Annotated in this window: 48 protein-coding genes (1 of these 48 running past the window's edge); 19 read left to right on the forward strand and 29 right to left on the reverse strand. The window is 72.0% G+C overall.

The annotated features are described in order from the left end of the window. Positions 1–236: 236 nt before the first annotated feature. Together ACWD6P_RS23570 and ybaK are read left to right on the forward strand one after the other, a co-directional pair. On the forward strand, positions 237–974 hold the full coding sequence (locus tag ACWD6P_RS23570) for an LON peptidase substrate-binding domain-containing protein (protein ID WP_451446127.1): 738 nt from the start codon (positions 237–239) through the stop codon (positions 972–974). 17 nt (positions 975–991) lie between these two features. Further along, positions 992–1,486, forward strand: a complete 495-nt coding sequence (gene ybaK / locus ACWD6P_RS23575; RefSeq protein ID WP_451446128.1) for a Cys-tRNA(Pro) deacylase — start codon at positions 992–994, stop codon at positions 1,484–1,486. Between the two features lie 53 nt (positions 1,487–1,539). On the opposite strand, the gene ACWD6P_RS23580 is transcribed toward ybaK, so the two are convergent. The 4 genes from ACWD6P_RS23580 to ACWD6P_RS23595 all read right to left on the reverse strand — a co-directional run bounded on the left by ACWD6P_RS23580 (position 1,540) and on the right by ACWD6P_RS23595 (position 5,683). After that, the gene (locus ACWD6P_RS23580) at positions 1,540–2,235 is read right to left on the reverse strand and encodes an ABC transporter permease (protein ID WP_451446129.1); all 696 of its coding nucleotides are present in this window, start codon (positions 2,233–2,235) and stop codon (positions 1,540–1,542) included. A gap of 68 nt (positions 2,236–2,303) precedes the next feature. Continuing rightward, complete coding sequence (locus ACWD6P_RS23585) at positions 2,304–3,128, reverse strand: ABC transporter permease (protein ID WP_451446130.1); 825 nt, start codon at positions 3,126–3,128, stop codon at positions 2,304–2,306. A 199-nt stretch (positions 3,129–3,327) separates the two neighbouring features. After that, the gene (locus ACWD6P_RS23590; protein ID WP_451446131.1) at positions 3,328–4,338 is read right to left on the reverse strand and encodes an ABC transporter ATP-binding protein; all 1,011 of its coding nucleotides are present in this window, start codon (positions 4,336–4,338) and stop codon (positions 3,328–3,330) included. A gap of 73 nt (positions 4,339–4,411) precedes the next feature. Next, positions 4,412–5,683, reverse strand: coding sequence for an NYN domain-containing protein (locus ACWD6P_RS23595; protein ID WP_451446132.1), 1,272 nt, complete (start codon positions 5,681–5,683; stop codon positions 4,412–4,414). A gap of 272 nt (positions 5,684–5,955) precedes the next feature. Here ACWD6P_RS23595 and ACWD6P_RS23600 point away from each other — a divergent pair, with 272 nt between their 5' ends. Next, a complete protein-coding gene (locus tag ACWD6P_RS23600) occupies positions 5,956–6,129 on the forward strand; it encodes a hypothetical protein (RefSeq protein WP_451446133.1) in 174 nt (57 codons plus the stop codon). An 81-nt stretch (positions 6,130–6,210) separates the two neighbouring features. Here the strand turns inward: ACWD6P_RS23600 and dnaE are convergent, their stop codons facing one another. Further along, a complete protein-coding gene (dnaE, locus tag ACWD6P_RS23605; RefSeq protein ID WP_451446134.1) occupies positions 6,211–9,753 on the reverse strand; it encodes a DNA polymerase III subunit alpha in 3,543 nt (1,180 codons plus the stop codon). Positions 9,754–10,001: 248 nt separating this feature from the next. On the opposite strand from dnaE, the gene ACWD6P_RS23610 reads away from it, so the two are divergent. The 6 genes from ACWD6P_RS23610 (at position 10,002) to ACWD6P_RS23635 (ending at position 16,642) form a co-directional block, all read left to right on the forward strand. Then, positions 10,002–11,354, forward strand: coding sequence for a DUF2252 domain-containing protein (locus tag ACWD6P_RS23610; protein ID WP_451446135.1), 1,353 nt, complete (start codon positions 10,002–10,004; stop codon positions 11,352–11,354). Positions 11,355–11,475: 121 nt separating this feature from the next. Next, positions 11,476–12,135: a hypothetical protein gene (locus tag ACWD6P_RS23615; protein WP_451446136.1), complete on the forward strand. Its 660-nt coding sequence runs from the start codon at positions 11,476–11,478 to the stop codon at positions 12,133–12,135. Between the two features lie 112 nt (positions 12,136–12,247). Beyond that, the gene (locus tag ACWD6P_RS23620) at positions 12,248–13,105 is read left to right on the forward strand and encodes a thioredoxin domain-containing protein (RefSeq protein ID WP_451446137.1); all 858 of its coding nucleotides are present in this window, start codon (positions 12,248–12,250) and stop codon (positions 13,103–13,105) included. A gap of 89 nt (positions 13,106–13,194) precedes the next feature. After that, a complete protein-coding gene (locus tag ACWD6P_RS23625; protein ID WP_451446138.1) occupies positions 13,195–13,944 on the forward strand; it encodes a hypothetical protein in 750 nt (249 codons plus the stop codon). Between the two features lie 41 nt (positions 13,945–13,985). Then, positions 13,986–14,909, forward strand: coding sequence for a thioredoxin domain-containing protein (locus tag ACWD6P_RS23630; RefSeq protein ID WP_451446139.1), 924 nt, complete (start codon positions 13,986–13,988; stop codon positions 14,907–14,909). A gap of 89 nt (positions 14,910–14,998) precedes the next feature. Beyond that, entirely contained in the window at positions 14,999–16,642 is a 1,644-nt protein-coding gene (locus tag ACWD6P_RS23635; RefSeq protein ID WP_451446140.1) for an alkaline phosphatase D family protein, read from the forward strand. 34 nt (positions 16,643–16,676) lie between these two features. On the opposite strand, the gene ACWD6P_RS23640 is transcribed toward ACWD6P_RS23635, so the two are convergent. Beyond that, a complete protein-coding gene (locus tag ACWD6P_RS23640; protein WP_451446141.1) occupies positions 16,677–17,282 on the reverse strand; it encodes a dienelactone hydrolase family protein in 606 nt (201 codons plus the stop codon). 122 nt (positions 17,283–17,404) lie between these two features. Between ACWD6P_RS23640 and ACWD6P_RS23645 the strand changes: the two genes are divergently transcribed. Beyond that, on the forward strand, positions 17,405–18,469 hold the full coding sequence (locus ACWD6P_RS23645; protein ID WP_451446173.1) for a mechanosensitive ion channel family protein: 1,065 nt from the start codon (positions 17,405–17,407) through the stop codon (positions 18,467–18,469). 15 nt (positions 18,470–18,484) lie between these two features. On the opposite strand, the gene ACWD6P_RS23650 is transcribed toward ACWD6P_RS23645, so the two are convergent. The 4 genes from ACWD6P_RS23650 to ACWD6P_RS23665 all read right to left on the reverse strand — a co-directional run bounded on the left by ACWD6P_RS23650 (position 18,485) and on the right by ACWD6P_RS23665 (position 22,672). Beyond that, complete coding sequence (locus tag ACWD6P_RS23650) at positions 18,485–20,077, reverse strand: Na+/H+ antiporter (RefSeq protein ID WP_451446142.1); 1,593 nt, start codon at positions 20,075–20,077, stop codon at positions 18,485–18,487. 75 nt (positions 20,078–20,152) lie between these two features. Next, entirely contained in the window at positions 20,153–21,094 is a 942-nt protein-coding gene (locus tag ACWD6P_RS23655) for an RluA family pseudouridine synthase (protein ID WP_451446143.1), read from the reverse strand. A 79-nt stretch (positions 21,095–21,173) separates the two neighbouring features. Then, positions 21,174–21,788 (reverse strand): signal peptidase II, encoded by a 615-nt coding sequence (gene lspA, locus ACWD6P_RS23660; protein ID WP_451446144.1) that lies wholly within the window; start codon positions 21,786–21,788, stop codon positions 21,174–21,176. A 128-nt stretch (positions 21,789–21,916) separates the two neighbouring features. Beyond that, entirely contained in the window at positions 21,917–22,672 is a 756-nt protein-coding gene (locus tag ACWD6P_RS23665; protein WP_451446145.1) for a TraR/DksA family transcriptional regulator, read from the reverse strand. A gap of 601 nt (positions 22,673–23,273) precedes the next feature. Between ACWD6P_RS23665 and ileS the strand changes: the two genes are divergently transcribed. Next, positions 23,274–26,411, forward strand: coding sequence for an isoleucine--tRNA ligase (gene ileS / locus ACWD6P_RS23670; protein WP_451446146.1), 3,138 nt, complete (start codon positions 23,274–23,276; stop codon positions 26,409–26,411). Positions 26,412–26,740: 329 nt separating this feature from the next. Here the strand turns inward: ileS and ACWD6P_RS23675 are convergent, their stop codons facing one another. From ACWD6P_RS23675 to rsmH, 16 genes are all read right to left on the reverse strand, one after another. Beyond that, positions 26,741–27,844: a DivIVA domain-containing protein gene (locus tag ACWD6P_RS23675; protein WP_451446147.1), complete on the reverse strand. Its 1,104-nt coding sequence runs from the start codon at positions 27,842–27,844 to the stop codon at positions 26,741–26,743. A gap of 49 nt (positions 27,845–27,893) precedes the next feature. Beyond that, positions 27,894–28,187, reverse strand: coding sequence for a YggT family protein (locus tag ACWD6P_RS23680; protein ID WP_030415214.1), 294 nt, complete (start codon positions 28,185–28,187; stop codon positions 27,894–27,896). 72 nt (positions 28,188–28,259) lie between these two features. Further along, a complete protein-coding gene (locus ACWD6P_RS23685) occupies positions 28,260–28,880 on the reverse strand; it encodes a cell division protein SepF (RefSeq protein WP_384440855.1) in 621 nt (206 codons plus the stop codon). Between the two features lie 123 nt (positions 28,881–29,003). Further along, complete coding sequence (locus tag ACWD6P_RS23690) at positions 29,004–29,726, reverse strand: YggS family pyridoxal phosphate-dependent enzyme (protein ID WP_451446148.1); 723 nt, start codon at positions 29,724–29,726, stop codon at positions 29,004–29,006. Next, a complete protein-coding gene (gene pgeF / locus ACWD6P_RS23695) occupies positions 29,723–30,487 on the reverse strand; it encodes a peptidoglycan editing factor PgeF (RefSeq protein ID WP_451446149.1) in 765 nt (254 codons plus the stop codon). The genes ACWD6P_RS23690 and pgeF overlap by 4 nt, the downstream gene beginning before the upstream one ends. A 13-nt stretch (positions 30,488–30,500) precedes the next feature. Continuing rightward, positions 30,501–31,733 carry a cell division protein FtsZ gene (ftsZ, locus tag ACWD6P_RS23700; RefSeq protein ID WP_451446150.1) on the reverse strand — a complete coding sequence of 411 codons (1,233 nt, stop codon included), beginning with the start codon at positions 31,731–31,733 and terminating at the stop codon, positions 30,501–30,503. Between the two features lie 283 nt (positions 31,734–32,016). Then, positions 32,017–32,832 (reverse strand): cell division protein FtsQ/DivIB, encoded by an 816-nt coding sequence (locus ACWD6P_RS23705; protein ID WP_451446151.1) that lies wholly within the window; start codon positions 32,830–32,832, stop codon positions 32,017–32,019. 22 nt (positions 32,833–32,854) lie between these two features. Continuing rightward, positions 32,855–33,946, reverse strand: coding sequence for an undecaprenyldiphospho-muramoylpentapeptide beta-N-acetylglucosaminyltransferase (gene murG, locus ACWD6P_RS23710; protein ID WP_451446152.1), 1,092 nt, complete (start codon positions 33,944–33,946; stop codon positions 32,855–32,857). Between the two features lie 6 nt (positions 33,947–33,952). After that, entirely contained in the window at positions 33,953–35,290 is a 1,338-nt protein-coding gene (ftsW, locus tag ACWD6P_RS23715; protein WP_451446153.1) for a putative lipid II flippase FtsW, read from the reverse strand. Positions 35,291–35,348: 58 nt separating this feature from the next. Then, positions 35,349–36,758 (reverse strand): UDP-N-acetylmuramoyl-L-alanine--D-glutamate ligase, encoded by a 1,410-nt coding sequence (gene murD, locus ACWD6P_RS23720; protein ID WP_451446174.1) that lies wholly within the window; start codon positions 36,756–36,758, stop codon positions 35,349–35,351. 29 nt (positions 36,759–36,787) lie between these two features. Next, positions 36,788–37,852 carry a phospho-N-acetylmuramoyl-pentapeptide-transferase gene (gene mraY / locus ACWD6P_RS23725; RefSeq protein WP_451446175.1) on the reverse strand — a complete coding sequence of 355 codons (1,065 nt, stop codon included), beginning with the start codon at positions 37,850–37,852 and terminating at the stop codon, positions 36,788–36,790. A 5-nt stretch (positions 37,853–37,857) separates the two neighbouring features. Then, positions 37,858–39,300 carry a UDP-N-acetylmuramoyl-tripeptide--D-alanyl-D-alanine ligase gene (locus ACWD6P_RS23730; RefSeq protein ID WP_451446154.1) on the reverse strand — a complete coding sequence of 481 codons (1,443 nt, stop codon included), beginning with the start codon at positions 39,298–39,300 and terminating at the stop codon, positions 37,858–37,860. 62 nt (positions 39,301–39,362) lie between these two features. Further along, complete coding sequence (locus ACWD6P_RS23735; RefSeq protein ID WP_451446155.1) at positions 39,363–41,108, reverse strand: UDP-N-acetylmuramoyl-L-alanyl-D-glutamate--2,6-diaminopimelate ligase; 1,746 nt, start codon at positions 41,106–41,108, stop codon at positions 39,363–39,365. An 18-nt stretch (positions 41,109–41,126) separates the two neighbouring features. Continuing rightward, the gene (locus ACWD6P_RS23740; protein WP_451446156.1) at positions 41,127–43,133 is read right to left on the reverse strand and encodes a peptidoglycan D,D-transpeptidase FtsI family protein; all 2,007 of its coding nucleotides are present in this window, start codon (positions 43,131–43,133) and stop codon (positions 41,127–41,129) included. Positions 43,134–43,140: 7 nt separating this feature from the next. After that, complete coding sequence (locus tag ACWD6P_RS23745) at positions 43,141–43,851, reverse strand: septum formation initiator family protein (RefSeq protein WP_451446157.1); 711 nt, start codon at positions 43,849–43,851, stop codon at positions 43,141–43,143. Next, a complete protein-coding gene (gene rsmH, locus ACWD6P_RS23750; RefSeq protein WP_451446158.1) occupies positions 43,848–44,816 on the reverse strand; it encodes a 16S rRNA (cytosine(1402)-N(4))-methyltransferase RsmH in 969 nt (322 codons plus the stop codon). Before rsmH ends, ACWD6P_RS23745 begins: the two co-directional genes overlap by 4 nt. Before the next feature lie 423 nt (positions 44,817–45,239). On the opposite strand from rsmH, the gene ACWD6P_RS23755 reads away from it, so the two are divergent. From ACWD6P_RS23755 to ACWD6P_RS23770, 4 genes are all read left to right on the forward strand, one after another. Further along, on the forward strand, positions 45,240–45,800 hold the full coding sequence (locus tag ACWD6P_RS23755; RefSeq protein ID WP_451446159.1) for a beta-class carbonic anhydrase: 561 nt from the start codon (positions 45,240–45,242) through the stop codon (positions 45,798–45,800). Between the two features lie 346 nt (positions 45,801–46,146). After that, complete coding sequence (locus ACWD6P_RS23760; RefSeq protein WP_451446160.1) at positions 46,147–47,160, forward strand: AAA family ATPase; 1,014 nt, start codon at positions 46,147–46,149, stop codon at positions 47,158–47,160. After that, entirely contained in the window at positions 47,160–48,545 is a 1,386-nt protein-coding gene (locus ACWD6P_RS23765; RefSeq protein WP_451446161.1) for a DUF58 domain-containing protein, read from the forward strand. The genes ACWD6P_RS23760 and ACWD6P_RS23765 overlap by 1 nt, the downstream gene beginning before the upstream one ends. A gap of 70 nt (positions 48,546–48,615) precedes the next feature. Beyond that, complete coding sequence (locus tag ACWD6P_RS23770) at positions 48,616–51,054, forward strand: transglutaminase family protein (protein ID WP_451446162.1); 2,439 nt, start codon at positions 48,616–48,618, stop codon at positions 51,052–51,054. Positions 51,055–51,250: 196 nt separating this feature from the next. On the opposite strand, the gene ACWD6P_RS23775 is transcribed toward ACWD6P_RS23770, so the two are convergent. The 3 genes from ACWD6P_RS23775 to ACWD6P_RS23785 form a co-directional block, all read right to left on the reverse strand. Beyond that, positions 51,251–51,655 carry a DUF3040 domain-containing protein gene (locus ACWD6P_RS23775; RefSeq protein ID WP_451446163.1) on the reverse strand — a complete coding sequence of 135 codons (405 nt, stop codon included), beginning with the start codon at positions 51,653–51,655 and terminating at the stop codon, positions 51,251–51,253. A gap of 258 nt (positions 51,656–51,913) precedes the next feature. Then, on the reverse strand, positions 51,914–52,669 hold the full coding sequence (locus ACWD6P_RS23780) for a class I SAM-dependent methyltransferase (protein ID WP_451446164.1): 756 nt from the start codon (positions 52,667–52,669) through the stop codon (positions 51,914–51,916). Between the two features lie 199 nt (positions 52,670–52,868). After that, complete coding sequence (locus tag ACWD6P_RS23785) at positions 52,869–53,354, reverse strand: SAV_6107 family HEPN domain-containing protein (RefSeq protein ID WP_451446165.1); 486 nt, start codon at positions 53,352–53,354, stop codon at positions 52,869–52,871. A 217-nt stretch (positions 53,355–53,571) separates the two neighbouring features. Between ACWD6P_RS23785 and ACWD6P_RS23790 the strand changes: the two genes are divergently transcribed. From ACWD6P_RS23790 to ACWD6P_RS23805, 4 genes are all read left to right on the forward strand, one after another. After that, complete coding sequence (locus ACWD6P_RS23790; RefSeq protein WP_451446166.1) at positions 53,572–54,393, forward strand: ATP-binding cassette domain-containing protein; 822 nt, start codon at positions 53,572–53,574, stop codon at positions 54,391–54,393. Beyond that, positions 54,365–56,572: a YhgE/Pip family protein gene (locus ACWD6P_RS23795; protein ID WP_451446167.1), complete on the forward strand. Its 2,208-nt coding sequence runs from the start codon at positions 54,365–54,367 to the stop codon at positions 56,570–56,572. Before ACWD6P_RS23790 ends, ACWD6P_RS23795 begins: the two co-directional genes overlap by 29 nt. Before the next feature lie 35 nt (positions 56,573–56,607). Further along, positions 56,608–57,222 (forward strand): TetR/AcrR family transcriptional regulator, encoded by a 615-nt coding sequence (locus ACWD6P_RS23800; RefSeq protein ID WP_451446168.1) that lies wholly within the window; start codon positions 56,608–56,610, stop codon positions 57,220–57,222. Between the two features lie 386 nt (positions 57,223–57,608). Beyond that, positions 57,609–57,671: the start of a DUF4126 domain-containing protein gene (locus ACWD6P_RS23805; protein ID WP_451446169.1), read on the forward strand. It continues 558 nt past the right edge of the window; 63 of the gene's 621 nt are visible here — the first part of the coding sequence; the start codon lies at positions 57,609–57,611; the stop codon falls past the right edge of the window.

Genomic DNA, 57,671 nt, shown 5'->3' on the forward strand with positions numbered 1-57,671 from the left:
CGGAGGGGTAGGGGTTTCGGACGTAAAGCGAAGCAGTCCGAAACCCCTACCCCGGAGGACCGTCACCGGCAGCCGAACAGCCCCGCGCAGCGGCACCGCCCGCCGCAGGCGAACCACGCGCAACCCCCACGGCGGGAAAGCCGAAAACGTGGGCAGCCAGCCAAGGCGCAGCGGAACGGCCAACAACATCGGCCCACATAGAAAGCAAGCCGAGCGCAGCGTTTAGGCTACGACTCATGCGCCTCCCCCTCTTCCCGCTGAACTCGGTGCTGTTCCCGGGGCTCGTACTCCCGCTGAACGTCTTCGAGGCGCGGTACCGGGCGATGATGCGCGACCTGAGCGCGGCGCCCGAGGAGGAGCGCCGCTTCGCGGTGATCGCGATCCGCGACGGCCGGGAGGTGGCGCCCACCGCCCAGGGCATGCCGGACGCCACGCTGCCGTCCGAGGGCGGCCCCGCGGCGGGCTTCGGCGACGATCCGCTGCAGGCGTTCCACTCGGTGGGCTGCATCGCGGACGCGGCGACCATCCGGCCGAAGTCGTCCGCCGAGGACTCCGGCTACGAGGTCCTGGCCACCGGCACCACCCGCTTCCGGCTGCTGTCGGTGGACACCTCCGGGCCGTATCTGACGGGCGAGCTGGAGGAGCTGGAGGAGGACCAGGGGGAGGGCGCGGGCGCGCTCGCCTCCGGGGTCGTACGGGCCTTCCGTACGTACCAGAAGCGGCTGGCCTGGGCGAACGAGCGGACGCTGTCGAGCGGGCAGGACCTGCCGGCCGATCCGTCGGTGCTGTCGTACCTCGTCGCGGCCGCGGCCGTGCTGGACGTCCCCGCCAAGCAGCGGCTGCTGGAGGCGCCCGACACCGCCGGCCGCCTGGGACAGGAGCTGAAAGTCCTTCGCCAGGAGTCGGCGCTGCTCGGTAAGCTCCCGTCGCTGCCCGCCGTGGATCTCACCCGGCAGCCGACCAGCCCCAACTGACGCAAGGCACGAAGACGTTGGCGAAGAAGCCCAAGAAGTCCGGTGGTACGCCCGCGACGGTGGCGCTCACCGCGTCCGGTGTCCCGTTCACGGTGCACGCCTATGAGCACGATCCGGCCGCTCCCTCGTACGGCGCGGAGGCCGCCGAGGCCCTCGGCATCCCGGCCGACCAGGTGTTCAAGACGCTGCTGGCGGATGTCGACGGCACCTTGACGGTCGCCGTGGTGCCGGTGTCGGGGTCCTTGGACCTCAAGGCGCTGGCGGCCGCGGTGGGCGGCAAGCGGGCCGCGATGGCCGATCCGGCGGCGGCCGAGCGCAGTACCGGTTATGTCCTCGGCGGGATCTCGCCGCTGGGGCAGCGCAAGCGGCTGCGTACGGTCGTGGACGCCTCGGCCGAGGGCCGGCCGACGGTGTGTGTCTCGGCGGGGCGGCGGGGGCTGGAGGTCGAGCTGGCGCCGGCGGATCTGGTGGCGCTGACCGGCGCCCGGGTGGCGCCGATCGCGCGCGGCTGAGGGCCTGCGCGGGGCGGCCGGTGCGCGGCCGCCCCGGCCGCCGGTGTCGCGGGTCAGGCCGTCGTCGGCGGCTGCGGCCCGTGGTGGTCCTGCCCGCCGGGGTGGCCGTACGGGTCGTGGAGTCCGGACCAGTCCGGCGCCGGCGGCTCCGGGTCGCGGGGGCCGAAGAGACCGGTCAGCGCCAGCTGCGTGAGCATCGCGGCGATCGGCCAGGCCAGCAGCGCGCCCTTCGCCTGCAGCCGCAGCGGGCCCTCGAAGGTCACACCGGGGCCGACCTGCCTGGCGTGCGCGACCACGTCCGGGGTGGGGCCCAGCCACATGCCGGTCAGCCAGCCCAGGCCCGCGCCGAGCAGCCCGCCCAGGACCAGCGCCACGACCAGCGGGATCCCGCCGCGCCGGCGGAAGAGGAAGACCACGGCCGCGCTGAGCACCCCGAAGGCCAGGGAGAGCAGCACGAAGGTGCCGTCCGCGCCGATCGCCTCCTCCCCCTCGGTGTTCTTCAGATAGACGTTGCGGGCGTCCGAGACCAGCCCGACGTGCGGCGCGAGCCAGTTCCACAGCACGCCGAGCAGCACGCCGCTCACCGCGACCACGAGCGCGATCACCACGCCCTCGCGCAGCTCGCGCAGCAGCTCGGGACGGCCCGGGCCGTCGTCGCCGGCGGCGGCGTGCAGGGGCGCGGGCGCGGCCTGCGGGTACTGCGGCTCTTCGGGCGGTTGGTTTCCGGATGGCGTCAGCGGTGCGGTCACCCCGTCATCGTGCCAGGTGGGGCCGGGGGGACCGGAAGCAGGACGCCCGTTCGGGCCGACGGCACCGGTCACCGGGTCGCCGCCCTGCGGTACGCCCAGGTCGCGATGGCCAGCGAGAGCACACCGACGGCCGCGCAGACGCCCAGGTCGGCGGCGACCATCGCCCAGTCGGGGTGCGGGTCGAAGCTGCGCGCCAGCGCCTCCACGCCGTAGGTCGAGGGCAGCAGATCGCGGGTCCAGCCGACCACCTCGGGCATCCGCCCGGCCGGCAGCACCCCCAGCAGCAGCGCCGCCGACATGCCCAACTGGCCGCAGAGCGTGGCGAGTTCGGGGCGCGGTGCGAGCAGTCCGAGGGCCGCGCCGAGGCCGGCCAGCGCGGCGCCGGCCAGCGGGAGCACGGCGGCCAGCACCCAGAGGTGGGCCATCGGCAGCTGGAAGAGCACACAGCCGGTGACGGCGGTGACGATCGTCCCGGGCACGGTGAAGGAGGCGTAGGCGGCGGCCGCACCGAGCACCACGGCGGCCGGCGGGACCGGCAGCGTCGCGTAGTGGTCGAGCCCGCCGCCGGCCCGTAGCTGGCCGAAGTACTGGGCGAGCAGGTTGAGCGCCACGAAGGCGACGACCAGCACGCTGGAGCCGGAGACCACGGACCGCGCCGCCTCGCCGTCGTCGACCACCCCGCGCAGCAGGACCATGATCCCGATGGACTGGAAGGTGGCGACGAACAGCAGCGGGATCCGTGCGACCCGGGCCCGGGAGAGCTGGGCGCGGTAGACGGCGCCGAGCGCGGGCAGCAGGCGGGCGCGCGGCGCCAGCGGGGCGGCCCCGTCCTCGGACCACGCCGCGGCGCCCGGGGCCGCCCCGGCCACCGCCTGCGCGGGAACCACACTCACACCGCCACCCGGCCTTCCTCGCTGCCCGTGCAGCACTCGATACGTCCGCCGGTCCCGCGGTGTTCACCGCGCCCGGCACCTCCGCGGTGCCCGATACGTCCACTCACGCCTTGACCAGCCCTTCGCCCCGCCCGCCCAGGGCCAGACTGCAATCCTCCGGGGGACAACCCCCGGACCCCCGGCCGCCAGCCGCGTCCGCTCACGCCTTGACCAGCCCTTCGCCCCGCCCGCCCAGCGCCAGGTACACGTCCTCCAGGCTGGGCGTGGCGAGTGTGAAGTCGTCGAGGGCCGCGAAGGCGGGGCCCGCGGTCACCGCGGCCACGGCGGAGCGGGCCCGGTCGGCGGGGAGGCGGAGGGTCCAGCGGCGGCCGGAGGTGCGGGCGGCGGCTTCGAGGGCGGCGACCTCGGGGACGTCCAGCGGGGGGCGGTCGCGCCAGACCAGTTCCAGCCGTACCTCGTCGCTCACCATGTCCTTCAGCCCGCCGGGCGTGTCGCAGGCGATGACCCGGCCCCGGTCGATCACCGCGACCCGGTCGAGCACGCTCTCGGCCTCCAGGACGTTGTGGGTCACCAGCACCACCGTGACCCCGCGCTCGGCCCGGCGCCGGTCCACCGCGGCCCAGACGGCGCGCCGGGCGACCGGGTCCATGCCGGTGGTCGGCTCGTCCAGCACCAGCAGCGGCCGCTCGCCGATCAGCGCGGTGGCCACGCAGGCCAGCCGCCGCTGCCCGCCGGACAGCTTCTTCAGCGCCCGGCCGGCGATCTCCGCCAGGCCCAGCTCGTCGATCACCGCGTCCCGCTCGGCGCGTGCCTCGCGGGCCCCCAGGCCGCGCAGCCGGCCGGTGGTCTCCACGGCGAGGGCGACCGTCATCTCGTCCAGCGCGGTGGACTCCTGCCCCAGGTAGCCGAGGAGCCGGGCGGCCCGCTCGGGGTGGCGCACCAGGTCGTGGCCGAGTACGGCGATGCTGCCGGAGTCCGGGCGCAGCAGTCCGGTCAGCTGGCGCACCAGGGTGGACTTGCCGGCGCCGTTGGGGCCGAGCAGTCCGAAGATCTCGCCGCGGCGCACGTCCAGGGTGATGCCGTCGTTGGCCCGTACGGCGGGCGCCTGTGCCGCCCCGCGGCGCCCGCGCACCGCGGGGTACGTCTTGACCAGGTCCCGCACGGCGCACACCGGCACGCCGCGCTCCGCCTGTTTTGCGCCCGTCCTCACGAGCTACGAGGGTACGCGTCCTCGGCCCGCCCCCGGCCCGCGGGGCACCGGCGGGCGAGCCGGACGGCGGGCGTCAGTCGCCGATCGGCGCGTGCTCGGCGGCCGTGCGCAGATCGACCTCGCGCCAGAATCCGGCCCGGATCGCATAGCGGTCGTGCTCGTCGATCTGGTCGTCCTTGTGGGCGAGCAGCCCGAAACGGGCGGCGTAGCGCAGCAGTTCGCCGTCGATGCGGTGCGGGATGCGCGGGTACTCCGTCGACAGCTGCTGCAGATGCGCCGGGTCGGAGAGCCGCTCGGTCCAGCGGCGGGCGAAGACCTGGCCGACCTCGAAGGGGTCGCCGCTGACGGCGGTGATGTCCTCCTCGCGGTCGGCCCAGCGCTGCTCGGCGCTGGTGAGCTGGGCGAGGGTGGGCAGTCCCGCGGTCTCGGAGGGTTCGCCGACCGGGCCGCCGCGCTCGACCCAGCCCTTGTCGGACGACCAGCGCAGTGTGGCGCTCGCCGCGGGCTGGGACTGCTGGCCGGCCGCGCGGTCCCGGCCGAGCCCGGCCAGGTCCTTGGGGGTGGGGACGCCCCGCCCGGCGGTGGCGCCCGGCTCGGCGGCGGCCTGCCCGTCACCGTCGACGCCGGCCGCGGGCCCCGCCCCGTTGGAGCCGTTGCGCTCGTGCGCCCGGTCGGCCGGATCCGGGCCGGAGGCGGCGGCCGCGGCGGCCGCGACCGCGGACTCGGGCAGCGGTGCGGAGAGGATCGCGGCGATCTCGGGGCGGGGTACCGGCGGCGGGGCGCAGGGTCCGCCGAGCTCCTTGGCGCGCACCGCGCGGGTGATCCAGGCGCGGTCCAGCACCCGTCTCTCATCGGCCTCGGCGACCAGGTCCTCGGACTGGTTGTAGTCGCCGTCGGCGGCCTGTACGGCCCACAGGTGGACGGCGACGCCGTGTTCCTTCGCCGACATCAGGCCGGGCAGCAGATCGCCGTCGCCGGTGACCAGGACGATGTCGGAGCAGGCGCGGTTGCGGGCGAGCTCGGTCAGCTCGGCGTGCATGGCGGCGTCCACGCCCTTCTGCGCCCAGCGGCCGTCGCTGCGGGTCAGGGCGCCCAGCCGGACGGTGACCCGGGGCATCACGCGCAGTCTGCGGTGCTCGGGCTGCGGGACGCGGTCGGGGGCGCCGTCGAACCAGTAGATCCGCAGCAGCGGGCGTTCGGTGTCCGCCTCGGCGCGCTGGCGCAGGCCCTGGATGAGGGCGGCGTGATCGACGGTGATCCGGGAACGGGCGGGCTCTCCGGCGAGCAGACTCGCGGCGGCGCCGAGCAAATACCCGGCGTCCACCAGGACGACGCAGCGATCCACGTTCCACCCTCTTCCCTGAGGTGCTGAAAGTCCGGTCGCCCCCCGCTCGGCCCGTGGCACGAGTTCCCTTCGGCTTGCTTCGAGTCTGCCCGACCGTACGGGCGTTATCTGCCCGAACTCGATCATCGGCGTGGCGGATTCGGCGGGGATCTTGAGTACAGCGCGTGATCGGCCGCATCACACAGGGTAATTGCCTGAAATGCGGGCTTCTGTCCGACGTGTAAGTCTGGTCCAGGCCCCGATCCCAGATTCCCCCTCAGGAGGCAACGGTCATGGCCAAGGACAAGAAGCAGAACCGCAGTCAGCAGCAGAAGGCGGCATCCGCGGCCGAGCGCAGCCAGCAGGACGCCCAGAAGTCGGCCATGGAGGCGCAGTCGAAGTCCACCGGAGTCACCCCCGGAGACCTCGCCCGCAAGAACCGCGAGCGCCGCTTCGGCCACAACTGACCTGCGTTGAAGACGAGTTGAGGGGCGCGTCCATCGAGGACGCGCCCCTCGGGCAGCGCGCGGCGGCCGTCTGCCGCGGACTCAGCCCGCCAGGCAGGACGGACCGAGCAGCACCTTGAGGTCGCCGAACAACGACGGGTCGGGCGTGACCCGATGCCGGTCCAGCCGCAGCACCGTGGTCTTGCGCGCCCCCTGCAGCTTGATCCGCACCTCCGTGGAGCCGCGGTGGCTGCTGAGCACCTCGCCGAGCTTCTCGACCATCGGCGGGGTGACCTTGACCGTCGGGATGGTGATCGTCACCGGGGCGTTGGTGCCCGCCTCGGAGAGGTCGGGGACCATCATCTCCATGGCGACCAGCCGCGGGATGTCCTCGCGCTTGTCGAGGCGGCCCTTGACGAACACCACGGTGTCCTCGACGAGTTGGGTGGACACCAGCTGGTAGGTCGCGGGGAAGAACATGCAGTCGATGGAGCCGGCCAGGTCCTCGACGGTGGCGATCGCCCAGGCGTTGCCCTGCTTGGTCATCTTGCGCTGCAGGCCGGAGATGATGCCGCCGATGGTGACGATCGAGCCGTCGGAGTAGTCGCCGCCGGTGAGCTGGGCGATGGCGGCGTCGGCCTTGTCGGACAGCACGTGTTCCAGGCCGAAGAGCGGGTGGTCGGAGACGTAGAGACCGAGCATCTCGCGCTCCTGGGCGAGGAGGTAGGTCTTGTCCCACTCCACGTCCGAGAACTCGACGTCCAGACCGAAGCCGGGCCCGTCGTCGGCGCTGTCGTCGCCCATGCCGCCGAAGAGGTCGAACTGCCCCTCCGCCTCCTTGCGCTTGACCTGGACGACGTTGTCGATCATCGATTCGTAGTGCGCCGTCAGGCCCTTGCGGGTGTGGCCCATCTCGTCGAACGCGCCGGCCTTGATCAGCGATTCGGTGGTGCGCTTGTTGCAGACCACCGCGTCGACCTTGTCGAGGTAGTCGGGGAAGGAGGCGTACTTCCCCTTGGCCTTGCGGCAGCGGATGATCGAGTCGACGACGTTCTGGCCGACGTTGCGGACCGCGGTGAGGCCGAAGAGGATGACGTCGTCGCCCTGGGCGGCGAAGTTCGCCTCGGACTCGTTGACGTTCGGCGGCAGCACCTTGATGCCCATGCGCCGGCACTCGTTCAGATAGACCGCCGACTTGTCCTTGTCGTCGCGCACGGAGGTCAGCAGCGCGGACATGTACTCGGCCGGGTAGTTCGCCTTGAGGTAGGCGGTCCAGTACGTGACCAGGCCGTACGCGGAGGAGTGCGCCTTGTTGAAGGCGTAGCCGGCGAACGGGACCAGGACGTCCCACAGGGCCTGGATCGCCTCGTCCGAGAAGCCGTTCTTGCGGGCGCCGGCCTGGAAGATGCCGAAGTTCTTCGCCAGCTCCTCGGGCTTCTTCTTGCCCATGACGCGGCGGAGGATGTCGGCCTCGCCGAGCGAGTACCCGGCGATGATCTGGGCGGCCTTCTGCACCTGCTCCTGGTAGACGATCAGGCCGTAGGTGAGGCCGAGGACCTCCTTGAGGGGCTCCTCCAGCTCCTTGTGGATCGGGGTGATCTCCTGGAGGCCGTTCTTGCGCAGCGCGTAGTTGGTGTGCGAGTCCATGCCCATCGGGCCCGGGCGGTACAGGGCCGAGACGGCGGAGATGTCCTCGAAGTTGTCGGGCTTCATCAGCCGCAGCAGCGACCGCATCGGGCCGCCGTCGAACTGGAAGACGCCGAGCGTGTCACCGCGGCAGAGCATCTCGTAGGTCTTGGGGTCGTCCAGGGGGACGGAGAGCAGCTCCAGCTCGACGCCCTTGTTGGCCTTCACCATCTTGACGGCGTCGTCCATGATGGTCAGGTTGCGCAGGCCCAGGAAGTCCATCTTCAGCAGGCCCAGCGACTCGCACTGCGGGTAGTCCCACTGCGTGATCGTGACGCCGTCGGTGTGCCGCACCCAGACCGGGGCGTGGTCGGTGATGGTCTCGCTGGACATGATGACGCCGGCCGCGTGCACACCCATCTGCCGGACCAGGCCCTCGACGCCCTTGGCGGTGTCGATGACCTTCTTCACATCCGGTTCGTTCTCGTACATCGACCGGATCTCGCCCGCCTCGCTGTAGCGCGGGTGGCTGGGGTTGGTGATGCCGTCGAGGTCGATGCCCTTGCCGAGGACGTCGGCGGGCATGGCCTTGGTGAGGCGGTCGCCCATCGCGTACGGGTAGCCCAGGACGCGGGCGGAGTCCTTGATGGCGTTCTTGGCCTTGATCTTGCCGTAGGTGCCGATCATGGCGACCTTGTCGGCGCCGTACTTCTCCGTGACGTACCGGATCACTTCGACGCGCCTGCGCTCGTCGAAGTCGATGTCGACATCGGGCATGGACACGCGCTCGGGGTTGAGGAACCGCTCGAAGATCAGCCCGTGCTCGATCGGGTCGAGGTCGGTGATGCCCATGGCGTACGCCACGATCGAACCGGCCGCGGAACCACGGCCGGGGCCGACCGCGATGCCGTTGTTCTTGGCCCACATGATGAAGTCGGCGACGACGAGGAAGTAGCCGGGGAACCCCATCTGGATGATGACGTCCATCTCGTACTCGGCCTGCTTCTGGCGGTCCTCGGGGACGCCGCCCGGGTAGCGGCGGCCCATGCCGCGCCGGACCTCCTCCTGGAACCAGGTGACCTCCGTGAAGCCCTCGGGGATGTCGAACTTCGGCATCAGGTCGCGCTTTTCGAACATCCCGGTGATGTCGACCTGCTCGGCGACCAGGCGGGTGTTGGCGCAGCCCTCCTGCCAGGCGTCCGAGGAGTCGATGGCGTACATCTCCTCGGTGGACTTGAGGTAGTAGCCCGTGCCGTCGAAGCGGAAGCGGTCCGGGTCGGAGAGGTTCTTGCCCGTCTGGATGCACAGCAGCGCGTCATGGGCCGTGGACTCGTGGGCGTAGGTGTAGTGCGAGTCGTTGGTGACCAGCGGCGGGATGCCGAGTTCCTTGCCGATCTTGAGGAGGTCGTCGCGGACCCGGCGCTCGATCTCGATGCCGTGGTCCATCAGCTCCAGGAAGTACCGGTCCTTGCCGAAGATGTCCTGGTACTCGCCCGCGGCCTTGCGCGCCTCGTCGTACTGCCCCAGCCGCAGCCGGGTCTGCAGCTCACCGGACGGGCAGCCGGTGGAGGCGATCAGGCCCTCGGACCACTGGGCGATGGTCTCCTTGTCCATCCGCGGCCACTTCTGCAGCCAGCCCTCGGCGTACGCGTCCGAGGAGAGGCGGAAGAGGTTGTGCAGACCGGTCTTGTTGGCCGCCCAGATCGTCTTGTGGGTGTAACCACCCGAACCGGAGACGTCGTCGCGCTTCTGATGCGGCTGGCCCCACTGGATCTTGCGCTTGTTGCGCCGCGACTCGGGGGCGACATACGCCTCGATGCCGATGATCGGCGTCACCCCCGCCTTCTTCGCCGAGTGGAAGAAGTCGTAGGCGCCGTGGAGGTTGCCGTGGTCGGACATGGCGATATGCGTCATGCCCATGTCGTTGGCCGCCTTGAACATGTCCGACAGCCGCGCCGCACCGTCCAGCAGCGAGTACTGGGTGTGGACATGCAGGTGCGTGAACGGCGGCTTTGCCACGGCGGAGGACCTCCGGAAAACATGAGTCGGCTGGCACATCCCAGCGGCGGCTGGGGAGGGTGAGACGGTTTTGAAGTCTACGACTCCCCACTGACAACCGCGGGCGCCTCGGGCGTAACCTCACCCGTTGTCAGCGGGCACTCGAACACGCTCCCGCCCGTTGACCGTGGCAGACCCGCGACGCCCGCCGGCCGGCGGTCCGCCACGGCTTCTCGTACCACTTCCCGCACTTCAGGAGGCACCCAGCGATGCCGTCCCAGCACGCCCCGGCGCAGGACGCCGCGCAGCGCGGCGAGGAGATCCTCGCCGTCTTCGACACCGCCTTCGGAGAGCTGCTCGCCGCCGACCCCGCGGCCTTCCGCGTGAAGTTCCGCAAGATGGCCGCCTCCGCGTTCGCCTTCTACCGGGGCACGGCGTGCCTGTTCTACCGCGACCTGGAGGCGCAGGCCGCGCTGGACGGGGGCCAGGACGGCGGCCCGTATCTGGACGAGCGGACCGGCCGGGTGTGGATCCACGGCGATCTGCACGCCGAGAACTTCGGCACCTACATGGACTCCACCGGTCGGCTGATCTTCAACGTCAACGACTTCGACGAGGCCTACGTCGGCCCGTTCACCTGGGACCTCAAGCGGTTCGCCGCCTCGGTCGCGCTGGTCGGCTACGCCAAGGCGCTCAGCGACGAGCAGATCACCGGCCTGGTGCGGACGTACGCGGCCGCCTACCGGGAGCGGATCCACGCGCTGGCCACCGGGGCCAAGGACGACGAGGTGCCGCCCTTCACGCTGGACACCTCCGAGGGCCCGCTGCTGGACGCGCTGCGCGACGCCCGCTCGCTGACCCGGTTCGCCCTGCTGGACTCGATGACCGAGATCCGCGACTTCGAGCGGCGCTTCGCGGCGGGCGGCGGCAGCGTCGAGCTGGACGCGGCGACCCGCTACAAGGTGCTCGCCGCCTTCGACGGCTATCTGGAGACGCTGCCGGAGTCGAGCCTGGACCGCCCGGACTCCTACCGGGTCAAGGACGTGGTGGGCCGGCGCGGCATCGGCATCGGCTCGGCGGGGCTGCCGTCGTACAACATCCTTCTGGAGGGCAACAGCGACGCCCTGGAGAACGATGTGGTGATCTACATGAAGCAGGCCCAGACCCCGGCCGTCTCCCGGCACGTCACCGACCCCGCGGTCCGCGGCTACTTCCAGCACGAGGGCCACCGCACGGTCATCTCGCAGCGGGCCCTGCAGGACCACGCCGACCCGTGGCTGGGCTGGACCGAGCTGGACGGCGCGGGCCAGCTGGTCGCCGAGATCTCCCCGTACGCGGTCGATCTGGACTGGTCGGACATCGACGACCCGGAGGAGATCGCCGCGGTCGTCGCCGACCTGGGCCGGGCGACGGCCACGATGCACGCCGCGGCGGACGACGAGAGCGGCCACTCCCTCGTGCCGTTCTCGACCGAGCGGGCCATCGACGCGGCCATCGCGGCCGACGAGGAGGGCTTCGCGCCGCTGCTGGTGGACTTCGCGCACGCGTACGGCGCCCGGGCCCGCGCCGACCACCAGATCTTCGTGGACCTCTTCCGCAACGGGCGGATCCCCGGCCTGTAGGGGCGAGGCGGCCGGAGGAACAGGGCGCCGGCGCGTGCCCTGCGCCGAAATTCTGCCGTTATGCAGGACTTCGGTCCCTCTTAGCCGCCACTTACCCCGGCCCATGGCACACTCAGCAGCAATGGACATCTCGGCGGCACACCTGCGGGCACTGCGCGCGGCGCTCTTCACGGCGCTGTGCGTGACGCTGTCCGCGGCGTCCCATGTGCTGCTGTCCCGGATGCCGCTGCCGCTGACCACCGTCGCCGCGCTCTGTGCCGCCGTCTTCGCGCTCGCCTACGCGCTGGCCGGCCGCGAGCGCGGCTACTGGCGGATCGCGGCCCTGCTGCTCCCCCTGGAGCTCGCCGCCGACCTGGTCTTCAGCATCGGCCAGCACACCTGTTACGGCGGGGCCGGCGGCCCGGTGGCGGGCCCGCTGCGCTCGCTGGGAGTGGATCTGCTCTGCGGCGGTGGCGAGGTCGGCGGGCCCCTGGCGCGGCTGTCCGAGGACGCCGCCGCGCCCGCCGCGACCTGGCTGCTGCTGCTCGCGGCGCATCTGGCGACCGGGCTGCTGGCGGCCGGCTGGCTGCGCCGCGGCGAGGCCGCGCTGGTCCAGGTGCTGGGCGCGGTGGCCGGCTGCGCCTTCCGCCCGCTGCTGATCGCCGTCGCGGTGATCGGCGCCACGGCCGCCCCAGGTCCCCGGGCGCCCGCCCCCGTACGGGCCGTCCGCCCGGCCCGTGCCGTCCCCCTGCTGGTGCACTGCGTCGTGCGGCGTGGGCCGCCCTGCGCGCTCGCTGCGTAACCGCCCGGTCCCGCACCCGGCCCCGCGCAGCGCGCGTACGCCGGCGCCTTGCGCGCGTACGCCTTCGGCAGCACGCACCCCACCCACGGAACTCCACGGAGCAGGAACAGTCATGAGCAACCGCAACAGCCAGGCAAACAAGCAGGCGGCCCGCGAGCGGCTGCGCGCCGAGCGCGAGCGGCAGGCGAAGAAGGACCGGGTCCGCCGGCAGCTGATCGTCGGCGGTGCGATCGTCGGCGTGCTGGCGATCGCCGGCGGTATCGGAGTGGCCATCGCCAACCTGGGCGGCGGCGAGTCCACGGCGGAGAAGGCCGCGGCCGGCGACAGCGCGTGGGCGAAGGCCGCGAAGGCCAAGCTCGTCAAGCCCGCCAACACCAGCGGCGCCCAGGGCACCACCATCGTCATCGGCAAGAAGGACGCCAAGAACACCGTCAGCCTCTTCGAGGACCCGCGCTGCCCCGGCTGCGCCAACTTCGAGCAGAACGTCGGCGCGACCGTCGAGAAGGACATCAAGGACGGCAAGTACAAGGCGGCCTACCACCTGGGCACGTTCCTCGACAACAACCTCAGGGGCACCGGCTCCAAGAACGCGGTGTCCGCGCTGGGCGCCGCCCTGAACGTCAGCCCGGAAGCCTTCCTGAAGTACAAGTACGCGCTGTTCTCCAAGGAGTTCCACCCGGAGGAGACCGGCCCGGACAAGTTCGCCGACGACGCCTACCTGGTCAAGGTCGCCGACACCGTCCCGGCACTCAAGGGCAACGCCGCCTTCCAGAAGGCGGTCAAGGCCGGCACGTACGACCGCTGGGCGCTGGAGGTCTCCGGCGAGTTCAACTCGCACAAGGACGTCACCAACACCCCGACGGTGAAGGTCAACGACACCGTCATCGGCACCGACACCCCGCAGGGCAAGGCGGCGCCGTCGACCGTGGCCGCCTACAACTCCCTGGTCGACCAGAACCTGAAGAAGTGATCTGACCGCCCGGCCGGCGCGCCGCCGCGCGCCGGCCGATGCCGAATCTTGACTCCGCCCGGTGGCGTGCACATGGCAGACTCCCGCCCATGCGGGCGAGGGAAGTGCGCCCGGGTGCCCGGCCCGCGGGCGCGCCGGGGGCCGAGCTGAGGGTGGTGCGGGCGGCGCTGTTCACCGCGCTGTGCGCCACCCTGTCCGCCGCCTCCCATGTGCTGCTCTCGCACGCCCCTCTGCCTCCCGCCGCGCTCGTCGCGGTCTGTGCCGGTGTCTTCTCGGCCGCCCATGCCCTGATGGGCCGCGAACAACGGGGCTTTTGCCGCATCGCCGCGTGGCTGGTGCCGCTGGAGCTGGCCGCGGACACCGTCTTCACCGCCGGGCAGCACACCTGTTACGGCCCGGCCGGCGGCCCGCTCACCGGTCCGCTGCGCTCGTTCGGCGTCCATCTGCTGTGCGGGCACGGCGAGTTGGGCGCCCCGCTGGCACGGATCGCCGCGCACCCGGGCTCCCCGCTGCCGTCGGCCCTGCCGGCGGCCGTGCCCTGGCTGCTGCTCGCGGCCCACCTCGCGGTCGGTCTGCTCGCCGCCTGCTGGCTGCACCGCGGCGACGCCGCCCTGGACGCCCTGCTGCGGGCGGCCGCGACCGCCGCCTTCCGCCCGCTGCGGACCGCCGCCGCGGTGGCCGGCGCCGCGGCCGCCCCGCCCCGCCGGCACCTGTGCCCGACGCGCCCGCCCCGGCCGGCCCGCCCGCTCCCCTTCCTCATGCGCTGCGTACGGCGCCGCGGCCCTCCCCCGCCGCCCCCAGAGCGCGCGCGGTTCTGCCACCGCCCCGCCGCCGTCTGACATTCCGCACGAGCCGACCACCCCCAAGGACGGGACCCCCCATGAGCAACCGCAACAGCCAGGCCAGCAAGCAGGCCGCCCGCGAGCGCATCCGTGCCGAGCGCGAGCGGCAGAAGAAGCAGGAGCGGCTGCGCCGCCAACTCGTCGTGGCAGGCTCGGTCGTCGGCATCCTGGCCGTGGCCGGCGGCATCGGCTTCGCCGTGGTGAAGGCCAACGAGCCGAAGGGCTGGGAGGCCGCCAAGGAGGCCAAGCCCGTCGCGCCGGCGCACACCCAGGGCAAGGACCACACCGAGATCCTGATCGGCGACCCGAAGGCCAAGGAGACCCTGGAGGTCTTCGAGGACGTCCGCTGCCCGGCGTGCGCGGCCTTCGAGCAGAGCAGCGGCGAGGCGCTGCTCAAGGACATCGAGGACGGCCGGTACCGGGTCCGCTTCACGATGTACACCTTCATCGACGACAACGCGGGCGGCGAGGGCTCCAAGAACGCGCTGAGCGCGCTGGGCGCGGCGCTGAACGTCAGCCCGGAGGCCTTCTTGAAGTACAAGGCGGCGCTGTACTCCACCAAGTACCACCCCGACGAGCGCGAGGACCTCTACGCCAAGGACTCCGAGCTGCTCAAGGCCGCCGGTGAGGTGCCGGAGCTGAAGAACAACAAGGCGTTCGCGACGGCGGTCAGGAAGGGCACCTACGACCGCTGGACGATGGACATGACCGCGCTGTTCGGCCGCAAGGGCGTCAAGGGCACGCCGACCTTCCTGCACGGCGGCAAGAAGCTGGTGATGGACCAGATCCCGCAGCGCCGGATGACGCAGGCGCAGTACAACCGGCTCGCCCTGGAGAACTTCCGGAAGATGATCGACAAGGAGTTCGGGCCGGCGAAGGGGACGGGCGCCGGAAAGGGCTCCGGCCAGGGAGGCGGAAAGGGCATCCGCGAGGGCGAAAAGGACCCGTCGGCCACCCGCTGAGCGGATTACGGACAACGGGGAGGCGAATTCTCGGGATTCCCGTGCATCGCCCTCCCGTTGTCCGTTACCGGCCAGTAAGGTGATCGGCCGTGACCGCTCATGATCAGATATCTCGCCGCACCGCCGTCACGGCCGTAGCCGCCACCGCCGCCCTTCTGCCGTTCGCCGGTGCCGCCCCCGCGTACGCCCAACAGGACCCGGACCAGGGCCGGTTCTTCCAGCACGGCGTCGCCTCCGGCGACCCGCTCCCGGACGGCGTGCTGCTGTGGACCCGGGTCACCCCGGTCCCGTCGGCCACCCCCGGCTCCGGCCGCGGCCCGGCCACCGAGGTGAGCTGGCAGGTGGCGGCCGACCAGGACTTCGCCACCGTCGTCGCACGGGGCCGGGTCACCACCTCGGCGGCCGCCGACCACACCGTCAAGGCGGACGTCCGCGGTCTGCGCCCGGCCACCCGCTACTACTACCGCTTCACCGTCGACGGGCAGCACTCCCCCGTCGGCCGGACCCGCACCGCCCCCGCGCACGACGCCGCGCCCGGCAACGTCCGCTTCGGCGTGGTCTCCTGCGCCAACTGGGAGTCCGGCTACTTCTCGCCGTACCGGCACCTGGCGGCCCGCACCGAGCTGGACGCGGTGCTGCACCTCGGCGACTACCTCTACGAGTACAAGTCCGGCGAGTACCCGGACTTCAAGTACGTCGTCCGCCCGCACTCCCCCGCGCACGAGCTGCTCACGCTCGCCGACTACCGCATCCGGCACGGCGCGCACAAGACCGACCCGGACGCGCTGGCCATGCACGCCGCCCACCCGGTCATCGCCATCTGGGACGACCACGAGTTCGCCGACAACGCCTGGCGGGGCGGCGCGGTGAACCACACGCCGGACACCGAGGGCTCCTGGCAGGCGCGGATGGCCGCCGCGAAGCAGGCGTACTTCGAGTGGATGCCGGTACGCCCCTCCATCGCCGGCACCACCTACCGCCGGCTGCGCTTCGGCTCGCTCGCCGATCTGCACCTGCTGGACCTGCGCTCGTTCCGCGACGAGCAGGCCAAGCCGGGCAGCGGCGCGGTCGACGACCCGAGCCGGACGATCACCGGGCGGGCCCAACTGGACTGGCTCAAGGGCGGCCTGGAGCGGTCGGACACCGCCTGGCGGCTGGTCGGCACCTCGGTCATGGTCTCGCAGGTCGCCTTCGGCTCCCTGCCCGCCCATCTGCTCGGCCCGCTCGCCGAGATCCTCGGCATCCCCAAGGAGGGCCTGGCGGCCAACACCGACCAGTGGGACGGCTACACCGACGACCGGCACGAACTGCTGAGCCACCTCAGCGACCGCGGGATCGACAACACCGTGTTCCTCACGGGCGACATCCACATGGCCTGGGCCAACGACGTACCGCTGAAGGCGGCGACCTACCCCGCCACCCGGCCGGTGGCGACGGAGTTCGTGGTCACCTCCGTCACCTCCGACAACGTGGACGACTTCCTGCACGTCGCCCCCCACACCGTCTCGCTGGCCGGCGTCGCCGCCATCAGGGCCGCCAACCGGCATGTGAAGTGGCTGGACATGGACTCGCACGGCTACGGCGTCCTGGACGTCAGCGCCGAGCGCACGCAGATGGACTACTTCGGCATCTCCGACAAGACCGACCCCCACGCCACCAGCCGGCATCTGCGCTCGTACCGCACGCGGACCGGCAGCCAGCAGGTGGAGCGGGCGGACGGGCCGGTCGCCTAGGCGCGCCCCGGCCCCGCCGGCCGCGCGACGCCCGTCACAGACTGTCCAGGAAGGCCAGCGCCACCTTCCAGGCGCTCTCCGCCGCCTCGGCGTCGTAGTCCGGCAGGTCGGGGTCGGTGAAGAGATGGCCGGCGCCGGCGTAGCGGAAGACCTCCACGTCCGCGCCGGCCCGGCGCATCTGCAGGTACCAGGCGGTCAGCCAGTCGTGCGGCTCGTAGGGGTCCGGGTCGGCGACGTGCAGCTGCACCGGCAGATCGTCGGCGACGGCACCCTCGGCGATGTCGGAGGTGCCGTGCAGCAACAGCAGCCCGCGGGTCTTCTCGTCGCCCAGCGCGAGGGTCTGGGCGACCGAGCCGCCGAAGGAGAGGCCGGCGTAGACCAGGCCGCGGTCGGAGTACGGCGCGGCGGCCGCGATGGCGCGCTTGAGCAGCTCCTCCTTGCCGATCCCGTCCTTGATGAGGATGCCGTCCGGCACCGACTCGGCGGTCCGCCCGTCGAACAGGTCGGGGACGATCACCTCGTGTCCCGCGGCGCGCAGCCGGTCCGCGGCGGCGTGCACCGCGGGGCGGAGCCCGCACACCGAATGGAACAGGACAATCGTCGAAGGCCCGCTGGTCGCGGGCTCGGTGGAGGCCGGCACTGCATCACTTCCCTGGATCGGATCGCTCTGGCCCCATCGTGCCATTTACGGCAGGGGGGACCGGGTAGCAGCACACCACAGCGCATCCCACCCGAGTCCCATCCGAGGAGGAACCCGTGTCCCTGGAGGACGTGCTGCGCCCCGTCGCCGTGATCGGCGGCTCACTGGTCATCACTCTCGTACTGGTCCGGCTCGGCGACCGCGCACTGCACCGGATCGACGCCCGCCATCCGGAGACCCCGCTGTGGGAGCTGCTGCGCCGCTGCCGGATACCCCTGCAGGTGGCGCTGTGCGCGGCCCTGTTGCGCGGCTCGTACCGCGAGACCGGGATCGAGGCCGTCGAGGAGCACGCGGCGGGGACCGGCCAGGCGCTGAGCCTGGTGCTGATCGCGGCCACCGCCTGGCTCGTCGTCCGGGCCGCGGCGGCGATAGTCGAGTCGTCGTACTCGCGCTACGCGGCGGGCGCGCGGGACGCCGCGCGGGTACGGCGGGTGCGGACCCAGGTGACGCTGATCCAGCGGGTGGTGACGGCCGTGGTGATCATCGTCGCGGCCGCGTCGATGCTGCTGACGTTCCCGGAGATGCGGGCGGTCGGCACCTCGATGCTGGCATCGGCCGGGCTGCTGGGCATCGTCGCCGGGATCGCCGCGCAGTCCACCCTCGGCAACCTCTTCGCGGGGCTGCAGATCGCCTTCGGGGACATGGTGCGCATAGGGGACACGGTCGTGGTGGACGGCGAGTGGGGCACCGTCGAGGAGATCACCCTGACGTTTCTGACCGTACGGACCTGGGACGAGCGGCGGATCACCATGCCGGTGTCGTACTTCACCGGCAAGCCGTTCGAGAACTGGTCGCGCGGCGGCGCCCAGATGACCGGGACCGTCCTCTTCCACCTCGACCACAGCGCGCCGGTGGAGAAGATGCGCCAGCGGCTGCTCGAGATCCTCCAGGAGTGCCCGGACTGGGACGGCCGGTCCTGGAGCCTGGTGGTCACCGACACCACCCCGTCCACGATCGTGGCCCGGGCGCTGGTCACCGCCCGGGACGCGGACGCCATCTGGACGGTGCGCTGCGAGGTCCGCGAGAAGATCATCGAGTGGCTGCGGACCGAGCACGCCTACGCGCTGCCGCGGATCAGCACGGGGCCGGCGCCGCTGGGCCACGACGGGGAGCCGCCGCGCGGCTGAGGGCCCGGTACGGCGTCAGGGCGCACTCCGCAGGCTCCGCACGTCCAGGTGCCGCAGCACGCGGTCCACGACCTCCGGGTCGGCGCCCGGCTCGCTGCGCGCCGCCAGCACCTCGTGCCGGGCGGCCGAGAGCATCTCGCCCTGGATGCGCTGCACCTTCTTGATCCGGCTGAGGCGCTTCTCGAAGAGCTCGCGCCGCTCGTCGTCGACGATCTCCGGCGCGATGCGGGCCCCGATGTCGTACGCCCGGCGCGCCAGCTGGTCCCTGACCTCCTCGGGCACCTCCTCGACCTCCAGGATCTCCTTCAGCCGCCGCTTGGACGCCTTGATCACCCGGACCGCCAGCTCCCGCTCCAGCGCGTCGGCGGCATCGGCGGCGGCCCGCACCCGGAGTCTGCGCACCAGCCAGGGCAGTGTGAGGCCCTGGACGAGGAGGGTGGCGAGCACCACCGCGAAGGCGATGAAGAGGATCTCGTCGCGGGCCGGGAAGGGCGCGCCGTGCACGCTGTAGGGAATGGCCAGGGCCAGTGCCACCGAGGCCACCCCGCGCATCCCCGACCACCACAGGATGACCGTCTCCCGCCAGCTCATCGGGATGTCCTCGTCGTAGTCGCGGCGCCGGTGCATCCGCTTGGCCAGCCAGGCGGCGGGCAGCAGCCACAGCAGGCGGACACCGACGACCACACCGACCACGGCGGCGCCGGCCCCGAGCAGCTGGCCCCAGCGGCCGGCCGCCGCCCCGAGGATGGTGTGCAGCTCCAGGCCGATCAGCCCGAAGGCGACGCCGGTGACGAGGGTGTCGACGACCTCCCAGAAGGTGTATCCGGCGAGCCGGCCCAGCACGTCGTCGGCGTCGACCGCGTACTCGGCCAGGAAGAGCGCGCAGGTCAGCACCGCGAGCACACCGGACCCGTGCAGCTCCTCGGCCAGGAGGTAGACGATGAACGGCACCAGCAGCGTCAGCCCGATCTGCAGCGTCGGGTCCCCGAGCAGCCCCATCAGCCTGTTGGCGACCCAGCCGATCACCAGACCGACCGCGAGGGCGACGACCGCGGAGAGCACCAGGGATCCGAGCGCGTCGGGCACCGAGAAGCTGCCGCTGACCACCGCGGCGAGCGCGACGTGGTAGAGCACGATCGCGGTGACGTCGTTGAACAGCCCCTCGCCCTCCAGGATCGAGACCATCCGGCGGGGCAGTCCCAGCTTGCCGGCGACGGCGGTCGCGGCGACCGGGTCGGGCGGGGCGACCAGCGCACCGAGCACCACGGCGGCGGCCAGCGGCATACCGGGCACGACCGCCTGGGCGACCGCGGCGACCGCGGCCGCGGTGGCGAAGACCAGCAGCACGGCGAGCAGGAAGATCGGGCGCACATTGGCGGTGAACTGCCGCCAGGAGGTGCGCTGCACGGCCGCGTAGAGCAGCGGTGGCAGCACCAGCGGCAGGATGTACTCGGGCGGCACCTCGACGTTGGGCACGAACGGCAGCAGCGCCAGTACGGCCCCGGCCAGGGTCATCAGCACCGGTGACGGCAGTCCCAGCCGGTCGCCGACCGGGACCATGACCACGGCTCCGAGCAGCAGGACGGACATCAGAGCCAGCTGGTCCACGGCGAATTCGCTCCGGGATGGTCGGATTCGATCACTTTCCGACCAAGGGTGCCAGACGGCTGGTGCGCCCCCGCGTCAGCTGCTCTCGTCCCGGACGGTGTCGAGGGCGTGCTGCAGATCGTCCGGATAGGCGCTCTCGAACTCGACCCAGCTGCCGTCGGAGGGGTGCTCGAAGCCGAGCCGTACGGCGTGCAGCCACTGCCGGGAGACGCCGAGGCGCTTGGCGAGCGTGGGGTCCGCGCCGTAGGTGAGGTCGCCGACACAGGGGTGGCGGTGCGCGGCCATGTGCACCCGGATCTGGTGCGTACGGCCGGTCTCCAGCTTGACGTCCAGCAGGCTGGCCGCGCGGAACGCCTCGATGAGGTCGTAGTGCGTGACCGACGCCTTGCCGTCGGCGGTGACCGCCCACTTGTAGTCGTGCTGGGGGTGCCGGCCGATGGGGGCGTCGATGGTGCCGCTCATCGGGTCCGGGTGGCCCTGCACGAGCGTGTGGTACCGCTTGTCGGGCACGCGCTCCTTGAACTGCCGCTTCAGCGAGGTGTACGCCCGCTCGGACTTGGCCACGACCATCAGGCCGGACGTACCGACGTCGAGGCGGTGCACGATGCCCTGGCGCTCGGCGGCGCCGGAGGTGGAGATGCGGTAGCCCGCGGCGGCGAGCCCGCCGATGACCGTGGTGCCGGTCCAGCCGGGGCTCGGGTGCGCGGCCACGCCGACCGGCTTGACGATCACGACGATGTCGTCGTCGTCATGCACGATCTCCATGCCCTCGACGGGCTCGGCGACGACCTCCACGGGCGGCGCGGCCTGCGGCATCTCGACTTCCAGCCAGGCGCCGCCGCGCACCCGCTCGGACTTCATCACCTCGGACCCGTCGACCCGGACCTTTCCGGCGGCGGCAAGCTCGGCCGCCTTCGTACGGGAGAAGCCGAACATCCGGGCCAGCGCGGCGTCCACGCGCTCGCCCTCCAGGCCGTCCGGTACGGGCAGGGTGCGGATCTCGGGAATGGTGCTCACCCCACGAGTATGGCAGTTGCGCCACGGTGCCCTGCCCGGCGGCCGTACCCGAGGCCGCGGGCGGAGGGGCGACGGCCCGTCAGTCCTTGTGCACCGTGCCGTCCGGGTCGAGCCCCCGGAAGGAGAGGATCACGATCAGCACGCCGCCGCAGACGATCGCGGAGTCGGCGAGGTTGAAGACCGCGAAGTGCGCGGGGGCGATGAAGTCGACCACCGCGCCCTCGAAGATGCCCGGCGAGCGGAAGATCCGGTCGGTGAGGTTGCCGAAGGCGCCGCCGAGCAGCAGCCCGAGCGCGATGGCCCAGGGCAGGCTGTAGAGCTTGCGGGCGATCCGGGCGATCACCACGATCACGGTCGCCGCGATGATCGTGAGGAAGATCGTCAGCGCCTCGCCGATGCTGAACGCGGCACCGCGGTTGCGGATCACACTGAACTGCAGCAGCGTCCCGATGACCTGGATCGGCTCATGGTGCTCCAGCTTCGCGACGACCAGCAGCTTGCTGCCCAGGTCGAGCAGGTAGACCACGAGCGCGACCAGCAGCAGCGCGACGATCCGCCGCTTGCCGCGGCCGGTGCCCCGCTCCTCCGTCTGCTCCTGCTCCGCCGGTCCTCCCCCATCGGATTTTGTGGTGGAATCCGTCCCGGAGCCCGGCTCGGGTTCCGGGGTACCGGTGATGCGCTCCGCCTCTGCCACGTGTGAGTCCCTCAGCCCGTCGTGTCCGCGGCCAGGCCGCGCCTGGCTGAACCACGAGAGTACGGCACACACGTACGGGGGCGGGCGGAACGGGTGCCTCCCGCGACGGCCCGGCCCGGGACCGCTCCTCAGCGGCGCTCCTGCTTCTGCTTGCACGCCACGCACAGCGTCGCCCGCGGGAACGCCTGCATCCGCGCCTTGCCGATGGGGTCGCCGCAGTTCTCGCACAGCCCGTAGGTGCCGGTGTCGAGCCGGCCCAGGGCGCGCTCGGTCTGGTGGAGCATCTCGCGGGCGTTGGAGGCGAGGGCCAGCTCGTGCTCGCGGGTGATGTTCTTGGTGCCGGTGTCCGCCTCGTCGTCACCGGCGCCGTCGCCGGAGTCGCGCATCAGGCCGGCGATGGCGTCCTCGGCCGAGGTGATCTCCAGCCGGAGCCGCGCCACCTCGTCCATCAGCTCGGTCCGCGCCGCGGCGACCTCGGCGGGCGTCCAGGGATCCTCGCCGGGCCGCACGGCGAGCTCGCCCGGTGCGGCCATCCGGGCCGGGGGCACCGGTGCGTCCTGGGTATGCGCCTGGGCCGTCGCGGCCGCCGTCTTCTTCGCCACCACCGTCTTGGCTCCCGTCTTCCTCGCGGGCACCGCGGCCTTCTTGGCCGGAGCCTTCTTCGCGGTCTTCTTCGCCGTCGCCTTCTTGGCCGCGGGCCTGGCGTCCGCGGTCTTCCCGGGCGTGTTCGTCCCGGCCGCCGTCTTCGCGCCGGCGGTCCGCTTCGCTGCGGGCTTCTTCGCCGCGGCCTTCTTCGGGGCGTCGTCCGTCGGGGCAGGCCGCTTCGCGACGGCCTCGTCGGCAGGCGTCGTGCTCTTCTGCGCGGCGGTCTTTTTCGCCACCATGGCCGCGACCCCTTCACATATGTGACTTTGTTCGCGAATCGTGACGGGAACGATAAATCGCCGCACGGCATGCGGCAACGGGACGCACCGCCCGACGGGTCCGGCCACCCGGCCCGGAACCCCGGTCTGCCTCGGTTGTGCCCCGCTGCCCGCCCGGTAACCCGTCCCGGGCTCCGGCACCCGGCCGCTGGCCATTCGGGTCACGGCGGCGGCGCGGGCGTCCCCGTACGGACCCGGAACGCGTCCCCGTCCCCGGCCGCCGAAATTCGGTCGGCCGCTGTCGGCGCGGCCCCGTACACTGGGGCGAGCGACAGGCATTGATGGGACGAGTAGCGTCGTACGCAGCCGGCAGCGACCCGGGGACGGTGGAAGCCCGGGGGCGTGCACGACGTGAAGATCACCCCGGAGTCGCCGGAAGAAAGCTTTGGACAGTGGGCTCCGCCCACGGGCCTCAGGCCTCCCAGAGCGAGTAGAACCGGCAGCGCGACCCCAATGAGGGGGCGGTGCGAAAGCGCCGCCAAGGAGGGTGGTACCGCGGGAGCGCAGGCTCTCGTCCCTCCGGACGGAGAACGCAGCAGGTGTCCGCCGGAGGAAGCCCCCGATGAGTGAGCAGCCCCAGTACCGCCAGGTACCCGCCCAGGTAGACCTCCCCGCCCTTGAGCACGCCGTGCTCGAGTTCTGGCAGGAGCAGAAGGTCTTCGCCCGTACCCTCCAGCAGTCCGAGGGCCGGCCCGAGTGGGTCTTCTACGAGGGCCCCCCGACCGCCAACGGCATGCCCGGTGCCCATCACATCGAGGCGCGCGTCTTCAAGGACGTCTTCCCCCGGTTCCGCACGATGCAGGGCTACCACGTCGACCGCAAGGCCGGCTGGGACTGCCACGGCCTCCCGGTCGAGCTGGCCGTGGAGAAGGAGCTGGGCTTCAACGGCAAGAAGGACATCGAGGCGTACGGCATCGCCGAGTTCAACGCCAAGTGCCGCGAGTCGGTGACCCGCCACACCGACGCCTTCGCCGAGCTCACGACCCGTATGGGCTACTGGACCGACCTCGACGCCCCGTACCGCACGATGGACCCCGACTACATCGAGTCGGTGTGGTGGTCGCTGAAGGAGATCTTCAACAAGGGCCTGCTGGTCCAGGACCACCGCGTCGCCCCGTGGTGCCCGCGCTGCGGCACCGGCCTGTCGGACCACGAGCTGGCGCAGGGCTACGAGACCGTCGTCGACCCCTCGGTCTACGTCCGCCTCCCGCTGACGTCGGGCCCGCTGGCGGGCGAGGCCGCCCTGCTGATCTGGACGACGACCCCCTGGACCCTGGTCTCCAACACCGCCGCCGCGGCCCACCCCGACGTCACCTATGTCGTCGCCACGGACGGCAACGAGAAGCTGGTCGTCGCCGAGCCGCTGCTGGAGAAGGCCCTCGGCGAGGGCTGGGAGGCCACCGGGCAGTCCTTCACCGGCCGTGAGATGGAGCGCTGGTCCTACGAGCGCCCGTTCTCGCTGGTGGAGCTGGACGGCGCCAACTTCGTCGTCAACGCCGAGTATGTGACCACCGACGACGGTACGGGCCTGGTCCACCAGGCCCCGGCCTTCGGTGAGGACGACCTCAGGACCTGCCGGGCCTACGGCCTGCCGGTGGTCAACCCGGTCCGCCCCGACGGCACCTTCGAGGAGCAGCTCGCCCTCATCGGCGGCCAGTTCTTCAAGAAGGCCGACGAGGCCCTGGTCGCGGACCTGTCCGCCCGCGGCCTGCTGTTCAAGCACATCGCCTACGAGCACAGCTATCCGCACTGCTGGCGCTGCCACACCGCGCTGCTCTACTACGCGCAGCCGTCGTGGTACATCCGCACGACCGCGGTCAAGGACGCCCTGCTCCGCGAGAACGAGAACACCAACTGGTTCCCGGAATCGGTCAAGCACGGCCGCTTCGGCGACTGGCTCAACAACAACATCGACTGGGCCCTGTCCCGCAACCGCTACTGGGGCACCCCGCTGCCCATCTGGCGCTGCGAGGAGAACCACCTCACCTGCGTCGGCTCGCTGACCGAGCTGTCCGAGCTGACCGGCAGCGACCAGTCCGGACTGGACCCGCACCGCCCGTTCATCGACGACGTCACCTTCGCCTGCCCGACCTGCCAGGGCACCGCCACCCGCGTCCCGGAGGTCATCGACGCCTGGTACGACTCGGGCTCGATGCCGTTCGCGCAGTGGGGCTACCCGTACCGCAACAAGGAGCTGTTCGAGAAGCGCTACCCGGCGCAGTTCATCTCGGAGGCCATCGACCAGACCCGCGGCTGGTTCTACACCCTGATGGCCGTCGGCACCCTGGTCTTCGACAAGTCGTCGTACGAGAACGTCGTCTGCCTGGGCCACATCCTCGCCGAGGACGGCCGGAAGATGTCCAAGCACCTGGGCAACATCCTCCAGCCGATCCCGCTGATGGACCAGCACGGCGCCGACGCGGTCCGCTGGTTCATGGCCGCCGGCGGCTCCCCGTGGTCCGCCCGCCGGGTGGGCCACAACACCATCCAGGAAGTCGTCCGCAAGACGCTGCTGACGTACTGGAACACCGTCGCCTTCCAGGCGCTGTACGCCCGTACGTCCAACTGGGCGCCGTCCGCCGCGGACCCGGCCCCCGCCGACCGCCCGCTGCTGGACCGCTGGCTGCTCGGCGAGCTGAACTCCCTGGTCGAGCAGGTCACCGACGCCCTGGAGTCCTTCGACACCCAGCGCGCCGGCAAGCTCCTCTCCTCCTTCGTCGACGACCTGTCCAACTGGTACGTGCGCCGCTCCCGCCGCCGCTTCTGGCAGGGCGACGCGGCCGCGCTGCGCACGCTCCACGAGGTCGTCGAGACGGTCACCCGCCTGATGGCGCCGCTCACCCCGTTCATCACCGAGCGGGTCTGGCAGGACCTGGTCGTCCCGGTCACCCCGGACGCGCCCGACTCCGTCCACCTCTCCACCTGGCCGGTCGCCGACAAGTCGGCCATCGACCCGGACCTCTCCGCCCAGATGCTGCTGGTGCGCCGCCTGGTCGAACTGGGCCGCGCCACCCGCGCCGAGTCGGGCGTCAAGACCCGCCAGCCGCTGTCCCGTGCGCTGGTCGCGGCCCACGGCTTCGCGGGTCTGCCCGAGGACCTGCGGGCCCAGATCGCCGAGGAGCTGAACGTCAGCTCGCTGGCCTCGCTCTCGGAGGTCGGCGGCTCGCTCGTCGACACCACCGCCAAGGCCAACTTCCGCGCCCTGGGCAAGCGGTTCGGCAAGGGCGTCCAGGCGGTCGCCAAGGCCGTCGCCGCCGCCGACGCCGCGGCCCTCTCGCTGGCGCTGCGCGAAGGCACGGCCAGCGTCGAGGTCGACGGTGAGACCGTCTCGCTCGCCCCCGACGAGGTCATCATCACCGAGACCCCGCGCGAGGGCTGGTCGGTGGCCTCCGACGCGGGCGCCACGGTCGCCCTCGACCTGGAGATCACCCCGGAGCTGCGCCGTGCGGGCCTGGCCCGCGACGCCATCCGCCTCATCCAGGAGGCCCGCAAGAACAGCGGCCTCGATGTCGCCGACCGGATCGCGCTGCGCTGGCAGTCCACGGACGACGAGGTCCGTACGGCGCTGACCGACCACACCGGCCTGATCTCCGACGAGGTCCTCGCCACGGACTTCGCCCCAGGCGAGCCGGACGGCTCCTTCGGCCCCGCCTTCACGGACGAGGCACTGGCCCTCACGTTCCACCTCCGCAAGGTGTAACCACCACCCCGCACCGCACAAATGCCCCGGCGTTCACCACGCCGGGGCATTCTGCTTTTTCCTGCCCATTCACCGCCTTTCACGCCCCTCCTTCACTCCTCACTCCCCCTTCTTCCCCCCTTCTTCAAAGAGGGCGCGCATTCCCAAAAGCGGGCGCACTGGCAGGAAAGGGAAATGCACGCCGCAGGCACGAGGGCACAAGGGCACGAGGGCCGGTACGGCGGAACGGCCGACCATGTCCGGCGAACACGGCAGCACAAAGGGCCGGGCCCCGAGGGAAGTCCCTCGGGGCCCGGCCCTGATTGCCGACGCTACGCGCTAGGCGGGCGTCAGTTGTCGTCCTCGTCGATGAGGAAGCCCCTCATCGGCGACGGCGTCTGCTGCATCGGCGACGGGCCCTGCGGCCGCACCGGAGCCATCGGCTGGGTCATCGCCGGCGACATCTGCTGCTGGCCGCCGTAGGACGGACCACCGCTCGTCTGCCCGGCCATGGTGTGGTTGCCGCCCATCGACTGGCCGCCACCCATGGTGTGGTTGCCGCCCATGGTGCCCGCACCGGCCGACGCCATCGACGGGGACGGCGGCAGCGAGGCGGCCGCCGGCGTCCGCGGCGGAGCCAGCGAGTCGTCCGACTGGTTCTCCAGCTGACGCAGCTGGCTCTCCAGGTAGGACTTCAGGCGCGTACGGTACTCGCGCTCGAACCCGCGCAGGTCCTCGACCTTGCGCTCCAGCGTCGCGCGGGCCGACTCCAGCGAGCCCATCGCCACGCGGTGCTTCTCCTGCGCGTCCCGCTCCAGCGCATCGGCCTTGGCGCGGGCGTCCCGCTCCAGACCCTCGGCACGGCTGCGCGCCTCGCCGACGATCTTGTTGGCCTCGGAACGGGCCTCCGCGATCGCCTGGTCGGCGGTCTGCTGCGCCAGCGACAGCACCCGCGCGGCGCTGTCACCGCCGGGGCCGCCCTGCTGGCCGCCCTGCTGCAGCTGCGGTCCGCCGGGGCCGCCCATCGGGCCGCCCAGGGGGCCGCCGGGGCCCATCGGACCGGGTCCGTGCGGACCCTGCGGGCCGTGGCCACCGGGACCTGGGGGCAGCTGCGGTGCACCACCGGGCAGTTGGGGCGGGCCACCCATCCCCTGCTGCTGCGGCGGGACCGGCTGCGGACCGGATATGGCGGCGGGCACGGGAGCCCCCGGACGCTGCTGCTGCTCCTGCTGCTGGTCCGGTCCCTTGCGCAGCCCCTGCTGCTGCTGGTTCTGCGCCGCGGCGCGGGTGGCAGCGGCCAGCTTGGCGCGCAGGTCCTCGTTCTCCCGGAGCAGCCTGGTCAGTTCTGCTTCAACCTCGTCGAGGAAGGCATCGACCTCGTCCTCGTCATAGCCTTCTCGGAGGCGGACGGTCGTGAACTGCTTGTTCCGCACGTCCTCGGGGGTCAACGGCATCTCTACTTCACCTCAACGTAGTCGTCGGCAATCGGCAAGACCGTATCGTTCACACCAACAACACCGACCTCACGACGGTGATCAGGATGTAGACGATGATCATCAATACGAAGAAGGACAGGTCGAGCGCCACGCCCCCGAGACGCAGCGGCGGAATTACCCGCCGCAGAAGCTTGAGTGGCGGATCAGTGACAGTGTAGGCGGCCTCAAGAATGACCACCATCGCCTTGCCGGGTTGCCATGAACGGGCGAACTGGAACACGTAGTCCATCACCAGCCGGAAGATCAACACGATCAGGAAGCAGTACAGCGCGATATAGATCACCTGACCAGCGACACTCATCTCGCGCGTCCCTCTCCCCTTGATCTTGCCTCTGTGTCGGCCTCGCGGCCCTGGTGTGCCCGGTGTTGCGTCTCAGCTCTGGTTGAAGAACCCGCCCTCTGCGATACGGGCCTTGTCCTCCGCCGTGACATCGACGTTAGCAGGCGACAACAGGAACACCTTCTGCGTCACCCGCTCGATGCTCCCGTGAAGACCAAACACCAATCCGGCCGCAAAGTCGACAAGTCGCTTCGCATCGGTGTCATCCATCTCCGTGAGATTCATGATCACCGGAGTGCCCTCACGGAAGTGTTCCCCGATGGTACGGGCTTCGTTGTAGGTCCGGGGGTGGAGTGTGGTGATGCGGTAGGGCTCCCGCTCGGACACAACCTTGGGCATGATCACCGGTGCGTTCTTCTCCAGATTCGGACGGTCGGGTGTGATGGATGCCACGGGGGCGATTCGCGCGGGTCGTCCGCTTTCCGCGGCGAGCGGGGTAGGTTCGCGTTGCGCCGGAGGCGTCACGGCACGGACGGGTTCGTCCCGTTCCGGGCGTGTTTCGGGCTGCACTTGGTGCTGTTGCCGCCGCCCCCGATCAGGCTCCGGGTCAAGCTCGGGCTCGAACTCGTCGTCGGGGTCGAACCCCCGGCCGTCGTACCCATCGTCCTCCACGAGGCCGAGGTAGACCGCCATCTTGCGCATCGCGCCGGCCATTCTCTGCGTCCTCCGCTCTGTGGTGGATCGGCTCCGTCACCAGGGGCCTTGGATCCACGCGGGCCTCCCGCTTTCTGCGGGAATGACCATATTTTGTGCTGTGGTCCGACTTGCTTGGCGACGTTACCCGAGCCGTGGTCGGACTCCGAGTACCGCGGTACCGACGCGCACATGTGTCGCACCGGCCGCCACAGCGTCCTCGAGGTCCGCGCTCATGCCTGCTGACACCATGTTGGCAGCAGGATGGGTGGCGCGCAGGTCGGTTGAGATTTCCATGAGCCGTTCGAATGCGGCGAGTTGCCGGCCCGCGTACGGCCCGGCCAGCGGCGCGACGGTCATCACACCGTCCAGCCGCAGCCCTTGGGCCTCGGCGATCGCCTCCGCGAGCGGCGCCACCCCGTCCGGGGCCACCCCTCCGCGGGCGCCCCGCTCCCCCGACTCCGCGTCAAGTGCCACCTGGACGAGGCACCCCAGCTCACGCCCGGCGCGCACCGCTTCCTTGGAGAGCGCGGTGACAAGTCGTGCCCGGTCGACCGACTGAACAATTCCGGCATAACCGGCCACAGACCGCACCTTGTTGGTCTGCAGTTGGCCAACGAAGTGCCAAGTAAGGGGCAAATCACTGCATTCAGCGGCTTTGGGTGACGCCTCCTGGTCGCGGTTCTCCGCGACCTGACGCACCCCCAGCTCCGCGAGCAGCCGGACGTCGCTCGCGGGGTAGGTCTTGGTGACCACGATCATGGTCACCTCGTCGCGTGCCCGGCCGGCCTTGGCGCAGGCAGCGGAGATACGATTTTCCACTTGCGCCAGATTGTCGGCCAGTTGCCTTCTCCGGTCGTCCGTCACCGCTCGGCCTCCCCCGCCCCTCGGCCGGGGGTCTCCCCGAGCCACACATAGCCGGCGAGCCGTCCGGTCGTACGGTCGCGCCGATAAGAGAAGTGGTCCGCGGATTCCCGGGTGCAGATGTGGGAATCCTCACGCACCGCCACGCCCGCCGCGGCGAGTTGGGCCCGTACGCCCGCGGTGACGTCCACCGCGGGGGTGCCCCAACTGGTCGTCGCATGCGCCTCGGGCACCACCGCCGCGACATCGGAGCGCATCGCCGCCGGGACCTCGTAGCACCGGCCGCAGATCGCGGGTCCGGTGTACGCGAGGATCCGCCCCGGCTCCGCGCCCAGCTTCGCCATCGCCTCGACGACCGCCGGTACCACCCCGGCGACCAGGCCGGGCCGGCCGGCGTGCGCGGCCCCCGCGACCCCGGCGACCGGGTCGGCCAGCAGGACGGGGGTGCAGTCGGCGGTCAGAACGGCGAGCGCGAGGCCCCGGCGGGTGGTCACCACCGCGTCCACACACGGGACATCCGCGTCACGCCAGGGTCCGTCGACGACGGCGACGTCCCGGCCGTGGACCTGGTTCATCCAGACCACCGCGGCCGGGTCGAGGCCGAGTCCGCGGGCCGCGAGCGCACGGTTGGTGCGCACGGCCTGCGGGTCGTCGCCGACCGCGCCGCCCAGGTTGAGCTGCTCATACGGAGCGGCGCTCACCCCGCCCCACCTGTCGGTGAAGGCGAAGTGCGCGCCGCTCTCGTGGTGCTGTTGCCCTATCACTTCAGTGCTTCGGTCACTTCAGAAAGTCGGGAACGTCCAGTTCCTCGGCCGAGTCGGAGTACGACGGACGAGCCGGGGGAACCTGCGGGGCGCTCGCCGGGGGCGAGGGGACCTCGCCCAGCGAGGCGGACTCGGTGGACGCCGGCTCCTCGTCCCGTACGGGCACCGAGCCCAGGCCGCCGAAGGACGACGGCGTCCGCGGCTCGGGCGGGGCGGCGGCCGGACGGCTCGGAGCCGGGGCCGGCTCCTCCCGCTTCGGGGACGACAGCGCGGACTGCGCATCGCGGCGGGCCGGCGGCTGACCGCCGTCGAAGCCCGCGGCGATGACCGTCACCCGGACCTCGTCGCCGAGCGCGTCGTCGATGACCGCACCGAAAATGATGTTGGCTTCCGGGTGTGCCGCCTCGCTGACCAGCTGCGCGGCCTCGTTGATCTCGAAGAGACCGAGGTCGGAGCCGCCGGAGATGGACAGCAGCACCCCGCGGGCGCCGTCGATGGAGGCCTCCAGGAGCGGCGAGGAGATCGCCATCTCCGCGGCGGCCACCGCGCGGTCGTCGCCGCGCGCCGAGCCGATGCCCATGAGGGCCGAGCCGGCCTCCGACATCACGGACTTGACGTCCGCGAAGTCGAGGTTGATCAGGCCCGGGGTGGTGATCAGGTCGGTGATGCCCTGGACACCCGACAGCAGCACCTGGTCCGCGGACTTGAACGCGTCGAGCACGCTCACCTGGCGGTCCGAGATGGACAGGAGCCGGTCGTTGGGGATCACGATGAGGGTGTCGACCTCTTCGCGCAGCTGGGCGATGCCGTCCTCGGCCTGGTTGGCGCGACGGCGGCCCTCGAAGGTGAACGGCCGGGTGACCACACCGATCGTCAGGGCGCCCAGCGAGCGCGCGATGTTGGCGACGACGGGTGCGCCGCCGGTGCCGGTGCCACCGCCCTCACCCGCGGTCACGAAGACCATGTCGGCCCCCTTGAGGACCTCCTCGATCTCCTCGCGGTGGTCCTCGGCCGCCTTGCGCCCCACGTCGGGGTTGGCGCCGGCGCCGAGGCCGCGGGTCATTTCGCGGCCGACGTCGAGCTTGACGTCGGCGTCGCTCATCAGCAGCGCCTGCGCATCGGTATTGATCGCGATGAACTCGACGCCCTTGAGCCCGACCTCGATCATCCGGTTGATGGCGTTCACGCCACCGCCGCCGATGCCGACGACCTTGATGACTGCGAGGTAGTTCTGCGGTGCTGCCACGTCGAAGGCCTCTCGCCTCGAGTTACGTGTCGTCGCCGCACTTGCGCGTGGACGCCGACTGATGCCGATGGGACGGTTCCGTATCGCCGACCCGAACCCTAACGTTGAAGTTTAGGGTTACCTGTGCCTGTGTTCCTTGGTTCCATAGTCCCTTTGGAACGAGACACTAAGTCGACAAGGCGCGCGCGTTCAACGAACACGCCGAACCTCCCGTTTTTCTTTTCACCCTATGTGATCACCCATAGTCGTAGCCATCCAGGGTGCTGGCCTGCGGCTACGTACGTCAACTCCCCGATACCGCCGGGGCGCTGGGAACCGAGACGTCGAAGTGGCGCGCGTCACGCGCCGCTTTCAGCAGCCCGGTCAGCACCTTCGCCTTTTCGGCGCCCTGTTCGCGACTGCCCCAGGCGACCGTGCGGCCGCCGGAAAGTTCCAGGGTGATGGCGTCATACGACCGTACGCGAACCTTGTGGAGGTTTTTGCGCACGGATGGGGGCAGGTCCCGAGCGACATCGACCGCGGCGCGGCGCAACCGGTCGATCCCGAACTGACGCAGACTCGGGGAGTCGGAAACCGCCATTTCCAGAAGCGCGACGCCCTTGGGGGCGGCGGCGACGGTGGCGAACCGGACGCCCTCGGCGTCCACTTCGACATACTTTCCGCCCACCGGCATCAGCAGTTCCGGCGTTCTTTCGGTCACCTTCAGACCGATCGTGTGCGGCCAGGACCGTTCGACGTCAACCGTCTTGATGCGCGGCAGCCGCGCGCGCAGCCGGCGGGCCAGCTCGTCCGTATCCACCGAGATCATTGGTGTGTTCATCGGAGCGCCGGCCGCGGCCACGACCTCACGCGGGGTCAGGACCTCGGTGCCGGTGGCCCTGACGCGCTCCAGCCGCAGCCAGTTCGAGGCGCACAGGACCCAGACGCCGAACGCGCCGAGCAGCACCGCGAGAACCGTGATGATGATCAGACCGCGGCGGCCCGGCGCGCGAAGGGGGATGCGCACCCACCGGAATCTTCGCCCGCGCACCTCCGGGGCGGCGGGCGGGCCGGACGGTGACTTCTTCTCGCCGCGCCGGGCGGTTGTCGGTCCGGCCACGCTCCCTGCCTTCCCTCGTGCGCTACTTGCCGTGCTGCGCGATCGCCTCGTAGACCATGCCGACCAGCAGCTCGTCGGCGTCCCGGCGGCCGAACTCGGAGGCCGCGCGGGACATCTCGTACAGCCGGTGCGGATCGGCCAGAACCGGGAGCACGCTGCTCTGCACCCAGTCCGGGGTCAGCTGGGCGTCGTCGACCAGCAGCCCCCCGCCGGCGTTGACCAGCGGCTGGGCGTTGAGCCGCTGCTCGCCGTTGCCGATGGGCAGCGGGACGAAGGCGGCCGGGAGCCCGACGGCGGACAACTCGGCGACGGTCATCGCGCCCGCGCGGCAGAGCATCATGTCGGCCGCGGCGTACGCGAGATCCATCCGGTCCACGTACGGTACCGGCACATAGGGGGGCATCCCGGGCATGTTGTCCACATGCGGCAATTCGTTCTTCGGGCCGACCGCGTGCAGGACCTGGATGCCGGCGCGCTGCAGGGCCGGAACGGCGGCCTGGATGACCTCGTTCAGGCGGCGGGCGCCCTGGGATCCGCCGGACACCAGGAGCGTCGGCAGGTTGGGGTCGAGGCCGAAGGCGGCCCGCGCCTCGGGACGGACGGCGGCGCGGTCGAGGGTGGCGATGGTGCGGCGCAGCGGAATGCCGACGTAGCGGGCGCCGCGCAGCTTGCTGTCGGGGGTGCTGACGGCGACGAACTTGGCGTACCGCGAGCCGATCTTGTTGGCCAGACCGGGGCGGGCGTTGGCCTCGTGGACGATGATCGGCACCCCGAGCCGCTTGGCGGCCAGATAGCCGGGCAGCGCCACATAGCCGCCGAAGCCGACCACACAGTCCGCCTTCGTGCGCTCCAGGATCTGCTCGGCGGCCTTGATCGTGCCGCGCAGCCGCCCGGGGACGGTGATCAGCTCGGGGGTGGGCTTGCGCGGCAGCGGTACGGCCGGGATGAGACCCAGCTCATAGCCGCGCTCCGGGACGAGCCGGGTCTCCAGCCCGCGCTCCGTGCCGAGTGCCGTGATCCCCACCGTGGGGTCCTGCCTCCGCAGTGCGTCCGCGAGGGCGAGCGCGGGCTCGATGTGGCCGGCGGTCCCCCCACCGGCGAGTACGACATGCACCGAAATTCACCGCTCTCCGGACGGCCGCTTCTTGACGCGCCGTCTCATCGTCTTCCATCTCACCCCAGCCGGTCTCCTTCCGAAGACCGGCTGCCGCATGGCCAACGCCGCCCGCGCAGCGGGCTCGTCACGCGCGAAGGCGATCAGCAGCCCGATGGCGAACATCGTGGGCAGCAGGGCGGAGCCTCCGTAGGAGAACAGCGGGAGCGGGACACCGGCGATCGGCAGCAGGCCGAGCACCGCACCGATGTTGATCACGGCCTGGGCCGTGATCCAGGTGGTCACGCCTCCCGCGGCGTACCGTACGAAGGGGTCCTCCGTGCGTCCGGCCACGCGGATACCCGCATAGCCTAGAGCCGCGAAGAGGGCGAGCACCGACAGCGTCCCCGCCAGACCCAGTTCCTCCCCGGTGATGGCGAAGATGAAGTCGGTGTGCGGTTCAGGGAGTTCACCCCATTTTTCCATACTCGCACCGAGCCCGGAACCGAAGAATCCGCCGGATGCGAGGGCATAGATCCCGTGCACGGCCTGCCAGCACTGGTCACCGGGGCCCGGATCGGTCGCGCCGATGCACGCCAGCCGGGACATCCGGTTGGCGCTCGTCATGATCAGCAGGGCTCCGATCGCCGCGGCGGCGCCCAGCACCCCCACGAACAGCCGGGTCGGCGCTCCGGCCAGCCACAGCAGCCCGAAGAGGATCGCCGTGAGAATGATCGCGGTGCCCATGTCGCCGCCGAGCATGATCAGCCCGAGCAGCAGGAAGGCCACCGGGATCAGCGGCACCAGCAGATGCTTCCACTGCACCAGCAGCTTCCTGTCGTACTTGCGGGCCAGCAGATCGGCGCCCCACAGGACCAGCGCGAGCTTGCCGAACTCGCTTGGTTGCATCTGGAAAGGCCCGCCGAGGCTGATCCAGTTCTGGTTGCCGTTGACCGCGACCCCTATGTCCGGAATCTGCACCAGGCACATCAGGAACACCGAGCCGGCCAGCAGCGGGTAGGCCAGCATGCGGTGCAGCCGTGCCGGCAGCCGGGCGGCGACCAGCAGCAGCACGCCGCCGAGGACGGCCGCGAGGAGCTGTTTGCGGAAGAAGAACGTCGGGGCCAGTCCGGACTGCAGCGCCTTGATCTGGGACGCCGAGTAGACCATCACCAGACCCAGGACGGTGATCAGCAGGCTGCCGCCGAGGATGAGGTAGTACGCGGTCAGCGGGCGGTCCCAGGCCCGCTTCAGCCGGGTGGGGAGCCCGCGCGGGCCGCCCGGCGAGCGGCCGCCCCGCGGCGGGCGCACCGTAGTGGTCCGGCGGGGCGGTCGCGGCACCGCCTTCGCCGATCGGGCCGTCATCCTCGTCGCCTCCACGGGTGCGCTCGCCGCCGGTCCGGCGACAGCGGGGAGAAACGGTCTACTGGTCCCCTGCGGCCAGCTCACGGACCGCTTCGGCGAAGGCGTCGCCCCGCTTGTTGTAATTGACGAACATGTCCATCGAGGCACAGGCCGGAGCCAGCAGGACGGTGTCGCCGGGCTCGGCCAGACGGGTCGCTTCCCGGACCGCCTCGGACATCGCCCCAGTGTCGGTCCGGTCGAGGTCGACCACCGGGACATCGGGCGCGTGTCGCGCCAGGGCTTCGCGAATCAGCGCCCGATCGGCGCCGATCAGCACCGCCCCGCGCAGGCGGGCCGCGGACTTCTGCACCAGCTCGTCGAAGGTCGCACCCTTGGCGAGCCCGCCGGCGATCCACACGATGTGCTCGTACGCCGCCAACGACGCCTCGGCGGCGTGGGTGTTGGTGGCCTTGGAGTCGTCGACATAGGCGACGCCGCCGGTGTCCGCGATGTGCTGGATGCGGTGGGCGTCCGGGTGGAAGGCGCGCAGTCCGTCGCGCACCGCGGCGGGGGCCACACCGAAGGCCCTGGCCAGCGCCGCCGCCGCGAGGGCGTTGGCGATGTTGTGCGGGGCCGCGGGCTGGACGTCCGAGACCTCCGCGAGCTCCTGGGCCTGCTTGTGGCGGTTCTCGACGAAGGCGCGGTCGACGAGGATTCCCTCGACGACGCCCAGCTGGGAGGGGCCGGGGGTGCCGAGGGTGAAGCCGATCGCGCGGCAGCCCTCCTCGACGTCGGCCGCCCGGACCAGCTCCTCGGTCGCCGGATCGGCGACGTTGTAGACGCAGGCGATGGTGTTGCCCTCGTAGATGCGGCCCTTGTCGGCGGCGTAGGCCGCCATGGAGCCGTGCCAGTCCAGGTGGTCGGGGGCGAGGTTGAGGACGGCCGCGGAGTGCGCCCGTACCGAGGGAGCCCAGTGCAGCTGGTAGCTGGAGAGCTCGACGGCGAGCACGTCGTACGACGTGCCCTGCTCCCGTCCCTCGCCGAGCACCACGTCGACGAGCGGGACCCCGATGTTGCCGACGGCCGCGGTCCGCAGACCGGCCGCCTCCAGGATCGAGGCCAGCATCTGGACGGTGGTGGTCTTGCCGTTGGTGCCGGTGACCGCCAGCCAGGGCGCGGAGTCGGGACCCCGCAGCCGCCAGGCCAGCTCGACGTCGCCCCACACCTCGATGCCCGCCTCCCCGGCCGCGAGGAACAGCGGGCTGGTGGGCTTCCACCCGGGGGTGGTGACGATCAGCTCGGTGCCCTCGGGGAGGGTGTCGCCGTCGCCCAGGCGGACGGTGACCCCCAGCTCCACGAGCTCCGCCGCCTGCGCCCGCTCACGCTCGCCGTCGCTGCTGTTGACGACGGTGACGTGGGCGCCGAGGCCGGCCAGCGCGCGGGCGGCGGGCACGCCGCTCACGCCCAGGCCGGCGACGGTGATGTGCATACCGGCGAAGTCCACCGGAGGGGGCGTGGTCACTTCGCCGCCTGCCAGCCGCCGTAGAAGATGCCGAGTCCGACGATCACGCACATGCCCTGGATGATCCAGAACCGGACCACCACAAGGACTTCCGACCACCCCTTGAGTTCGAAGTGGTGCTGGAGTGGCGCCATCCTGAAGACCCGCTTGCCGGTCAGCTTGAAGGAGCCGACCTGGATGACCACGGACATGGTGATCAGGACGAAGAGTCCGCCGAGGAGGGCGAGCAGCAGCTCCGTACGGGAGCAGATCGCCAGACCGGCCAGCGCGCCGCCCAGGGCCAGCGAACCGGTGTCGCCCATGAAGATCTTGGCGGGCGAGGTGTTCCACCACAGGAAGCCGAAGCAGGCACCCATCAGCGCGGACGCGACGACCGCGAGGTCGAGTGGATCACGCACCTCGTAGCAGCCGGGCCCGGCCGTGATCTGGTTGGCGCAGGACTCCTGGTGCTGCCAGATGCCGATGAACGTGTACGCGCCGAAGACCATCACCGAGGCGCCGGTGGCCAGGCCGTCGAGGCCGTCGGTGAGGTTCACGCCGTTGGACATCGCCAGGATCATGAACAGCGCCCAGATCACGAAGATCACCGGGCCGATCTGCCAGCCGAAGTCCTGGGTGAAGGACAGCCGGTCCGAGGCCGGGGTCTGTCCGCGCAGGTCCGCGAACTGCAGCGAGAGCACCGCGAAGGCGATACCGACGATCAGCTGGCCGGCCATCTTCGCCTTGGCCCGCAGGCCCAGCGAACGCTGCTTGACGATCTTGATGTAGTCGTCGAGGAAGCCGACCAGGCCCATGCCCGCGAAGAGGAACAGCACCAGCACACCGGAGAAGGTCGGATCGCTGGAGGTGATCACCTTCGTCACGACGTAGGCGATGATCGTGGCGAGGATGAAGGAGATACCGCCCATGGTGGGCGTCCCCTTCTTGCTGCCGTGGGTACGCGGGCCGTCATCGCGGATGAACTGCCCGTACCCCTTCTTGGCCAGCAGCTTGATCAGCAGCGGAGTGCCGATCAGGGTCAGGAAGAGCCCGATCATTCCGGAGAAGAGGATCTGCTTCATCGAGTTCATCGGGACGCGGCTCCACCCTCAGCGCCCACAACGCCCTCGTCGTCCAGCAATGCTGCGGCGACCCGCTCCAGCCCCACCGACCTGGACGCCTTCACCAGCACGACGTCTCCCGGTCGCAGCTCGCTGCGCAACAGGTCGACCGCCGCCCGCGCGTCGGACACGTGCACCGACTCCTCACCCCACGAACCCTCGTTCTTGGCGCCCATGTCGAGCCAGGCCGCTTCCCTGCCGCCGACTGCCACGAGCTTGCTGACGTTGAGCCGGACGACCAGCCGCCCGACCGCGTCGTGTTCGGCGAGTGACTCCTCACCGAGCTCGGCCATCTCACCGAGCACCGCCCACGTACGACCGCCCTTCGCCTTGGCGGCTGCGCCCATCGCGACCAGCGCTCGCAGCGCCGCTCGCATGGACTCCGGGTTCGCGTTGTAGGCGTCGTTGACGACCGTCACGCCGTCCGCGCGCTCGGTGACCTCCATACGCCAGCGGGAGAGCGTGCCGGCTTCGGAGAGCGCGCTGGCGATCTCGTCTACGGGCATGCCCAACTCATGGGCGACGGCGGCCGCGGCGAGCGCGTTCGACACGTGGTGCTCACCGTACAGCCGCATGGTCACATCGCTGCACCCGGAGGGTGTGTGAAGCGTGAAGGCGGGCTGTCCGAGCTCGGTGAGCCGGACATTCTCGGCGCGTACGGCGGCGTCCTCGGCCTCGCCGAACAGGACCGTGCGGGCCTTGGTGCGCGACGCCATGGCGCGGACGTACGGATCGTCCGCGTTGAGCACCGCGATGCCCCCGTCCTCGGCCACCGGCAGCGACTCGACGAGTTCGCCCTTCGCCTCGGCGATCCGCTCACGGCCGCCGAACTCGCCGATGTGCGCGCTGCCCACGTTGAGCACCACACCGATCCTCGGCGGGGTCAGCTCGGCGAGGTAGCGGATGTGCCCGACGCCGCGGGCGCCCATCTCCAGGACGAGGTGGCGGGTGGTCTCATCGGCGCGCAGCGCGGTCAGCGGCAGCCCGATCTCGTTGTTGAGGTTGCCCTCCGGCCAGACCGTCGGGCCGTGCCGCTGCAGCAGCTGGGCGATCAGGTCCTTGGTGCTGGTCTTGCCGGCCGAGCCGGTGAGGCCCACGACGGTGGTGCCCAGCCGCTCGACGACGGCACGGGCGAGCGCGCCGAGCGCGGCGGTGACGTCGTCGACCACGATGGCGGGGAGGCCGAGGGGGCGGGCGGCCAGGACGGCCACCGCGCCCGCTTCCACGGCGACCTGCGCGAAGTCGTGGCCGTCGACGCGTTCCCCGGCGAAGGCCACGAACAGGCCGCCGGGGCGTACCGCGCGGGAGTCGGTGACGACCGGGCCGGTGACCTGGCGGCCGGGGTCCGGTATGTCGTGCGGCTGCCCGCCGACGATGCTCGCGATCTCGGCGAGCGACAGGGAGATCACAGGTCACCCCCCGTGCGGGGCAGGCGGTGACGGCGAGAGGATTGTGCGCGCATGGCGGTGTGTCATCCCTGGTGGTTCGGCTGCGGTGACTGCGGCGACTTCAGCGAGTCCTCGATGGCATCACGCAGCACCTGACGGTCGTCGAAGGGGCGGACCACTCCGGCGATGTCCTGGCCCTGCTCATGGCCCTTGCCCGCGACGATCACGGTGTCGCCGGGCTCGGCGCGGGCGACGGCGGCGGCGATGGCGGCGGACCGCTCCTCCTCGACCAGCACCGTGCCGCGCTCGTGGACCGGCACCTCGGCGGCGCCCGCGAGCATGGTGGCGAGGATCGCGAGGGGGTCCTCGCCCCGCGGGTTGTCGGAGGTCAGGATGGCCGTGTCGGCGAGGCGGGCCACCGCGGCGCCCATGGGGGCCCGCTTGTGCGGGTCGCGGTCGCCGCCGCAGCCGAGCACGGCGTGCAGCTTGCCGTCGGTGACCTTGCGCAGTGCGCGCAGGACCGATTCGACGGCGTCCGTCTTGTGCGCGTAGTCGACCACCGCCAGATACGGCTGGCCGGCGTCGATGCGCTCCAGACGGCCGGGGACGCCGGGCACCGCCGCGACACCGTCGGCCGCGGTCTGCGGGTCGATGCCGGCGACGACCAGCGAGACGATCGCGGCGAGCGCGTTGGCGACGTTGAACGGGCCGGCGATCGGGGACGCGGCCTGCAGGGTCTGCCCGTCCGGGCCGTGCACGGTGAAGGTCGAGCCGAGCGCGCCGACCTCGACGTCCGCGGCGCGCCAGTCGGCGTCCGGGTGGCCCTCGGCGGAGAAGGTGGTGACCGGGACCTCGGACTCGCCCTCGGCCAGCCGCTTGCCGTACTCGTCGTCGAGGTTCACGACCCCGGCGCGGCTGCGGGCCTTGGTGAACAGCTGGGCCTTGGCCTGGAAGTAGTCCTCCATGCCGGAGTGGAACTCCATGTGCTCCGGGCTGAGGTTGTTGAAGATCGCGACGTCGAAGACGCAGCCGTCGACCCGGCCCAGGACCAGTGCGTGGCTGGAGACCTCCATGGCCAGGGCGCGGACGCCGCGCTCCCGCATGACGGCGAACAGCGCCTGCAGGTCGGTGGCCTCGGGGGTGGTGCGCTCGGACTTGAGGCGCTCGTCGCCGATACGGGTCTCGACGGTGCCGATCAGGCCGGTCAGCCCCCCGTCGGGGCGCTTGGCGGCCGCGGCCCGCAGCCCGCCCTCGATGAGGTAGGCGGTGGTGGTCTTGCCGGAGGTGCCGGTGATGCCGATCTGGAGCAGGTCCTCGCCCGGGGCGCCGTAGATCGAGACGGCCAGGGCGCCCATCCGCGCGCGGGGGTTCTCGACGGCCAGGACCGGCAGGCCGGTCGCGGCGGCGCGCTCGGCGCCCGCCGGGTCGGTCAGGATCGCCGCGGCGCCGAGGTCGGCAGCCTGGGCGACGAAGTCGGCACCGTGCAGCCGGGCGCCGGGCAGCGCGGCGTAGACGTCGCCGGGCCGGACCGCCCGGGAGTCATGGGTGATCCCGGTGACGAGGACATCGGTGTGGCCCGCGGCGGCGGGGGCCGGGGTGCCCAGCTGCTCGGCGAGGTCCGCCAGGGGGGTGGGGCGGACCTGTTCAGGGCGCGGTGCTCCCGGGTAGGTGCCGGGGCCGCCCTTCTCGGCGTGCTGGGCTTTCGGGGACTGATCAGCGTGTGACACGGCGGTGAGCGTACCGGGCCGATCGTGCCCGGGGCGAAGTGAGGGTTGTGTGGAGGTGCGGCTTCGGGGCTCGGGGGTCCCGGCGGGGGTGATGGTCGTCACGGCGGAATTGCCTCGATTTCATTGGCCTGGCGTGAAGGTGACCGGCAGCCGCGGGGGCTTGGCACCGGTCGGCGGGACCTGGAGGGTTTTCAGCGCGAACGCCATGACCTGCTGGTAGATCGGGCCGCAGACCTGGCCGCCGAAGTAACTGCCCTTGGTGGGATTCTGCACGGCGCAGTAGACCGTGATCCGGGGCTTGTCGGCGGGCGCGAAACCGGCGAAGGAGGCGGTGTAGCCGTGGTAGCGGCCCGTTTTGGGGTCCACCCGGTTGGACGTGCCGGTCTTGCCGCCGACCCGGTAGCCGTCGATCTTCGCCTTGGCCCCGGTGCCCTCCTCGTCGTCCACCACCGACTCCAGCATGGTGGCCAGCGTGCTCGCGGTCTCCTTGCTGACCACGCGGTTCTTCGCCGGCCTGGGCGCCGGGACGTAGTGGCCGTCGGGTCCGGTGCTGCCGCGGACCAGGGTGGGGGCGATGCGTTCGCCCCCGTTGGCGATGGTGGAGTAGACGGAGGCGGCCTGTACGGCGTTGAGGGACAGCCCCTGGCCGAAGGGGATCGTGTACTGCTGCGAGGTGTTCCAGTCCTGCGGCTTGGCCAGGATGCCGGCGGTCTCCCCGGGGAAACCCAGCCCGGTCGGCCTGCCGATGCCGAACTTGCGCAGGTAGGAGTAGAGGACCCGGTTGGCCTGGGACTGGGTCCTGCCGAGCTGGCCGGTCGCGAGGATCGTGCCGATGTTGCTGGACTTGGCGAGCACGCCGTTGAGCGTCAGGTGCCAGGTCGCGTGGTCGACGTCGTCGGCGAAGAGCCGGTCGCCGCGGTGCAGCCGGTTGGGCACGGTGACCCGGGTGGACGGGGTGGCGACGCCCTCCTCCAGTACGGCCGCCATGGACATCAGCTTGCTGGTGGACCCCGGCTCGTACGCGTCGGAGAGCGCGGCGTTGCCCAGCGCCTCCGGGTCGGCCTTGGCGATGTTGTTGGGGTCGAAGCCGGGCGAATTGGCCAGCGCCAGGATCTCGCCGGTGCGGGTGTCCTGGACGACGACATAGCCGCGGTCGGCCCCGGACTTGGCGACCTGTTTGCCGATGGCCTGCTCGGCCGCCCACTGGATGTCGCGGTCCAGGGTCAGCTCGATGGCGGTGCCGGGGACGGCGGGGTGCTCCTGGGTGTCGGCGGTGGGCACCCGGCGGCCGCCGGACTGGGCGTAGACGAGCTTGCCGTCCTTGCCGGCCAGCGACTTGTCCAGACGCGCCTCCAGGCCGCCGCCGCCCTTGCCCGCGCTGTTGACGAAGCCGAGGACGCCGGAGGCGAGCTTCTTGTTCGGGTAGCGCCGCTCGCTGTGCTTGTCGGCGAAGATCCCGACCAGGACGTTGGGGCGGGGCGCGTTCTTCGGGGCGGCGGCCGCCTTGGCGTCGAGGGTGTTGCGGAGGTCCTTGATCCGCTTCCAGGTCTGCGGGGTCCGCTGCCGGGAGAGCAGGACGTAGCGGGCCTTGGGCCGGTCGAGCTTGCCGGCGAGGGTTTCCCTGTCCTCGCCGAGGATCGGGGCCAGCAGCGCGGCGGCCCGCTGCGGGGCGTCGTCGATCTTGGTCTTGTCGGGCGCCAGCAGGCTCGGGTCGGCGGTGATGTCGTACGCGTCCACGGTGGTGGCCAGGTTCACGCCGTTGCGGTCGGTGATCGCACCGCGCTCGGCGGCCAGCTTGACCGGTACATAGCGGTTCTCGTTGGCCTTGGCGGCGTACGCCCCGGCGTCCACGGCCTGCACCTGGAAGAGCCGTACGACGAAGACCAGCATGATCAGCGTCAGCCCGAGGGCGACCAGCCGCAGCCGGGGGCGCGGGCTGGCCAGGCGGAGCGCCGGCGGCCCGGAGCGGGGGGCGGGGCGGCCGGCGGCCCGGGAGGCGGCCTGCCGGGGCGCGCCGGGCCGGGACGCGGGGCGCTTGGCGGCGGCCGGCCGGCCGGGGCGGTTCCGGTCCCGTCCCGCGCGCTGGGCGGGGCGCGGTACCCGGCGGGGATCCCTGGGCTCGGTCATACCGCGATCACCTGCCGGAGGTCGTCGGGGAGGGGGCGGGCGCGGAGCCGGGTGCGGCGGGGGCGCCGATGCCGGGCGGTACGCGCGGGGCGGCGGAGGCCGGGGATGCGGGAGCGGCACCGGGGGCACGGGGTGCGGCGGGGGCCGGGAGACCGGGGGTGAGCGCGGTGCCGCCCGCGGCCGGGGCGCTGCGCGGGCTGAGCGTGGCGGACGAGAGCGGGACCGGCGGCTCGACCGAGGGCGGCGCGACCGGCGGCCGCGGCGCGCCGGACGGGGCGGTCAGCGTCCTGGCGCCCAGCAGCGAGGCCGCCGACGGCTCGGCGGAGGTGCTCAGCGGCGCCCCCGCGGACGTGGCCACGTGCGGCCGGCCGAGCACCGTGCCGTCCGGGAGCAGGAACGCCGGGGTGCCGCCGGGCACCATCCCCAGCCCGCGGGCGCGGCGCTCCAGCGCGCCCGGGGCGGAGTAGGCGTCCACCTCCTGCTGCAGCGCCTGCTGCTCGTCCGTCAGCTCGTCGGTCTTCCGCTCCAGTTTGCTGAGCTCGAACGACCCTTGGTTGAGCGCGGAGTTGAGCACCAGCAGCGTGATCAGTCCGGAGCCGAGCAGGACGACGATCAGGAGCACGAAGGGAGTGCGGGCCGCGGTGCCCGGGGCGGCGGAGGCGGGGAACAGCGCGGAGAGCCGCTTCTGTCCGCCTCGCGGCCGCCCCTGGCCTCTCACGGGGTGTCCTCGGCGTTCTCACGGATGCGCTCCGCGCCGCGCAGCCGGGCGGGGGCCGCGCGGCGGTTCTCGGCGATCTCCTCCTCCGTGGGGAGCTCCGCGCCGCGGGTCAGCAGCTTGAGGCGGGGCTGGTAGCGCTCGGGGACCACCGGCAGGCCGGGCGGCGCGGTGTTGCTCGCACCGGCCGCGAAGACCTGCTTGACCAGCCGGTCCTCCAGTGAGTGGTACGAGAGCACGGCGATCCGGCCGCCCACCGCGAGCGCCTTCACGGCGGCCGGAATGGCCCGCTCCACACACGCGAGCTCACCGTTGACCTCGATGCGCAGCGCCTGGAACGTGCGCTTGGCGGGGTTGCCGCCGGTGCGCTTGGCGGCCTGCGGCAGCGCGTCGCGGATCAGCTCGACCAGCCGCGCGCTGTTGGTGAACGGCTCCTTGGCCCGCTCGCGGACGACGGCCGCCACGATCCGCTTGGCCTGCTTCTCCTCTCCGTAGGAGCGCAGGATCCGCACCAGCTCACCGGGCGCGTAGGTGTTGAGGACATCGGCGGCGCTGATGCCGGTCGTCTGGTCCATCCGCATGTCCAGCGGGGCGTCCTGCGCGTACGCGAAGCCGCGGTCGGCCTCGTCGAGCTGCATGGAGGAGACGCCGAGGTCGAACAGCACGCCCTGGACGCGCGGGGTCCCGAGCCGGTCGAGGACCTCGGGGAGCTCGTCGTAGACCGCGTGCACCAGCGTGGCGCGTTCGCCGTAGGGGGCCAGGCGCTCGCCGGCGAGCTTCAGGGCGGCCGGGTCGCGGTCGAGGGCGATGAGGCGGGCCGCCGGGAAGGCGGAGAGCAGTGCCTCGCTGTGCCCCCCGAGGCCGAGGGTGCAGTCGACGACGACCGCACCGGGCTCGGCGAGCGCGGGGGCGAGCATGTCCAGGCAACGCTGGAGCATGACGGGTACGTGGCGAGTATTGCTGCTCATGCGCCTTCCGATGGCCGGGCGGCGGGTGGGTCCCCCGGCCGCTGGCTGGGGGATGCCGCACGTACCGCTTGGTCCCCGCCCGCTCTGAAGGGGAAGCGGCCCTCCGGCGACGGGGAAGTGACGTCGGAAGACCATGGGAGCGGGAGGAGGCCGAGCCGTACGTACGATGCGCGCACGCGAGGAATTCCGCTATCCAAGGAGAGCGTCACGCCTCCCACTTCGCGCCACTTTAGTCCACCGGCTGCCCCGGTCAATCAACTGGTTCCGCGCGTCCTGCGACGGCTTTCCCACGGGCCCCGCGACGGGCTTCTCACCCGGACGGGGGCGCCGAAGGGCCTGTGCATTACCTCACAAGGAGTGACGTTGCCCCCTATGCCCGGGTCTCATGCGGCCGGAACGGCCTGCGGCGATTACCTTGATTCCATGCCCATACCTGCGTCGAAGCCGCTGCCCCAGTCCGCCGAGGGGGCCACCGTCCGTAGCGGTGGCACCGTCACCGACCGCCTCGTCGAGGCGAACCAGCGCTATGCCGCCGCTTTCACCGACCCCGGCATGGACGCCCGGCCCGTCCTCAAGGTCGCCGTCGTGGCCTGTATGGACGCCCGCCTCGACCTGCACGCCGCGCTCGGCCTGGAGCTCGGCGACTGCCACACCATCCGCAACGCCGGCGGTGTGGTCACCGACGACATCATCCGCTCCCTGACGATCAGCCAGCGGGCGCTGGGCACCCGCTCCGTCGTCCTCATCCACCACACCGGCTGCGGTCTGCTCAATCTGACCGAGGACTTCCGCCACGAGCTGGCGGACGAGGTCGGCCAGCGCCCCACCTGGGCCGTCGAGGCGTTCAAGGATCTCGACGAGGACGTGCGGCAGTCCATGCAGCGGGTGCGCACCTCGCCCTTCCTCCTGCACACCGACGACGTCCGCGGCTTTGTGTTCGATGTGACAACGGGTCTGCTGCGGGAGATCGAGCCGCGGGCCTGACCTGCGCGAGTGGCCCGGCGGATGTGCCGACCCGTACCGAAAGGCCGGGTTCGCCGGGATGCCCCGGAGATCACATGGCGAGTTATCCACAGGCCATGACGCGGGGACGCGCGGGCAGCGAGAATGCGTGGGTGACGTCGTGTCGGCGGTGGCCGGGCGGGACGCGCGTTTTCGGGGAGGGCCGGGTCCGCAGGGGGGCATCGGCTCGCAGTGAAGGGCCGAGGAGGGCCGAGTGACGACGTACGACGCACGAGCGAGCCTTGGGGGTCCCCGCGCACACGGGGTTCCCCCCGCGCATGGGGGTCCTCCCGCGCATGGGGGTCCCCCCGCGCGAGCGAAGCCGAGCGTGGGGGTGGAGCCGGGCGCAGGGGGAGATCTGGCTGCCACCGCGGAGCGGATCCACCGCTCGGTGGAGAGCGTGATCGAGGGCAAGCCGGAGGTCGTACGGCTCGCGCTGACCGTCCTTCTCGCCGAGGGCCATCTGCTGATCGAGGACGTTCCCGGCGTCGGCAAGACCATGCTCGCCAAGGCGCTGGCCCGCTCCATCGACTGCTCGGTGCGGCGCATCCAGTTCACGCCCGATCTGCTGCCCTCCGACGTCACCGGCGTCAGCATCTTCGACCAGCAGCGCCGGGAGTTCGAGTTCAAGCCCGGCGCGATCTTCTCCCAGATCGTCATCGGCGACGAGATCAACCGCGCCTCGCCCAAGACGCAGTCCGCGCTCCTGGAGTCGATGGAGGAGCGCCAGGTCACGATGGACGGGCAGACCTACGAACTGCCCAGCCCCTTCATGGTCGTCGCCACCCAGAACCCGGTGGAGATGGAAGGCACCTACCCGCTCCCCGAGGCGCAGCGGGACCGCTTCATGGCGCGGGTGTCGATCGGCTATCCCAGCCCGTCCGCCGAGCTGCAGATGCTGGATGTGCACGGCGGCGCCTCCCCGCTCGACGACCTCCGGCCGGTGGCGCACGCCGACGAGATCGTGAAGCTGGTCGACGCGGTGCGCGAGGTCCATGTCGCCGACACGGTCCGCAGATACGCCGTGGACCTGGTGTCGGCCACCCGCAGCCACCCCGAGCTCCGGCTCGGCGCCTCGCCGCGGGCCACGCTCCATCTGGTGCGCGCCGCCAAGGCCTCCGCCGCGCTCCTGGGGCGGGAGTACGCCCTGCCGGACGATGTGCAGTCACTGGCGGTGCCGGTGCTCGCCCACCGCCTGCTGCCCACCGCCCAGGCCCAGTTGAACCGCCGCTCGGCCGAACAGCTCATGCTGGAGATCGTGCGGCGTGTCCCGGTCCCCGACCCGTCCGCGCAGCAGTGGCGGACCCCTCACCGGCAGCCGCCCGGCGTACGGGGGCTGTGATGGCCGAAGGGGGGATCGAGGGAGAGCCGGAGCGGGGCGGGCTGCGGGCGGCCCTCGGGGGGCTCACGACGCGCGGCAGGTCCTTCCTGGCCGCCGGGGTGGCCGCCGCGGTGTGCTCCTATCTCCTCGGGCAGGCGGATCTGCTGCGGGTCGGGCTGCTGCTCGCCGCCCTGCCGCTGGTGTGCGTCCTGGTCCTGCACCGCACCCGCTACCGCGTCGCCGGCAGCCGTACGCTCTCCCCCGCCCGGGTGTCCGCGACCGCCGAATCCCGGGTCCGGCTGCGGATGGAGAACATCTCCCGGCTGCCCACGGGCGTGCTGATGCTCCAGGACCGGGTGCCGTACGTCCTCGGGCCCCGGCCGCGTTTCGTCCTGGACCGGGTCGAGGCGGGCGGCCGCCGCGAGGTCTCCTACCGCGTCCGCTCCGATCTGCGGGGCCGCTATCCGCTGGGGCCGCTGCAGCTGCGCCTGTCCGACCCGTTCGGCATGTGCGAGCTGACCCGCTCCTTCAGCGCCTCCGACACGCTGACGGTGGTTCCCCGGGTCGAGCCGCTGCCCGCGGTCCCGCTGGCCGGCGAGGCGGCCGGGTACGGCGACGGGCGGCAGCGCTCGCTGGCGCTGGCCGGCGACGACGACGTCATTCCGCGCGGCTACCGCCACGGCGACGATCTGCGCCGGATCCACTGGCGCTCCACGGCGCGCTACGGCGAGCTGATGGTGCGCCGGGAGGAGCAGCCGCAGCAGGCGCGCTGCACGGTCCTGCTCGACACCCGCGATTTCGCCCATCCGGGAAGCGGCCCCGACTCAGCCTTCGAATGGGCGGTGGCAGCCGCGGCGTCGACGGCGGTGCATCTGCTGGAGCGCGGCTTCACAGTGCGGCTGCTGACCGACACCGGCGCGTCCGTGCCCGGCCCCGACGGCGCCGGCGGCACAGGCTCCGCCGACGCCGCCGGCCTGCTGCTGGACACCCTCGCCGTCATCGCGCACTCCGAGGAGGAAGGGCTCGCGGCGGCGTACGACGTGCTGCGCGACGGCACCGAAGGACTGCTGGTCGGCTTCTTCGGCGATCTGGACGAGGAGCAGGCGGCGGTCGCCGCACAGATGCGCCGGCGCAGCGGCGCCGCGATCGCCTTCGTCCTGGACGGTGACGCCTGGAGCCGGGGCCCCGGCGGCATCAGGTTCGCCACCGGCCAGGTCCCGGTGGCCAAGCGGCTGCGGCTGCTGCGCACCGCGGGCTGGACGGCGCTGCCCGTAAAGCCCGGCGACGCCCTCCCCGACCTGTGGCGAGCGGCGGCGGACCGTACGGGGACGGCGTACGAGCGGGCGGCGGACGTGGGCGCGGAGACGGGCGAGGGCCCGGCGACGGTGGCAGGGGGCTGGTCATGAAGGGGAGCTGGGCGTTGGCGCACAACGACGGTGCGTACGGGGTCGGCCCCGGGCGAGGGGAGGCACGGGCATGAGCGGCCGGGCGCGACTGACGCTGACCGCGGCGGTGGCCACGCTGTGCGCCTCCTGCGCGCTGCTGCCGCTGGTGGATCCGGTCAGCTGGATGTTCCAGGCGGCGGCCCTGCTGGCGATCATGACCGGCGCGGGGGCGCTGGCCCGTCGGGCCCCCCTCGCCAGGCCGCTGACCATCGGCGCCCAGGCCCTGGTCGCCGTCGTGCTGCTGACTTTCCTCTTCGCCCCGGCCGAGGCGATCCTCGGGCTGCTGCCGGGCCCGGACGCCCTCGCGGAGTTCGGCCGGCTGCTGCGCGAAGGCGTCCAGGACGTCGGCCGGTACGCCATCCCCGCCCCCGTCACCCCCGGCATCCGGCTGCTGCTGGTCGCCGGTGTGCTGGTGATAGGGCTGATCGTGGACGCACTGGCGGTCACGTACCGCAGTGCGGCTCCCGCCGGGCTGCCGCTGCTCGCGCTCTACTCGGTGGCGGCCGGGCTGTCCCAGGGCGGCGCGGGCTGGCTGTGGTTCCTGCTCGCGGCGGCCGGCTATCTGCTGCTCCTGCTGGCCGAGGGGCGGGACCGGCTCTCCCAGTGGGGCCGGGTGTTCGGCGGCGCGGCCGCCGGAGCGGACCGGCCGGGCGGCGGCCGGGGCCTCGCGGCGGCGGGCAGGGCGGCGCCGGCACCGGTCCGTACGGGCCACAGGATCGGCGCCCTGGTGCTCGGGATCGCGCTGGTGGTGCCCGCCGCGCTGCCCTCCCTCGGCGGCGGGCTGCTCGGCCGGACCGGCGACGGCGCGGGCCCCGGAGGCGGGGGCGGCACGATCTCCGCGGTGAACCCGCTGGTGTCGCTGCAGGACAGCCTCAACCAGCCCGAGGACAAGGAAGTCCTCAACTACCGCACCACCGCCGCCGACACCCGTGACCTGTATCTGCGGATCGTCGCCCTCGACAAGTTCGACGGCACGACCTGGAAGCCGTCCGAGCGGACGGTCACCGACGTCCCCGAGCGGCTCCCGCAGCCGGCCGGACTCAGTCCCACGGTCGACCTCGACCGGATCAACACCTCGATCTCGACCGCCGGGTGGTACGCCCAGAACTGGCTGCCGCTCCCCTACCCCGCGTCCAAGGTGGACATCTCCGGCCGCTGGCGCTACGAGCCCCAGGGCCGCACCCTCGTCGGGGACCGCGGGCAGAACACCCGCGGCCTGCAGTACCAGGTCGAGAGCCTGCAGGTCCGGCCCACGCCGCGGCAGCTGGCCGGCGCCGCGGCGCCGCCCGCGGACCTGCTGCGCGAGTACACCAAGTTCCCGGACTCCCTCCCCCAGACCGTACGGAGCACCGCCCGCCGGGTCACCCAGGGCGCACCGACCGCCTACGCCAAGGCCGTCAAGCTCCAGGACTGGTTCGCGCTCAACGGCGGGTTCAGCTACAACACGGATGTCCGGGCCGGCAGCGGTTCCCAGGCCATAGCGCGGTTCCTGCGGGACAGGCAGGGCTTCTGCGTCCACTTCTCGTTCTCGATGGCGGCGATGGCCCGCACGCTGGGCATCCCCGCCCGGGTCGCGGTCGGCTTCACCCCGGGCACCAAACAGCCCGACGGCACCACCTCGGTCAGCCTCAAGGACGCGCACGCCTGGCCCGAGCTGTACTTCCAGGGCATCGGCTGGACCCGCTTCGAGCCGACCCCGAGCCGGGGCACCATCCCGGACTACGCCACCCCCGACACCGCGGACACGACCGATCCCGGCAACCCGGCGCCCGAACCCGCCCGGCCCGAGGCCCCTGCCGACGGTCCCTCGGCGGCACCCTCCTGCGGCCCCGGTGAGCAGCAGTCGGATGCGGGCTCGGGATGCCTGGCGCTGCCCGCGCAGTCCGGTGCGCGCCCGTCCGACGGCGGCCCGTCCCCCTGGGCGGTGGCCGGCATCGCGCTGGCCGCGCTGCTCGTCCTGGTGCTACCCGCGATCCCGCTGCTGTGGCGGCTGCGCAAGCGCTCCGGGCGGCTGGCGGGCGGCGGCCCCGGTGCGGACGGCGCGACGGCCGCCCTCGCCGCCTGGCACGAGCTGCTCGACACCGCCTGGGACTTCGGCATCCTGCCGGACGATTCGCTGACCCCGCGCAAGGCGGCCGCGCGGATCATCCGCATCGGAAAACTGCCACCGGAGCCCGCCGCGGCCGCGCAGCGCATCGCGGCGGCCGTCGAGCAGGTTCTCTATGCCCCGCGGCCGCAGCCGGTGTCCGGCCTCGCCGGCGACGTCCAACGGGTGCGGGCCGGGTTGCAAAGCGGCGCACCCCGTGGCATACGGCTGCGCGCCTGCCTGGCCCCGCGCTCCGCGGCCCGCCTCCGCTGGGCCTGCGCCGCCCGTTGGGCGTCCCTGCTGCTCCGGTGGCGCACCAGCCGTCCGGTGGTATCGGCGCGGCGAGCGGTGGCCGCCCTGCGGCCACGACGGCAACGGGCGTGAGGGAAGGCCTCGTCCAGAGGCCTCTCGTCCGGGGGCCCGGGGTTGTGCTCAGGGCCTTCGTGAGCAGGGGCCGCCCGCCCGCGAGGCACGACAACGTGCTGCGGCCGCCCCTATCGCCGGGCGGCCGCAGCACAGAGAAGAATTCAGAGAGAAGGAGAGATCGGGCTCCGGGCCGAAGGAGGGGTCATCCGTCGGCTCAGTGGCCCTGTTGTTCGTCGCGGCGCCGCTGCCAGCGGTCCTCGATGCGGTTCATCATCGAGCGGCGCTGCCTTGCCTGACGACGCGCCGGGCCGCCCGGAGCACCCGCACCGGCCTGCTGGTCACCCGGCTTGGGAGCCTTCCGCCATCCGGTGACCGCCAGCACGGCGCAGCCGAGCATGACGAGGAAGCCCACCACGCTGATCCAGATCTGCTGCGCGACCATTCCGGCCATGAGCAGGGCGATACCCACCAGGAAGCCCGCGACCGCTTGGTAGACCCGTCGCCGGGTGTACGTACGCAGCCCGCTTCCCTCAAGCGCTGTCGCGAACTTGGGATCTTCGGCGTACAGCGCTCGCTCCATCTGCTCGAGCATGCGCTGCTCGTGCTCCGAGAGCGGCACGGAGTCCTCCTACTCGTCGGTCGCGGGGGGCGACCGGGGTGCGACCCTTTCAGGATAGGCAGGGAATCGCCCCCGTGAAACCCGCCCCTCGACGCCAATTCACTGTCCGGGCCGCCGCGGCGACCGGTGGTGATGCTGCCTGCATTCCCCACCCGCCTGTCCGTCATGCCGGGACGTCGTCCCCCGATCATACGGGGCGAAGCGGCTGATCGGGTGGCCTGTGGCCGACTGCACGCGGTGGCCGGGGCGCTGCGCGGGTCAGTCACGCTCCGCGAGGACGTGCAGCTGGGTGGCGACGGAGTGGAACGCGGGCTGCTCGGCGGCGGCCGCCTCCAGCTTCAGCAGCGCGTCCATGGCGCCCGGCTCGGTGTCGACCAGCACACCGGGGACCAGGTCGGCGAAGACCCGTACGCCGTGGACCGCGCCGACCTGCAGGCCGGTGGCGGCGACCAGGTCGGTGAGCTGGTCGGCGGTGAACCGGCGGGGCATCGGGTCGCCCTCGCCCCAGCGGCCGGCGGGGTCCGTGAGGGCCCGGTGGGCCTCTGTGAAGTGGCCCGCGAGGGCGCGGGCGAGGACGGCGCCGCCCAGGCCGGCCGCGAGCAGGCTGAGGGTGCCCGCCGGGCGCAGCGCGTCGACGGCGTTGCCGATGCCCTCGGCCGGGTCGTCGACGTACTCCAGCACGCCGTGGCAGAGCACGGCGTCGTAGCCGCCGCGCTCGACGACGTCGAACAGGCCGTGGGCGTCGCCCTGGACCGCGCGCACCCGGTCGGCCACACCCGCTTCCGCGGCGCGGCGCTCCAGGGCGAAGAGGGCGTTGGGGCTGGGGTCGACGACGGTGACGCGGTGGCCGAGGCGGGCGACCGGCACAGCGAAGTTGCCGGTGCCGCCGCCGGTGTCGAGGACGTCCAGGGCGTCGCGCCCAGCGGCCTTGACCCGGCGCTCCAGGGCGTCCTTGAGGACGTCCCAGACCACGGCGGTACGAAGGGATGCGCGCGGGCGCAGCGGGTCAGACACGGCGGGTGGCTCCTCGGCGGGGGCATGAACATCCAGTTGCTCACCACCCTATTCCGTCCCAGGCGATCCGCCGATTGCGGAGTCGAACGGATCGTGCGTGGCGTGATCGCCGGCCCCTCGCCCCGCCCGCTCCCCCGCGCCCGCGCCTCCCTTCAGACGGCCCGACGGCCGACCGGCCACCGGGCCGGCTGCCCGCCCCTCACCCCGCCCGCTGGGGCGGCAGCGACGGCTGGAGGAGCAGCATCCGCTCCACCAGGCGCAGGAACATCGCGGCGTCGCGCAGAAGATCATCGGCGTCACGGCGGCTGGCCGCGCCGGCTATGCCGGCCTCCGCCTTGGCGCGGCGGGCGGCCCCGGAGGCGAACAGGGCACTCCACTCCGCGAGTTCGGGAGCGACCTCCGGCAGCACCTCCCAGGCGCTGCGGATACGCTGCCTGCGCCGCACCGTGGTCTCCGGCCGGCCGCGGACGGCGAGGACGGCGGCGGCGGTGCGCAGCGCGGCCAGATGGGCCGTGGCGAACTGCTCGTTGGGGGTTTCCAGGGTCCGGGCTTCGTCGAGGCCGTGCTGGGCCTGGGCGAGCAGGTCGAGGGCGGCGGGTGGTGCGGCGGCCCGCCGCAGGACGGGGTGGACATCGCTCGGGGGACCGTACGCAGCGGAGCTGCCCCCATGGGGACGAGCTGCCATGACGAACCTCCTGTCGTCGCATGCCGGTTGGGACCGAATGCTGATTCGGACCGTATGACCCCATCGTGAGGTACGCCACTGACAATCGACCCTGACCTGCACTTTCGTCGGAGGCGGGGCGGTTCCTGCAGCATGGGTTCCCAACAGCCCCTTGCGGAACGGGGGGTGGGATGCTGCATACTTTTTGGACTGACCAGTCAGTTCAAGGGAGGGGATCGTGGACAGCACCCCGCACGGGGCGGCGGTCACGGCCACGGGATTCGGCCTCAAGGGCCCCCGCGGATGGGCGTTCCGGGACATCACCGTCACGGCCGGGCCGGGCTCGCTGATCGCCGTACAGGGCCCTTCCGGCTCGGGCCGTACGTGTCTGCTGCTCGCGCTCACCGGACGGATGAAGCCCGCCGCGGGCACCGCCGAGGTCGGCGGGCTGCCGCTGCCCAAGAAGATGGCGGCGGTCCGGTCCGTGACCGCGCTCGCCCATGTGCCGGGCGTCGCCGAGCTCGACCCCGCTCTGACCGTAGGCGAGCATCTGCGTGAACGCGCCCTCCTGCAGGGCCGGTTCGGCGGTTCGCTGCGTGCGCTGCTGCGGCCGCGCCGGGAGCGCAGGGCCCAGGCCCGCGCCCTGGTGGACGGCGCGCTCGAGGCGGCCGGGCTCGACCCGGAGACGCTGCCCAAGGGGATCCGCACCTGTGTGCGCGACCTGGAGCGGCTGGAGGCGCTGCGGCTGTCCGTGGCGCTGGCGCTGATCGGCGGGCCGCGGCTGCTCGCCGTCGACGACACCGATCTGAAGCTGTCCGACGAGGAGCGCGCGGCGGCCTGGACGATGCTGCGCGGCCTGGCGGCGGCCGGCACGACGGTGCTCGCGGTGTGCAGCGAGCCGCCCGGGGACACCGAGGGTGTGGTGCTGGTGCATACGGGCGGCCGCCCGGCGCAGGACGCCCCGAAGGCCGCGCCCGGCGACGGCGCCGCCCCGGAACAGGACGGGCACGACAACGAGGAGGGGGCGGCCGATGCGCTCGCCGAAGCTGGCCGCGCTTGAGCTGAAGCGCTTCGGGAGGGGGAAGCTGCCGCGCGCGGCGCTGGCCGCCCTTCTGCTGCTGCCGCTCCTGTACGGCGCGCTGTACCTGTGGTCCTTCTGGGACCCGTACGGGCGGCTGGACAAGATACCCGTCGCGCTGGTCAACGAGGACTCGGGCGCGGACGTCGGCGGCAAACGGATCTCGGCGGGCGACAGCATCGTCGACGGGCTGGCCGGCAGCCACACTTTCGACTGGCGCCCCGTGGACGCCCAGGAGGCCGCCAGGGGCGTCGAGGACGGCACGTACTACCTGTCGCTGTCCATCCCGAAGGACTTCAGCCGGCGGATCGCCTCCAGCTCCGGCGACCACCCGGAGACCGGCGCCCTCAAGGTGCGGACGAACGACGCGAACAACTACATCGTCGGGCAGATCTCCCGGACGGTGTTCTCCGAGGTGCGCGCGGCGGCCTCCGCCAAGTCGTCGCGGACCTTCCTCGACAAGATCTTTGTCTCTTTCTCGACTCTGCACGGCAAGACCGAACAGGCCGCGAACGGCGCCGACCGGCTCAAGGACGGCATCGGCCGGGCCAAGGACGGTGCGGGCAAGCTGGCCGACGGCCTGGGCGACGCCAAGAACGGCAGCGGCAGACTGGTCACGGGCCTGGGCGACCTCGACGCGGGAGCCGGGCGGCTCTCCCGGGGCAGCTCCGACCTCGCGCGGGGTGCCGGTACGGCGGCCCAGGGGGCGCACCAACTGGCCGGCGGTTCCGGGCAGGTGGCCGACGGGACACAGCAGCTCGCCGACAAGGTCAACGGCCTCGTCGACCAAGTAGGGCCCTTCATCCGGGCGCACGGCAAGGAGATCGGCGAGGCGGCACAGCTGGTCGCGGACGGCTCGCAGGCGGTCCGCGACCATCTGGACAAGCTTCCCGCGGCGGCCGCCACCGGGGCGAAGCTCTCCCGGGGGATCTCCGACCACCTGAACACGTACTACCGGATGCGCTGCGAGAGCGGCGTCAGCCTCGACACCTCCTGCGCCGAGCTGAAGCGGCTCACGCAGCAGGCGGCCACCGCGGCGGACAAGGCCGAGGAGGTCAGCGGGTACGTCCACGACCAGGAGAACCTCGACCAGCTGGGCCGGGACCTGGACACGCTGCACTCCCTGGCGAGCGAGCTGGCCGAGCGCGGGCCGACGATGGGCGCCGACATGGACGCCGCGGTCAAGAAGATCAACGACCTGAACGACGGTGCGCACAAGGTGTCCGCGGGGGCCCGCAAGCTGGCCGCCGGCAACGACCGGCTCGCCGCCGGCGCGGGCGAGCTGCGCGACGGCGCGCGGGAGCTGCACGACGGTACGGGCCGGGCCGCGTCCGGTATGGGCGAGCTCGACTCCGGTGTGGGCAGGCTCAAGGACGGCGCGCACACCCTGGACGGCGGGCTGTTCAAGCTCTCCGACGGCTCGCAGGAGCTGGCCGGCGGACTGCACGACGGGGCGAAGCAGATCCCCGACTACGGCAAGAAGGACCGCGACGCACGTACCCTGGTCATGTCCGACCCGGTGCAGCTCGCCTCGGACTCCGCCCACAAGGCGCCCAACTACGGCACGGGGTTCGCCCCGTACTTCATCCCGCTGTCCCTGTGGGTCGGCGCCATGGTGGCGTACATGCTGATCCAGCCGCTCAACCGGCGGGCACTGGCGATGGGCGCGTCCTCCTGGCGGGTGGCGGTGTCCGGCTGGCTGCCGGTCTTCGGCGTGGGGGTGCTGCAGACCGCGGCCCTGATGGCCGTACTGCACTTCGGGCTCGGCCTGGAGATGGCGCGGGCGGCCGGCACGATCGGCTTCCTGGTGCTGGTGACGGCCTGCTTCTCGGCGATCGTGCAGTGGCTGAACGCGCAGTTCGGACCGGCCGGGCGGATCCTGGTGCTGGCGCTGCTGATGCTCCAGCTGACCTCGGCGGGCGGCACCTATCCGGTGCAGACCAGTCCCGGCTTCTTCGGCGCCATCCACCCGTATCTGCCGATGAGTTACATCGTGGAGGGGCTGCGCCGGCTGATCACGGGCGGTGGCCTCGCGCCCGTATGGCAGGGCAGTGCGGTACTGCTGGCGTTCACCGCCGGGGCGCTCGCTCTGACGTCCCTGACGGCGCGCGGCCGCCAGGTGGTGCGCATGAAGGACCTGCATCCGGAGCTGAGCCTGTGAGCGGGCGCACCGACGGGACCGGCACAATCGCCCCCATGGACAGCTCCACTACACGCCGCGACGCCACCCGGCGCAAGCTCTTCGAGGCCGCGGTCACGCTCATCGCCGAACAGGGCTTCTCCTCCACCACGGTGGACGAGATCGCCGAGCGGGCCGGCGTCGCGAAGGGCACCGTCTACTACAACTTCGCGAGCAAGAACGTTCTCTTCGAGGAGCTGCTGCGGCACGGCATCGAGCTGCTGGCGACCTCCTTGCAGGCGGCCTCCGAAGAGGTCACCGACCGGGGCGGCAGCAGGATCGACGCGCTGGACGCGATGATCCGGGCCGGCCTGGACTTCATCTCCCGCTACCCGGCGCTCACCCAGCTCTACGTCGCCGAACTGTGGCGCACCAACCGGGCCTGGCAGTCGACGCTGATGGTGGTGCGCGAGCGGGCCATCACCGTGGTGGAGGACGTGCTGCGCGAGGCGGTGGCGGGCGGCGAGCTGAGCGAGGAGATCGACATCCCGCTGACCGCCTCGGCGCTGTTCGGGATGGTGCTGGTGGCCGCCCTGGACTGGCAGTCCTACCAGCCGCACCGGTCGATCGACGATGTGCACGCCGCGCTGTCGCGGCTGCTCCAGGGGCGGGTCAGCGGCCGCCCCGGATAGCGCCCGGGCAGTCCCGGGAAAACGAGTGCGCGCCGTATCGGTCAGGTACGGCGCGCACCCCTTTACTCCCCCGTTCTCCCCCAGGGCCCCGCACAAAAGAGTGCGCTGCCCTGGCACGAATCGTTCCCCCGCCGATCCGACCAGGGCAGCGCTTCCCCCGTGCTCCCCCGTGGAGCCCCCGTGCTCCCCCGTGTTCCCCCGTCACGTCCGGGAGCCGCGCCGCTCCGCCGCCCCGTGTCGGCGGTGCGGCGCCGCTTCCCTTCCGTGGCCCCCACTCTTCCGTCCCGGCGGGTTCCGGCCCATCCGCGCACCTACTCATCTGGGCGTCTGAGTACGGATACTCAAAGCTGAGCACCGGCCCCCAGCGGGGGCCTACGATCTCCGGCGTGTCCGTACTTCCCTTGGTTTTCACCAGTGGCTGGGCGAGCGGGATCAACGCCTACGCCGTC

Source organism: Streptomyces sp. NPDC002446, from assembly GCF_053595675.1.

Bases quoted from the DNA above. Each gene is read 5' to 3' on its own strand.
- ACWD6P_RS23740 (WP_451446156.1), bottom strand. From the start codon at position 43,133: ATGACCGAGCCCAGGGATCCCCGCCGGGTACCGCGCCCCGCCCAGCGC.
- ACWD6P_RS23755 (WP_451446159.1), top strand. From the start codon at position 45,240: ATGCCCATACCTGCGTCGAAGCCGCTGCCCCAGTCCGCCGAGGGGGCC.
- ACWD6P_RS23665 (WP_451446145.1), bottom strand. From the start codon at position 22,672: ATGGTGGCGAAAAAGACCGCCGCGCAGAAGAGCACGACGCCTGCCGAC.
- ACWD6P_RS23615 (WP_451446136.1), top strand. From the start codon at position 11,476: ATGGACATCTCGGCGGCACACCTGCGGGCACTGCGCGCGGCGCTCTTC.
- ACWD6P_RS23600 (WP_451446133.1), top strand. From the start codon at position 5,956: ATGGCCAAGGACAAGAAGCAGAACCGCAGTCAGCAGCAGAAGGCGGCA.
- ACWD6P_RS23620 (WP_451446137.1), top strand. From the start codon at position 12,248: ATGAGCAACCGCAACAGCCAGGCAAACAAGCAGGCGGCCCGCGAGCGG.
- ACWD6P_RS23625 (WP_451446138.1), top strand. From the start codon at position 13,195: ATGCGGGCGAGGGAAGTGCGCCCGGGTGCCCGGCCCGCGGGCGCGCCG.
- rsmH (WP_451446158.1), bottom strand. From the start codon at position 44,816: ATGAGCAGCAATACTCGCCACGTACCCGTCATGCTCCAGCGTTGCCTG.
- ACWD6P_RS23785 (WP_451446165.1), bottom strand. From the start codon at position 53,354: ATGGCAGCTCGTCCCCATGGGGGCAGCTCCGCTGCGTACGGTCCCCCG.
- murD (WP_451446174.1), bottom strand. From the start codon at position 36,758: ATGCACATCACCGTCGCCGGCCTGGGCGTGAGCGGCGTGCCCGCCGCC.
- ACWD6P_RS23675 (WP_451446147.1), bottom strand. From the start codon at position 27,844: ATGCCGTTGACCCCCGAGGACGTGCGGAACAAGCAGTTCACGACCGTC.
- ACWD6P_RS23570 (WP_451446127.1), top strand. From the start codon at position 237: ATGCGCCTCCCCCTCTTCCCGCTGAACTCGGTGCTGTTCCCGGGGCTC.
- ACWD6P_RS23630 (WP_451446139.1), top strand. From the start codon at position 13,986: ATGAGCAACCGCAACAGCCAGGCCAGCAAGCAGGCCGCCCGCGAGCGC.
- ACWD6P_RS23680 (WP_030415214.1), bottom strand. From the start codon at position 28,187: ATGAGTGTCGCTGGTCAGGTGATCTATATCGCGCTGTACTGCTTCCTG.
- ACWD6P_RS23765 (WP_451446161.1), top strand. From the start codon at position 47,160: ATGGCCGAAGGGGGGATCGAGGGAGAGCCGGAGCGGGGCGGGCTGCGG.
- ACWD6P_RS23795 (WP_451446167.1), top strand. From the start codon at position 54,365: ATGCGCTCGCCGAAGCTGGCCGCGCTTGAGCTGAAGCGCTTCGGGAGG.
- ftsW (WP_451446153.1), bottom strand. From the start codon at position 35,290: ATGACGGCCCGATCGGCGAAGGCGGTGCCGCGACCGCCCCGCCGGACC.
- mraY (WP_451446175.1), bottom strand. From the start codon at position 37,852: ATGAAGCAGATCCTCTTCTCCGGAATGATCGGGCTCTTCCTGACCCTG.
- ileS (WP_451446146.1), top strand. From the start codon at position 23,274: ATGAGTGAGCAGCCCCAGTACCGCCAGGTACCCGCCCAGGTAGACCTC.
- ACWD6P_RS23610 (WP_451446135.1), top strand. From the start codon at position 10,002: ATGCCGTCCCAGCACGCCCCGGCGCAGGACGCCGCGCAGCGCGGCGAG.
- ACWD6P_RS23685 (WP_384440855.1), bottom strand. From the start codon at position 28,880: ATGGCCGGCGCGATGCGCAAGATGGCGGTCTACCTCGGCCTCGTGGAG.
- ACWD6P_RS23800 (WP_451446168.1), top strand. From the start codon at position 56,608: ATGGACAGCTCCACTACACGCCGCGACGCCACCCGGCGCAAGCTCTTC.
- ACWD6P_RS23770 (WP_451446162.1), top strand. From the start codon at position 48,616: ATGAGCGGCCGGGCGCGACTGACGCTGACCGCGGCGGTGGCCACGCTG.